This window comes from Fibrobacterota bacterium, from assembly GCA_019509785.1.
Taxonomy (GTDB): Bacteria; Fibrobacterota; Fibrobacteria; order UBA11236; family UBA11236; genus Chersky-265.
The window spans coordinates 1-57,671 of record JAEKLQ010000054.1 but is presented as its reverse complement, the minus strand read 5'-3'; the positions used below and the strand labels follow the sequence as shown (position 1 = coordinate 57,671).

General features: G+C 61.4%; 54 protein-coding genes (1 of these 54 running past the window's edge). 28 read left to right on the top strand and 26 right to left on the bottom strand.

The genetic code is table 11. The annotated features are described in order from the left end of the window. Window positions 1-718 carry the 3' portion of a glycosyltransferase family 2 protein gene (locus JF616_16395; protein ID MBW8889336.1) on the top strand. The gene continues 32 nt to the left of window position 1, outside the view, so only the last 718 of its 750 coding nucleotides appear in the window; its start codon lies off the left edge, out of view; the stop codon is at window positions 716-718. 68 nt (window positions 719-786) lie between these two features. Here the strand turns inward: JF616_16395 and JF616_16390 are convergent, their stop codons facing one another. Together JF616_16390 and JF616_16385 are read right to left on the bottom strand one after the other, a co-directional pair. Next, on the bottom strand, window positions 787-1,416 hold the full coding sequence (locus JF616_16390; GenBank protein ID MBW8889335.1) for a methyltransferase domain-containing protein: 630 nt from the start codon (window positions 1,414-1,416) through the stop codon (window positions 787-789). 67 nt (window positions 1,417-1,483) lie between these two features. Further along, complete coding sequence (locus JF616_16385; GenBank protein MBW8889334.1) at window positions 1,484-4,897, bottom strand: glycosyltransferase; 3,414 nt, start codon at window positions 4,895-4,897, stop codon at window positions 1,484-1,486. A gap of 119 nt (window positions 4,898-5,016) precedes the next feature. Between JF616_16385 and JF616_16380 the strand changes: the two genes are divergently transcribed. Next, entirely contained in the window at window positions 5,017-6,147 is a 1,131-nt protein-coding gene (locus JF616_16380; protein MBW8889333.1) for a class I SAM-dependent rRNA methyltransferase, read from the top strand. Between the two features lie 51 nt (window positions 6,148-6,198). On the opposite strand, the gene JF616_16375 is transcribed toward JF616_16380, so the two are convergent. The 8 genes from JF616_16375 to JF616_16340 all read right to left on the bottom strand — a co-directional run bounded on the left by JF616_16375 (window position 6,199) and on the right by JF616_16340 (window position 15,601). Continuing rightward, on the bottom strand, window positions 6,199-6,903 hold the full coding sequence (locus JF616_16375; GenBank protein ID MBW8889332.1) for a class I SAM-dependent methyltransferase: 705 nt from the start codon (window positions 6,901-6,903) through the stop codon (window positions 6,199-6,201). A gap of 48 nt (window positions 6,904-6,951) precedes the next feature. Beyond that, window positions 6,952-7,407 (bottom strand): response regulator, encoded by a 456-nt coding sequence (locus JF616_16370; GenBank protein MBW8889331.1) that lies wholly within the window; start codon window positions 7,405-7,407, stop codon window positions 6,952-6,954. Between the two features lie 25 nt (window positions 7,408-7,432). Beyond that, window positions 7,433-9,775, bottom strand: a complete 2,343-nt coding sequence (locus JF616_16365) for a hypothetical protein (GenBank protein ID MBW8889330.1) — start codon at window positions 9,773-9,775, stop codon at window positions 7,433-7,435. A 62-nt stretch (window positions 9,776-9,837) separates the two neighbouring features. Beyond that, the gene (locus tag JF616_16360) at window positions 9,838-10,683 is read right to left on the bottom strand and encodes a TIGR02147 family protein (protein ID MBW8889329.1); all 846 of its coding nucleotides are present in this window, start codon (window positions 10,681-10,683) and stop codon (window positions 9,838-9,840) included. 171 nt (window positions 10,684-10,854) lie between these two features. Next, window positions 10,855-11,784, bottom strand: a complete 930-nt coding sequence (locus JF616_16355; protein ID MBW8889328.1) for a hypothetical protein — start codon at window positions 11,782-11,784, stop codon at window positions 10,855-10,857. A gap of 6 nt (window positions 11,785-11,790) precedes the next feature. Then, window positions 11,791-13,578 (bottom strand): hypothetical protein, encoded by a 1,788-nt coding sequence (locus JF616_16350; GenBank protein MBW8889327.1) that lies wholly within the window; start codon window positions 13,576-13,578, stop codon window positions 11,791-11,793. A gap of 23 nt (window positions 13,579-13,601) precedes the next feature. After that, window positions 13,602-14,009 carry a hypothetical protein gene (locus JF616_16345; protein MBW8889326.1) on the bottom strand — a complete coding sequence of 136 codons (408 nt, stop codon included), beginning with the start codon at window positions 14,007-14,009 and terminating at the stop codon, window positions 13,602-13,604. A gap of 326 nt (window positions 14,010-14,335) precedes the next feature. Then, window positions 14,336-15,601: a glycerophosphodiester phosphodiesterase gene (locus JF616_16340; GenBank protein MBW8889325.1), complete on the bottom strand. Its 1,266-nt coding sequence runs from the start codon at window positions 15,599-15,601 to the stop codon at window positions 14,336-14,338. A gap of 137 nt (window positions 15,602-15,738) precedes the next feature. On the opposite strand from JF616_16340, the gene JF616_16335 reads away from it, so the two are divergent. Beyond that, window positions 15,739-16,401 (top strand): DUF2461 domain-containing protein, encoded by a 663-nt coding sequence (locus tag JF616_16335; protein ID MBW8889324.1) that lies wholly within the window; start codon window positions 15,739-15,741, stop codon window positions 16,399-16,401. A gap of 10 nt (window positions 16,402-16,411) precedes the next feature. On the opposite strand, the gene JF616_16330 is transcribed toward JF616_16335, so the two are convergent. Beyond that, window positions 16,412-16,702, bottom strand: coding sequence for a helix-turn-helix transcriptional regulator (locus JF616_16330; protein MBW8889323.1), 291 nt, complete (start codon window positions 16,700-16,702; stop codon window positions 16,412-16,414). A 170-nt stretch (window positions 16,703-16,872) separates the two neighbouring features. Between JF616_16330 and JF616_16325 the strand changes: the two genes are divergently transcribed. Both JF616_16325 and speA read left to right on the top strand, forming a co-directional pair. Continuing rightward, window positions 16,873-17,916 carry a hypothetical protein gene (locus tag JF616_16325; protein ID MBW8889322.1) on the top strand — a complete coding sequence of 348 codons (1,044 nt, stop codon included), beginning with the start codon at window positions 16,873-16,875 and terminating at the stop codon, window positions 17,914-17,916. Window positions 17,917-18,042: 126 nt separating this feature from the next. Beyond that, the gene (speA, locus tag JF616_16320) at window positions 18,043-19,944 is read left to right on the top strand and encodes a biosynthetic arginine decarboxylase (protein MBW8889321.1); all 1,902 of its coding nucleotides are present in this window, start codon (window positions 18,043-18,045) and stop codon (window positions 19,942-19,944) included. A gap of 25 nt (window positions 19,945-19,969) precedes the next feature. On the opposite strand, the gene JF616_16315 is transcribed toward speA, so the two are convergent. The 4 genes from JF616_16315 to JF616_16300 form a co-directional block, all read right to left on the bottom strand. Continuing rightward, complete coding sequence (locus JF616_16315) at window positions 19,970-20,404, bottom strand: type I restriction enzyme HsdR N-terminal domain-containing protein (GenBank protein ID MBW8889320.1); 435 nt, start codon at window positions 20,402-20,404, stop codon at window positions 19,970-19,972. After that, complete coding sequence (locus tag JF616_16310; protein MBW8889319.1) at window positions 20,401-21,537, bottom strand: endonuclease/exonuclease/phosphatase family protein; 1,137 nt, start codon at window positions 21,535-21,537, stop codon at window positions 20,401-20,403. The genes JF616_16315 and JF616_16310 overlap by 4 nt, the downstream gene beginning before the upstream one ends. After that, window positions 21,534-22,442: a hypothetical protein gene (locus JF616_16305; protein MBW8889318.1), complete on the bottom strand. Its 909-nt coding sequence runs from the start codon at window positions 22,440-22,442 to the stop codon at window positions 21,534-21,536. The genes JF616_16310 and JF616_16305 overlap by 4 nt, the downstream gene beginning before the upstream one ends. Before the next feature lie 192 nt (window positions 22,443-22,634). After that, window positions 22,635-23,348, bottom strand: a complete 714-nt coding sequence (locus JF616_16300) for a DoxX family membrane protein (GenBank protein ID MBW8889317.1) — start codon at window positions 23,346-23,348, stop codon at window positions 22,635-22,637. Between the two features lie 162 nt (window positions 23,349-23,510). On the opposite strand from JF616_16300, the gene metF reads away from it, so the two are divergent. Genes metF through JF616_16285 form a run of 3 tightly spaced genes read left to right on the top strand, consistent with a single transcriptional unit; the run spans window position 23,511 to window position 26,553 of the window. Further along, a complete protein-coding gene (gene metF / locus JF616_16295) occupies window positions 23,511-24,416 on the top strand; it encodes a methylenetetrahydrofolate reductase [NAD(P)H] (GenBank protein ID MBW8889316.1) in 906 nt (301 codons plus the stop codon). A gap of 6 nt (window positions 24,417-24,422) precedes the next feature. Further along, window positions 24,423-25,616 carry a pyridoxal phosphate-dependent aminotransferase gene (locus JF616_16290; protein ID MBW8889315.1) on the top strand — a complete coding sequence of 398 codons (1,194 nt, stop codon included), beginning with the start codon at window positions 24,423-24,425 and terminating at the stop codon, window positions 25,614-25,616. Then, the gene (locus tag JF616_16285) at window positions 25,609-26,553 is read left to right on the top strand and encodes a methyltransferase domain-containing protein (GenBank protein ID MBW8889314.1); all 945 of its coding nucleotides are present in this window, start codon (window positions 25,609-25,611) and stop codon (window positions 26,551-26,553) included. Before JF616_16290 ends, JF616_16285 begins: the two co-directional genes overlap by 8 nt. On the opposite strand, the gene JF616_16280 is transcribed toward JF616_16285, so the two are convergent. The 4 genes from JF616_16280 to trpS form a co-directional block, all read right to left on the bottom strand. Continuing rightward, a complete protein-coding gene (locus JF616_16280; protein MBW8889313.1) occupies window positions 26,550-26,927 on the bottom strand; it encodes a VOC family protein in 378 nt (125 codons plus the stop codon). The genes JF616_16285 and JF616_16280 overlap by 4 nt on opposite strands. A 22-nt stretch (window positions 26,928-26,949) precedes the next feature. Then, a complete protein-coding gene (locus JF616_16275) occupies window positions 26,950-27,999 on the bottom strand; it encodes a PA0069 family radical SAM protein (protein MBW8889312.1) in 1,050 nt (349 codons plus the stop codon). A 65-nt stretch (window positions 28,000-28,064) separates the two neighbouring features. After that, window positions 28,065-28,679, bottom strand: a complete 615-nt coding sequence (locus JF616_16270) for a thioredoxin family protein (GenBank protein ID MBW8889311.1) — start codon at window positions 28,677-28,679, stop codon at window positions 28,065-28,067. Window positions 28,680-28,712: 33 nt separating this feature from the next. Beyond that, window positions 28,713-29,714 (bottom strand): tryptophan--tRNA ligase, encoded by a 1,002-nt coding sequence (gene trpS, locus JF616_16265; GenBank protein MBW8889310.1) that lies wholly within the window; start codon window positions 29,712-29,714, stop codon window positions 28,713-28,715. Window positions 29,715-29,897: 183 nt separating this feature from the next. Between trpS and JF616_16260 the strand changes: the two genes are divergently transcribed. The 17 genes from JF616_16260 (at window position 29,898) to JF616_16180 (ending at window position 44,183) form a co-directional block, all read left to right on the top strand. Further along, on the top strand, window positions 29,898-31,061 hold the full coding sequence (locus JF616_16260) for a hypothetical protein (protein ID MBW8889309.1): 1,164 nt from the start codon (window positions 29,898-29,900) through the stop codon (window positions 31,059-31,061). 189 nt (window positions 31,062-31,250) lie between these two features. Then, complete coding sequence (gene tatA / locus JF616_16255; protein MBW8889308.1) at window positions 31,251-31,457, top strand: twin-arginine translocase TatA/TatE family subunit; 207 nt, start codon at window positions 31,251-31,253, stop codon at window positions 31,455-31,457. A 51-nt stretch (window positions 31,458-31,508) separates the two neighbouring features. Continuing rightward, entirely contained in the window at window positions 31,509-32,240 is a 732-nt protein-coding gene (gene tatC / locus JF616_16250; GenBank protein MBW8889307.1) for a twin-arginine translocase subunit TatC, read from the top strand. Then, window positions 32,237-32,872: a 5-formyltetrahydrofolate cyclo-ligase gene (locus JF616_16245; GenBank protein ID MBW8889306.1), complete on the top strand. Its 636-nt coding sequence runs from the start codon at window positions 32,237-32,239 to the stop codon at window positions 32,870-32,872. The genes tatC and JF616_16245 overlap by 4 nt, the downstream gene beginning before the upstream one ends. A 39-nt stretch (window positions 32,873-32,911) precedes the next feature. Continuing rightward, window positions 32,912-33,037 carry a hypothetical protein gene (locus tag JF616_16240; protein ID MBW8889305.1) on the top strand — a complete coding sequence of 42 codons (126 nt, stop codon included), beginning with the start codon at window positions 32,912-32,914 and terminating at the stop codon, window positions 33,035-33,037. 9 nt (window positions 33,038-33,046) lie between these two features. Next, window positions 33,047-34,213 carry a glutamine-hydrolyzing carbamoyl-phosphate synthase small subunit gene (gene carA, locus JF616_16235; protein ID MBW8889304.1) on the top strand — a complete coding sequence of 389 codons (1,167 nt, stop codon included), beginning with the start codon at window positions 33,047-33,049 and terminating at the stop codon, window positions 34,211-34,213. A gap of 21 nt (window positions 34,214-34,234) precedes the next feature. Further along, on the top strand, window positions 34,235-35,068 hold the full coding sequence (locus JF616_16230) for an RNA methyltransferase (protein MBW8889303.1): 834 nt from the start codon (window positions 34,235-34,237) through the stop codon (window positions 35,066-35,068). Window positions 35,069-35,227: 159 nt separating this feature from the next. After that, window positions 35,228-36,574: a tetratricopeptide repeat protein gene (locus JF616_16225; GenBank protein ID MBW8889302.1), complete on the top strand. Its 1,347-nt coding sequence runs from the start codon at window positions 35,228-35,230 to the stop codon at window positions 36,572-36,574. A gap of 224 nt (window positions 36,575-36,798) precedes the next feature. After that, window positions 36,799-37,110, top strand: a complete 312-nt coding sequence (locus tag JF616_16220; GenBank protein ID MBW8889301.1) for an integration host factor subunit beta — start codon at window positions 36,799-36,801, stop codon at window positions 37,108-37,110. Window positions 37,111-37,174: 64 nt separating this feature from the next. After that, on the top strand, window positions 37,175-37,639 hold the full coding sequence (gene smpB / locus JF616_16215; GenBank protein MBW8889300.1) for an SsrA-binding protein SmpB: 465 nt from the start codon (window positions 37,175-37,177) through the stop codon (window positions 37,637-37,639). Further along, the gene (locus tag JF616_16210) at window positions 37,636-39,222 is read left to right on the top strand and encodes an N-acetylmuramoyl-L-alanine amidase (protein MBW8889299.1); all 1,587 of its coding nucleotides are present in this window, start codon (window positions 37,636-37,638) and stop codon (window positions 39,220-39,222) included. Before smpB ends, JF616_16210 begins: the two co-directional genes overlap by 4 nt. 41 nt (window positions 39,223-39,263) lie before the next feature. Next, a complete protein-coding gene (locus JF616_16205) occupies window positions 39,264-40,007 on the top strand; it encodes a YebC/PmpR family DNA-binding transcriptional regulator (protein MBW8889298.1) in 744 nt (247 codons plus the stop codon). Between the two features lie 82 nt (window positions 40,008-40,089). After that, on the top strand, window positions 40,090-40,590 hold the full coding sequence (ruvC, locus tag JF616_16200) for a crossover junction endodeoxyribonuclease RuvC (protein MBW8889297.1): 501 nt from the start codon (window positions 40,090-40,092) through the stop codon (window positions 40,588-40,590). Window positions 40,591-40,615: 25 nt separating this feature from the next. Continuing rightward, window positions 40,616-41,212: a Holliday junction branch migration protein RuvA gene (gene ruvA, locus JF616_16195; protein ID MBW8889296.1), complete on the top strand. Its 597-nt coding sequence runs from the start codon at window positions 40,616-40,618 to the stop codon at window positions 41,210-41,212. A gap of 9 nt (window positions 41,213-41,221) precedes the next feature. Continuing rightward, window positions 41,222-42,247, top strand: coding sequence for a Holliday junction branch migration DNA helicase RuvB (gene ruvB / locus JF616_16190; GenBank protein MBW8889295.1), 1,026 nt, complete (start codon window positions 41,222-41,224; stop codon window positions 42,245-42,247). A gap of 218 nt (window positions 42,248-42,465) precedes the next feature. Next, window positions 42,466-42,903, top strand: a complete 438-nt coding sequence (locus JF616_16185; GenBank protein MBW8889294.1) for a hypothetical protein — start codon at window positions 42,466-42,468, stop codon at window positions 42,901-42,903. Window positions 42,904-42,992: 89 nt separating this feature from the next. Further along, window positions 42,993-44,183: a hypothetical protein gene (locus JF616_16180; GenBank protein ID MBW8889293.1), complete on the top strand. Its 1,191-nt coding sequence runs from the start codon at window positions 42,993-42,995 to the stop codon at window positions 44,181-44,183. Window positions 44,184-44,244: 61 nt separating this feature from the next. Here the strand turns inward: JF616_16180 and JF616_16175 are convergent, their stop codons facing one another. The 4 genes from JF616_16175 to JF616_16160 all read right to left on the bottom strand — a co-directional run bounded on the left by JF616_16175 (window position 44,245) and on the right by JF616_16160 (window position 49,630). Continuing rightward, a complete protein-coding gene (locus JF616_16175) occupies window positions 44,245-44,883 on the bottom strand; it encodes a peroxiredoxin (GenBank protein MBW8889292.1) in 639 nt (212 codons plus the stop codon). Between the two features lie 244 nt (window positions 44,884-45,127). Further along, entirely contained in the window at window positions 45,128-47,686 is a 2,559-nt protein-coding gene (locus JF616_16170) for a DNA translocase FtsK (protein ID MBW8889291.1), read from the bottom strand. Between the two features lie 352 nt (window positions 47,687-48,038). Further along, window positions 48,039-49,244 carry a glycine cleavage system aminomethyltransferase GcvT gene (gcvT, locus tag JF616_16165; GenBank protein MBW8889290.1) on the bottom strand — a complete coding sequence of 402 codons (1,206 nt, stop codon included), beginning with the start codon at window positions 49,242-49,244 and terminating at the stop codon, window positions 48,039-48,041. A 74-nt stretch (window positions 49,245-49,318) separates the two neighbouring features. Continuing rightward, window positions 49,319-49,630, bottom strand: a complete 312-nt coding sequence (locus tag JF616_16160) for an STAS domain-containing protein (GenBank protein ID MBW8889289.1) — start codon at window positions 49,628-49,630, stop codon at window positions 49,319-49,321. Between the two features lie 124 nt (window positions 49,631-49,754). On the opposite strand from JF616_16160, the gene JF616_16155 reads away from it, so the two are divergent. From JF616_16155 to JF616_16145, 3 genes are all read left to right on the top strand, one after another. Then, the gene (locus tag JF616_16155; GenBank protein MBW8889288.1) at window positions 49,755-50,132 is read left to right on the top strand and encodes a CbiX/SirB N-terminal domain-containing protein; all 378 of its coding nucleotides are present in this window, start codon (window positions 49,755-49,757) and stop codon (window positions 50,130-50,132) included. A 312-nt stretch (window positions 50,133-50,444) separates the two neighbouring features. Continuing rightward, the gene (locus JF616_16150; GenBank protein MBW8889287.1) at window positions 50,445-51,782 is read left to right on the top strand and encodes a class I SAM-dependent RNA methyltransferase; all 1,338 of its coding nucleotides are present in this window, start codon (window positions 50,445-50,447) and stop codon (window positions 51,780-51,782) included. Between the two features lie 671 nt (window positions 51,783-52,453). Beyond that, window positions 52,454-54,091, top strand: coding sequence for a 2,3-bisphosphoglycerate-independent phosphoglycerate mutase (locus tag JF616_16145; protein ID MBW8889286.1), 1,638 nt, complete (start codon window positions 52,454-52,456; stop codon window positions 54,089-54,091). Window positions 54,092-54,111: 20 nt separating this feature from the next. Here JF616_16145 and JF616_16140 read toward each other — a convergent pair whose 3' ends face one another. The 3 genes from JF616_16140 to bamD form a co-directional block, all read right to left on the bottom strand. After that, entirely contained in the window at window positions 54,112-54,447 is a 336-nt protein-coding gene (locus JF616_16140) for a hypothetical protein (protein ID MBW8889285.1), read from the bottom strand. A gap of 334 nt (window positions 54,448-54,781) precedes the next feature. Continuing rightward, the gene (locus JF616_16135) at window positions 54,782-55,219 is read right to left on the bottom strand and encodes a hypothetical protein (GenBank protein MBW8889284.1); all 438 of its coding nucleotides are present in this window, start codon (window positions 55,217-55,219) and stop codon (window positions 54,782-54,784) included. A 22-nt stretch (window positions 55,220-55,241) separates the two neighbouring features. Further along, on the bottom strand, window positions 55,242-57,671 hold a 2,430-nt coding region (gene bamD / locus JF616_16130), incomplete at its 5' end, for an outer membrane protein assembly factor BamD (GenBank protein ID MBW8889283.1).

Genomic DNA, 57,671 nt, shown 5'->3' with positions numbered 1-57,671 from the left:
CACGCCTACCCGTAAGGACATCATCTTGAAGTCCCTGGAAAGCTTCTTCGCCAACACCGATCTGTCCCGGGTGCGCACCTACCTGATCGTGGACGGCGGCGAGGACGTTAGCGGGGCCTTTCCGTTCGACTACGTGATGCGCCACAAGGAATCGGTCGGGATCACGTTATCCATCAACTCGGGAATCGCCCTCATCAAGGCCAAGGATGCCTATTACATACGCGAGGCCCGCAACCAACGGGCATCCCTGAAAAGCGACATCATAAGTTACCACCAGGACGACTTGATCTACTCCAAAGGCTGGTTGGACAAATGCCTGGAGGCCTTTCAGCGCTATCCGCAGGTTTGCTTCGTCTCGGGGTGGAAGAACGATCATAGCGATCATCCCGTCACGCGCCAGGACGGGGATTTCATGATCAAGCTCACCTTGTCGGGCCAGCACCTCATGGCCCTCAAGAGCTATTGGTATTCGATCGATCCAATGACCATGCTTTATGGTTGGAACGCGGGGATCGTCCCCTACGAGGCCCATCGCGGCGGCCCGGAAAGCCCTTTCGAAGAACGCGGCAACCCCGGCCCCAACCGCAAATGCAGCCGCTTCGATTGGTACCTGATGATCGACAATCCCCGCTCGCCGGTGCTGTCGGGTCGCTTCAACGTGGCTCTGGACGTGATCCGGAACATCGGCAAAGAGAACAGCACCTGGCAGAACGGCTGAACCGGCCTACTTCCGTGTTGCCGGAGCTTTTACCGCGGCCAGCAACATGAAAGCGGACCCGTTTTCGATTAAAGCGGCTTGCGCACCAAGGCGTAGGAAAAGGTCATCGCCTGCGGATCCAGGTACCGTTCCGCATTAGTGTCCCCTATCCCATCCGACGATCGGAATACCGCGTGGAAGCCGCCTTCGATGTATTCGAATCCGCTTTCGCGATGGATGCGTTCCAACGCCTTCGGGGAATATCGGAAGTTATCCTCGGGCGAAGGATGGTAGGGGAATAGGAAGGGCGCGGAGTTGAATAGGTAGCCGCCGGGCTTGAGGATGCGGTATACCGCGTCGGAAACCTTGTAAGGATTCTCCACGTGCTCGAAGACGGAAACCATGATGGCCATCCCGAAATGGTCCGGGAAGCCTTGCGGCAGCTCCTCGATGGGCGGATGGCCGTATTCGGGATTCAAGGCGCGGTACAAGGGATCGAGGAAGGACCACGGGCGTTCGATTTGCACGTAACGATCGCGTTGTTCGGGATGCGGCACCTTCACCTTCCGGCCGCCCGCATCCACTTCCAGGGCCTTGCGCATGGAGATCTGGTATTGCGCCACGTTGGGCGACTCCAGCCCTCCCAAATCCACGACCGGCGCGCGGAATTGGTATTTGGCATGGAGCTTACGGACCAGTTCGATGTCTTCCATGATCATGGCTCACCTCGGAGACGCGGGTTACGCAATCTTAGCATGGCTTCGGGCGATAAAGCACGTCGGGCGTTCAGCGATCAAGAACCCGCCGGTAGGCTTCCACGGCCGCCTGGGCGGTCTTGTCCCAACCGAAACCGTTCAGGACATGGTCCTTGAGGCCGGGCTTCGGGGCCGAGTCCAAGGCCTCGAGGATGACCCGCCGCATGGCTACGGGATCGTCAGGCGGCAGGTACCAGGCGTATTCGCCGAGGTAATCGCGGGAAGTGCCCCAATCGGTGCTGGCCACCCTGGATCCGGCCGCAGCGGCTTCCAGGCTGACCAGTCCCGGCAACTCGTACCAGCTCGGCAGCACATGGAGGCGGGCCGCGGCGTAGGCCGAAGCCAGTTCTTCCAACGGCAAGCGCGGGAAGAAGCGCACGTTGGTCGGCGCGTACGCCTTGATCAGCGGCTCCATGGACGGGTCGGAGAATACGCCTACCAGCACCAAGGTTTGCCGGGGTAGGCTCCGGAAGATTTCGATCAATTGCCATTGGTTCTTGCGGGGCTCTAGGCGCCCCACGCATAGGACGAAGTCCCGCAAGCCATGGCGTTCGGCGAAAAGGCGGCCGTCGGCTTCGCGATAGGCCCGGTTGAAGCCATAGCGCATTTCGGCGATGGGCGCGGTTTTCCCGAACTTCGCGCGGATGGATTCGCTTTCCTGGCTGCCGGATGTCAGGATAAGGTCGACGCCGAGGAGGATCTCACCCTGCCTTTCCGGATCCCCGATGCCGAGCCTGCGGGCGAAGGGATCGGAGAGGGGGTGGGCGTCGAGTTCGAAGGATCCCCGCAGCTGCGACAGGGCTTCCAGGGGCACCACCTTGCCCCTGGTCGTGAGATAACGGAAAAGCAAATCCGTTTTCATGGCCGGCACCAGGTAACGATCCATATCCTCGTAAAGCGAGGTGAGGACGGTCGGCTTGCCCAGGGATTTGGCGTGCCGCAAGTGCTCCAAGGTATCCTGGGAACGGCTGATATTGTTCAGGTGGACGATGTCGTAAGCGGAAAGGTCCGGGGTCGGCTCCAGGCGCAGGTCGGCGCGATGGCCCATGGCCTTGAGCGCGGCCATCGTCTCTTCGATGACGACGCCGTCTCCCCCTTTGGCCGCGACCATATCGGCGCGATTCCGCCAGGCGATGGCCAATTGCGCTTTCGCCTGTCGGTTCTTCGGCGCGGACGTTTCGGCGGCTCCCAGCTTGGCCGCCAGCCGTTCGGCGCGCTGCCAGGGCTCCCAATCCCCGACTTCCTCTTCCTCCGCGACTAAAGCTTCCTTCATCGCTTCCGGGTTCTCCGGAGCCTTGCCACCGGTGCGGACCAGCACCGCTCGGATCGCGTCCAGCCAGCCTGCTTCCCATTGGGCCAGGTTGTAATACTTCACCGCCAGGACGCGCGGCATCAGGTAGGTTCGGTTCTCCCAGGCCAAGGCGATGGCTTTCTCGATGTCTTCCTGGGAAGCATCGCTCTTCACGTAGGCGGCGAAGGGAACGCCCCGCAGGTAACCGATCCCCTTGTCGAACACCACTTGCTGATCCTTGTCCGGATTCACGCAATCCGAGAACACGCAGACCATTCCGGTGGCCATGGCCTCGATGACCGAGTAGCAATTGTCCTCCGAATAAGGGACGTGCACGAAGATGTCGCCGCGACGGTATTTCTCCGGTTCCTCGCCGATGTCCGCATCCAGGCACTCGACGCGATAGCGGCCCCGCATGCGCTCGAAGACGTCGGGCCGCTTCTTGCGGTTCCCCGGCGGCGCCGCATGGATGATCAGAGCATCCTCCAGGCGATGCGGGAGTTCGCGCCCGGATGGATGGTAGAGATCGGTATCCACCCCCAACGGGACCACGTGGAGATGGGGCGTGATGGGATAGCCGAAATGACGAGACCATTTTTCCAGGTGGATTTTGCTCAGGACGCACTGGGCGATTACGGTGGTGGTCGGCCGGCCCCAGTATTCCAATTGGCGCATGGCCATATCGTCGGGCGGATTTCCGTAAGCGACCAGGTTGGTTTCCGCCCACACGCTGATGCAGGAGGAAAGTACGCGGGGGCTGCGCTTGACCAAGGCCCCCATCCAGGAATCGACCAGGAAGATCGCTTCCGGATCCTCCAACAGCGCGGGCAAACGCGGATCGGCGACTTCCAATTGTTCGCACGGGAAGCCGGCCTTGGCGCAAGCCTCGGCCAGCATGTGGAAATGCTTTTCCGCCCCGCCCCGGGAATTGGGTTTGCCGTTCTTGAACCGCGTAAACTGGGAAATCGTATAAACCTTGGGCACAGCCTTGCCTCCCGTCGCGGCCGCCGTCGCCGTCGCTTGCACTGGCGTCTTCTCGAACACGTAGGTAAAGCAGTACTCGTCTTTGGCGGGATCGCTTCCCGCATCAATGCTCTCCCGCAGCGATAGGCCGCCCTCCGCGAAGGCCGCGAGGACTTCCTTCTCATTGAACAGCAGCTCCACCGTTTCCACGCCATAGGCGAACTTGCGCAAGTACTGGGTGGGCCGATTGCGGCTCACCGGGGTACGGTGGGCGATGACCAGCCGCCCGGAGACCCGGATCGTTTCCCGGATATGCTCCAGGTAATTGGGCACGTGCAACAGCACGCAAGAGGAAACCACCACCGGAAAGCGGCCATCCGGAAACGGAAGCGCCGCGCCGTCGGCCACGTGGAAGGGGGTCTGCGGGTACAAGTCCCGGGCCATGCCGATCAGGGCCTCGCTATAATCGGCGCCTTGGTAACGAAGCCGATACGGCAGCAAGTATTCCAGGATCTCCGAGTAGTAGCCGCTGGCGCAGCCGATTTCGAGGAGTTCCATTCCTTCCGCCGCGTACGGACGGACGGCATCGGCCATGGTCCGGTACACCCGCGGGATGCGGCCCGCGTACATGTCCCGAAGCTCGCCTTGCACCAAGGCTCGCTGCCGCAGGGGGATGGCCTGGTCTTTCCAGGCTTCCGTCATGCCGCCGGTGATGCCTTCGCGGCCGATTCCCGTATGGCCGTAGGAGATGCGCGACCAATCCACGGCGGGCAGGCGATGGCGCAAGTACCGCCAATGCCGAACCAGGATTTCATCGAGAAGCCCCGCGCCCGAAGCCCCTACCCAATGGACCGCCCTGCCGGAGCTTCGCAATGCTTCTACTCGCTTCGGATCGGAACTGATCAGGATCGGAAAAGGTTCCAACCCCGAAGCGCTCGAAGGGCCGTCGGCGCAGGCGGCCAATAGGCGGCCGACGCCGGCGTCCCGCGCCCATTCCCTGGGAAAGCTTTCCGGATTGCCCGAGAGGATGATGTCGAAGGCGGCCGGATCGAGGGACGAGCCGATCCCGCGGACCACGGTCCAGCCTAAGGCTCGCAAGGCGTTTTCGCGCTCGGGATCCGCATTGGCGCTTTCGCCGATGAAAATGCGCCGGCACTCCGCGATGGCGGGAAAAGGGGTTTGGGGATCCATTTAGGGATGATATGATGCCCGGGTCCATCCAAGCAACCCGGGAGGGATTTCTACCTTGCAATCCCCCTATGCATCGACTTTATACCGCGCAAATCCGGCCCGAACGGACCAAAAACATTTTGTCCGGCCATCCTTGGATCTTTTCCGGCGCCTTGGACCGGAAACCGGATTGCCCGGACGGCAGCCTGGTCCGGATCATGGTCCAGAAGCAATTCCTCGGCGTCGGTTATTATAGCGGTCGTACCGATATCGCCATCCGCATCCTCTCCTTGAACGACGAATCGATCGACGCCCGGTTCTTCGCCGAGCGCTTCCGCCTGCTCCGCCGCCGCAAGGAGGAATGGCTCCCCAAACGCACCAACGCCTACCGGGCCGTGTTCGCGGAAAGCGACGGATGCCCGGGCCTGATCGTCGACAATTACGCCGGAGTCCTGGTGGCCCAGTTCCATACCTTGGGGATGGACAACCTGAAGCCACTGGTCACCGAAGGCCTGCGCGAGGCGTTCTCGCCACGAGCCATCGTGGAACGAAGCGACGTGGCCAACCGGGCGGCCGAAGGCATGACGGACAAGCCCGTGGGCATTCTCTACGGGGAAGACGTGTCCGAGGTGGAAATCGAAGAGCAGGGATTCAAGTTCCTGGTGCACGTCAAGGAAGGCCAGAAGACCGGCTTCTTCCTGGATCAACGCGAGAACCGGCAAGCCATCGTCCGCTATTGCAAAGGGCGAAAGCTGGCTAATTGCTTCAGTTATACCGGCGGCTTTTCGGTCTACGCGGCCTCGGCCGCGAAACGCGTGGTGAGCGTGGACATTTCCAAGCCAGCGATGGAATATTGCCGGCGGAATTTCGCCTTGAACGGATTCGCGGCGGACGAGGGCGATTTCCTGGCCAAGGACGTATTCGATTTCCTGAAGGGCCTGGAACCGGGGGAGTTCGATTTCATCATCCTGGATCCGCCGTCGTTCGCCAAGAATAAAAAGCAGCTGACCAATGCGATCAAGGCCTATACCACCATCAATTCCAAGGCGTTGGAAAAACTGCCCGACGGCGGCATCCTGGTTTCATCCTCGTGCACGTCCCACGTGGACCAAAGCACCTTCATCAAGATCCTGCACCAAAGCAGCGTGAATGCCCGTTGCCAGGTCAAGGTATTGGAAAGCCGGGAGCAACCGCAGGATCATCCCTACCATCTGTCCTTCCCGGAAGGGCGCTACCTGAAATTCTTCATCCTGCAGAAATGGGCGCGCTAAGAAGCGCGGGCGCGCTAAGAAGCGCGGGGGCGCCAGCCCGAGCGTAATCCTTCATACCGGCCGCGCGTAGACGATGATCTTCTCCAAACCGCCCCGGCCATCTTCCTGCATGATCGCCTCGATATGCTTGACGGCGAAACCGGCGTCCGCCAAGAGCGCGGAAACCCCTTCCTTGTCGAAGAAGGTGCAGCAGCCGCGGCCGGACAAAGGCAATCCCTCGGGAATGTCGGAGTAGCAATCCTCCCCCACCCGCGTCCCTTTACCATAACTGATGGTCCGCTTGCCGAAACCGCAGGTCAGGAAATATCCGTCCGGTTTGATCAGGCCGCGGTATTCGCGGAACGCGCTGGCGATGGACGCCTTGGGATTGGAGCACAACGAGTAATGATCCAAGAGCAGGTCGAAGCGGCGTCCCGCCAGGAAACGGGCCGGCGTCACGATGTCGGCGACCAGGACCTCCGGATCGACCGGGGCGCCGTAGGCGCGCGTGGTTTTGAGGATATGGGACGCGCCGGAAGGGGCGCCTTCCAGGGCCGTGACCCGGAAGCCTTCGCGCAGGAGCATCCAGGCGCAAGCGCCTTGGCCCGCGCCGATGTCCAAGGCCGTATCCCCGGAGAGTCCCCACGATTGGGCCCGCTTTACGAAGCGGACGGATTCTTCGGACGGGTATTGGCCCCAGGTGCGGACCCGGAATAGATCTTCCCAAACCGGGTTCCCGTATCCCTGCCCGGCTTTTCCAGCGCTTGCCTCATGCATGCCCGAACGATACCACAACCGATATCGGATTCGCAAGCCGATCCAGGGTCACTCCCCCAGTCGCCTCCGGATCAGTTGCAGCAATTGCGCGGGCGTAAAAGGCTTGGGCAGGAAATCGGCCAATCGCTTACGAAGGAGGGTAGCCAAAGCCGGATCATGGGGATCGGGATCGCCGGACATGCAGATGACCTTTACCTTGGGCCGGTTTTCCGCGAGGTACTCCGCCACCGCCGTCCCGCAAATGCCGGGCATGGAAAGATCGGTCAGGACCAAATCGATCTCGAATTCGTCCTCCAGTATGCGCAGGGCCAAGGAGCCGTCGGCGACCGATTCGATGCGGTAACCTGCGGCGGAAAGCACGCTGACCAACAGCCGCCGGATCAGGGGATCGTCTTCGACCACGAGTATGGAGCGGGCTTGCGGGCCGGGGAGCCAACCCGGCGCATCGGAAGAAGCGACCGGAACGCCTTCGGCGGATTCCGGGTTGATGGGTAAATTGTTCATAACGACCTTTCCTTGGCTTCCAATCTCATTCCTTGATCCAACCGTCGGCCGAAGCCTCATTATTCGCGAAACCCCATTCGCTCTCCAGACCGCCCGAAGCGGTATACAGGTAACCAGCCTCCCGGGAGCCTTGCTGAAGCGGATTACTCCCCACCAGCTTGAGGCCCGGCGAAGCCAGAATCCGGTTCCCCACGACATGTTCGCCCTCCCAGATGCCTACGAGTATAGGAGTTTGACCCGGGGAAACCGGCAGTCCGAGTAGCGTACCGGGCGCAACGGACGGCATGCCGATAAGCGCGAACAAGTCCGTGCGGGTTCCGAGCTTGCCGAACAGATGGGATTTGAAACCCTGATCCGTGGAAGCGATCAGACTGTCGCCAATGATGCGGAGTGAATATGCCAGGACCGAAGAATCGGCCGCCCGGCCGGGGGATCCGGTCGACAGGTATTCCCGGAATCGCGTCGTATCCGCGGAATCGCGTTCCAAGATCAAGGTATCCCCGGTGTAATGGAAACCCGTGGAGTCGGCATGGAAGGCCAGGTAGCGGAAGGGGAGCGAATCCGGCAGCCCGAATGCGGGGGTATCGGAAAGCGGCGCCTTCGCAAACCAGGATGCGATGGCTCCCATCAGGGTATCGGTTTCCGCATCCGCCACGCGTCCGCGGCCGCCGGACCAGGCATAGGCCAATGGGCGGTCGGCCGGAAGGGAATCGTCATCGGGCAAGGCGGGCGGATCCCCGGCCATAGGCGCCAATAGCGCTTTCAACTCGGCCAAGGCGGCCGCGGGCAAATCCATGGCCCAGGCCCGGCCCTGCGCATCCACCGCCCAGGCCTTTTCGGAGGCCCTAAGGGGAGCGTTCCAGACGAAGGCCGATCCCGCGGGAGCGCGGCGGTAATAAAGCAGCAGGGAATCGGGATCCGGTACCCCGGATGTTCCCTCCAGGCTAGGTAACTTCATCGTTTCCGTAACCTTCCCGTTACGGTCTATGGAATATCGTTGCGACGTGCCGCCTTCCCGGAGACGATCAACTTGCAGGACGCCGGGCAGCATATGCGGCTCCAGGTCGCCGGCGAAACCCAACCGGCCGCGATCCAGCCAGCGGATGTTGGCGAAATCGATCAGTCGTTCGTCGATGCGCGGCCGGAAGACCCGTCCCCCATGGCGCGCGTCCGGAACCAGTACGAAGGTGAGCTGGCCCGGCGCCGCGTTTTCCAGAAGCGTCTGGTCCTTCGATTCCACCACCAGTTCCACATCGCCGTAAGGAGCGCGGCCCGTATCCGAAAGTGCGAGGCCCCAGAACGCGACGTCTTCCGCCTTCGGCGTCAAGGTATCCAGGATGCTGATGCGCCAAACGGGATGATCCCCGGCCGTCAACTTGGTGACCGCTCCCGCTCGCACCAGCCGCATGGCCCAGATCCATGGCTCCGCATCGAAGGAGATGCGCCATTGACGGACGACCGTGGTATCGCGATAGCGTAGTTCCAGGCGCAGCTCGCCCACCGTACGGCCCGTAAAGAAGGATGAATCCACCTGGATTTGCGTCCCTCCGATCCCGCCGACCCCAACGGCCGGCTCGTCCTTGCCCGCGACGGGCGTTCCATCCCAGGTCCATTTCGCCGCGATCGGCGTAACGGAATCTTCATCGCCCCTATGGGTTTTCCCCCCGATCACGAAAGGCAGGTCGGCCGGGCGTACCGTGAAGGAATCGGCGGCCGGAAAGGATTGGAAATAATCGGGGTAAAGTTTAAGGGTATCGGCCATAAGCGTATCCCGGCCCGCACCCACCCGTATCCGGAACCTCTTCGAGGGTTGCCGGCAAGCGGTGCAGAACGGTTCCAGGTCGTATTCGCCTTCCGGCAGGGAATCCACGCCGAAATGCCCCGAGGAGTCGGCAAGCCGAACGGGTTTAAGGGTGGCCCGGCATCCAACCCAAATATGGGTCGGAGCGATCCCGCCGATCAACTTGGCGATGCCCCGGATCCCGCCCAAGGGCTTGAGGACGCGATCAGCGAAGGCCGTATCGCCCCCCCGAACCGCCACCGAATCGATCGTCGCTCCCACACCGCCCGCGATGGCCATTACCCGATAATCGCCAGGTATCACCTGGCCGAAGGCATAGCGCCCATCCGGACCGGTGCGGGTACGGTAGTATGCGCCGGGCAGATTCCCGGGCCCCGTCGACACCGCCGTATCGGACCGGAAGCCGCGCGCAACCAGGGCCACTTCCACGTCGGCAGCCGGACCGCCGTTGGCCAAGGACAACTTGCCACCGGCATTACCCGCTTCGGTGGAACTCCCCGCCACGCGGTCGCCCCCGGGGAGGCAGCCGAACAGGATTGCCGCCAGCGCGATCAGCAGGAACTTCACCCATCGCCACGCGCCGGCCGCCGGAACCGCGCACCGGATCCCGCGCCTTGGATTCAACGCGGTCATACCGTCCCCTCCTTGCGGGTTACGGGGAAGAACTGGACGTTGCACTGGAATACCTGATCCGATTTGGCATCCGCCACGGCGATGGCGGAAAGGCGCTTGCGGAAGGCTTGGATTTCGGACTTGACCTGATCGAAGCTTTCCATCGACAGGGTCAAGGTCATGCATGAGATGTCCCGTTCGGTTGTCGGCATATGGTCGAGGGCCGCCTTGGCCAGATCGATCATGTCCATCTGGAAATTGGCGACCTGCAAGGAGCGGATCTCGTTCCCGGTCGTGACCGCCGCATCCTTCTGCCGAAATATCCCGTCCTTATCCCGTTCGATGAGCTCCAAGGCTTCCAACTCGCCGATCGCGCGCTCGGCCTCCTCGGAGGGAATGGGCGGCATCAGCATGCGCGCGGCCTTGCGGTAATCGTCCTTGATGCGATGGAAGTACAGCATCTCGCGCAGGACCACGTAATGCCAGCGCGAGAAGAGATTGAGTTGCTTACGCGTGAGGGCCCGCGTCTCCACGCGTTGGTTGGCCACCAGGCGCTTGAGCTGGGCGTTCTTCTCCTCGAGGGACCGCGCCTGGGTGAAAAGCACCAGGCATTCGAAGTAGCGCGCCTCGGCCGCGCGCAGCTTCAGCACCGCGGCCAACTTCTGGGCCTGGCCCGGAGTCAGGTTCTTCCGGCCGGAAATCACGTTGGCCAGGAATCCCGTGGAACTGATTCCCATTTTGGCCAGCACGGCGCGATGCGAAAAGACCGGGCTTTCCTTCTTCCGCTCTTCCATGAGGTCTTTCAGGAAGGTTCGGTAATCGGTGTAGGCGTAGATTTCCGTCATGGCATCGACCTGTCGCAACTGTATTATTCCGGTCCCCGGGCTACAACGAGTATTTCCAAAAACCGCTTACCTAAAGTAAGCGGATTTAAGCGGGATAAATGCCTGAAAGTCCAATGTTTAATGGCATTTTCGAGACCTATCCCAATCTTGGAAATCCATTCCGGGAAGTATCTGGTAAGCGGAAAAGGACTAGAAGGAAGCGAGGATGGACCGCTCATCGGCGGTCAGGGAATCCTCAAAAGCGCTCAAACGCGCACGCGCGGAGGCCAAATCCGGATCCGTAGGGTCGCGTGCGGACCGTAGGGCGATGGCGGCGCGCATCCGGAAAGCCGTACGCAAAGGCAGATAAACGCCTCCGCCTTTATCCCAATGCGCGAAGGCCAAGGCCTTGCCCAGATCCATGGGGCGCCCCTCGCCCCCGGAGCGGGCTCGGAAATCCTGTCCCCAATCCGAGCAGAGCACGAAGGCGGCCACGCGCTCGTATCCGTTCGCGTTCTGGTTCGCATTCCGATTGGGTAAAGCGGCCAGTTCGCGGATCACGTCCATGCCCGAGCGTAACTGGTCGCCGCCTTCGAGATAGACCGCCAAAGCATATTCCCCCGGGGCCCGGGACAGGATTTCAAAAGCGCGCTTGTCCTCCGGAGCGGAAGGCGCGGCGATTTCCACGGAAACCGTATCGGACAACGCCTCCGCTTCCTTCGAGAACCCTGGAGCCGCGGCGCGCTCTCCCCTAGCCCCGGCTTCCGCGGGAGCGCGTAGGCGAAGCACGTATCGCCCGGGCCGCGGGAAAACCCATCCCCCACCCTCGGCGATCAGGCGGGCATAGCGCAGGCCCGGAACCGCGCCCGGCCCGTCGGCGCCGGGACGCGACCGGAAACGGAGCGGCGGACGGTAGAGGTGTTCGCCGCCGTCCGGAGCGCGGATGACCAAAATGGTCGTTCCCTCTTCCAGCGTGGGCGGGCGGCCATGCGCGCCGTCCATGCGCAAATAGACGGGTTCGCCCAGGAGGTAACGCGCGTGTTCCGGATGCAAGGCGAAGGGATAGCCCGCGGCGGCACGTACCGCCATGCAAGCCAGGGTCAGGCAGAAAACCGCCCGGGGGCCGAAAGCGAAGGGCATGGGCGCCTACTCCGCGTAGAAGGAGGGCATGGGGCCGGAAACGGGCCCGATGCCGAAGCGGCCGGGCTTGGCCCAGGCCTCCGGCGCGAGCTGGTACCAGTCCAGTTCGGAGTGCGCCGAGCCGGCGGCGGGCGAGGAATTGAACCGGAGGGTGTTGTGATCGACGTCCGTAAGGCTCATGATGCTGCCGTCCGAGCATTCCCGGGCGCAATCGTAGGCCTCATAACGGCATCCCGAAACGCCGGAAGGACAAGCATCGCCGCACCGGACCCCGCCGCAAGCCGAAGCATCGTTCCAGCAGAAACCGGCGCTGGGGCATGCGCCCCAGGATGGATGCATGTTCAAGGCCAAACCGACGCCATGGAGCGCGCTCAAGACCGCTTGGCGGCCGCGCCAATCCTCCCCGCGCCCGTCCAGCGCCGGCCAGAATACGGCGGCCCCTTCCCGGGAAATCCCGTTGCCGTCGGCGTCCCCGTAATCGAACATCGCCTCCCATACGTCCGGCTCGCCTTGCAGGGTCCAATCCACCACGAAAAGATCCAGCCGCCAATCGCGTACGTTTTCCAGGGAAGCGGTCCCGTAATCCCGCGTGGCCGTCATCAGGTCATGCAATTGGGCCTCGGTCACGGCTTGACCCGGATCGGCGTAGCCGTCGAAGGGAAGGTAGAGAATGCCGTTATCGCCGCTGCGGTTCAACGTCAGGTCATCGGGCCCGGCCAGGTCGGCCAAGGCGTTACGGAAGGTGCGGGCGCCGTCCCCCGTAACACGCAGGGGACTGTCCGGATCGAATGACCATCCCCCCATGTACTCCGGAGGGTGCTGCCGCACCGTAACCGCCAAGGGCCGGGATGCCGGGCGTTGGAAAAGCTTGCCCGACAACTCGCAGGCGTTCCACGGGCCCGCCGCGCCCAGGGACAGGAAAATCATCTGGTCCCGCCCCGCCACGGCGTAGCGCGGGTAATCGGCGGTCTCATCGGTGATCTGGAGGATTTCGGAAACGTCCGGAGCGGGTTCCGGATTGCCGTCGTACGCGGAGTAGGCCTTGAAGGTCGCCGTCACCGAGGTGGCGGCGTCCCCCCAGAGCACCAGGCCGAAACGGGGGTGGTCGCCGTCGAAGAGGCGGGCGAAGCCGGCGTTCTCGACGCCATGGTCCGTGGCAGGCGGCATGGCGGGATATGCGACCGTGATCTCGTGCGCGGAAGCCGCCCAATAGGCCGGGCCGCCGGGAACGAAATCCAGCTCGCCGTCGGCCGCTTCCCGGTCCGGGTATTGCGGCGGGCTTAAGGAACGTCCCTCCGAAGCTCCCGACCAGGCGAATTCGGCGAGATCATTCCCCGACCCGGCCATATCGTAGTCGGCCCGCACTATCATCCGCCAGGATCCGATTAATCCCACGTCCGCTCCCGATAGGAACCCCGTGAACCGGAATTTGCCGTCGTCGTAGAGATACAGGATCGCGCCTATCTCGGTCCCGGGGGTAACCTGGAAGAAACCGTAACGGGCGATGTACCCATCGCCTTCGAACTGCCCTTGGAATTGCAGAGGACCCAACGGGTAACGGGTCCCGTCAAACTCCACGCCGACGCAGGCGAGGTCGTAGAACACGGTCTTTTCCTCCGCCTGGCCCGGAGCGGTCCATACCCGCTTGGAGGCGCCCCGGACGTGGAAGCCCAATTCGGCATCGGCCCCCCAATCCTGCAAGGTCCAATGGGACGTCGTGTCCAGCGCCGGATAAGAGAAAGCCCGGACCGAAGCCGGGACCGCCAGGAGGACCGCGAAGAGTAGGGCGACCACTAAGTCCCTCCGGTACGCCGCCGTCATTTACCGCTCCCCGCCGAGGGTGGGCGCATGCGCACACGCATCTTGGATGCCATGGCCCTGAGCACGGTAGCGACATGGACGGGGGACGGCGCTCCCTTCTCCTGGCAGACGATTCGCAATCCACGGCGCAAAGCACGCTCGTCCACGGGGAAGCGGACATCGGTTCCGGCCCTTGTGTCATTCACTTCCACTTCGAACCAGGCGACCGGCCCGGAGGCGACCGTGTCCGCCGCGGAATCGCATGGAAGTGCGCGGAGAAGAGAATCCGTTTGGTCGGGCGCTTTCCCGCCGATACGGGTGACCGTCGCGGTAAGCGAATCGGCCGCGAAAGAAAATAAAGGCGGCGGCGGTTCGGCGGAGAGAGCCATGGCGGCCAACAGGGTGCATATGAGGAAACGGGTCATGGAAACCCCATGCGGAAGTCTCCGATAAAGTAACCGCAGGGATCCATGCCTGAGTAGGATATTCCGGATCCTTCGCTGGTATTTTACTCCGCCTTGCCCGAATCCGGTTCCGCACCTCCAAGATGCAACGCCCTGGAAACCCCTCCATTGCGGGCTTGCAGGGCGTTTCCAGCGGGAAGCGCTGCCGTATTCCGCTGCTTACCGGCGCTTACCTTTCATATTAATGGCGATGGGTTGCGCCTTTATCGCTTCGATCCACGCGCCCTAATCGCACGCCGCACTCCGGGGCCTTGCCACCCCGAAGCGACGCGTTTCAGGGACATCCGTTATTTCAATCCCATGCAATTTGCATAGTACGTCACGGTTCCCGCCCAATCCGAGAACACCCCGAGAATGCCCACCTTGCGGGCCAGCACGTCCAACATCGCGAACTCATCGCCATCGTTATTGATTGCGGGAGCCAACGACTGGTAGTAATAGCCGCCTCCGGTGGCCAAGGGACCGGACCGTTCCAAGGTCCAAGTGATGATGTCCAAGCCCAGCGACTTGGCCTTCATGGCCCATTCCGAGGGTACGATTTTGCCGTTGGCATCCAGTTTCACCAGCACCCAGGTCGGCGGGGCCACGATGCGCACGCCATCCTTCACCAACGAGGGCAAGCGCGCCAGGCTACGGTTGTATCCGTCGGCGGAGTCCACCAGGGCATCGAGGAATACCGCCTGCTTTCCGAATTTGGGCTCATACCGAATGAAGTACTTGATGTCGTCGTACAGGAAGGATTGCGCGAAAACCCGCTTGGGATCGATGCGCATTTCCTTATATTCGTCGATCATCTTCTGGGCGAATTTTTCCTGGGTGAAGGTTCCTTGGAACGGCATCTTCACCACCGGAGTCTTCACCTCGGGCGTGAAGTTCCGGCCCAAGCTGTCGATCAGGCGGATGCTTTCCTTATGGCTCAGCACGGTTCCGCAGGTCGCGTACATATCGGTACGGAAGGCAGGCGTTCCTTGCTGGAACTCCTGCGGGGTGGAGGCCTTGGGATTGAATCCGTCCATCTTCCCGCACAAGGACTTGAACTCGGCCAAGGTAAAATCGCTGGTACAGCACTTCGCCGAGGCCGGCCTGCCGGTGGCCGGGTCGTAAGGGCTGAAGGTCTCGCTGCACTTGGAAGCCAAGGCCGGAATGGTAAGGACGTTGGTGGTGGTGGCGAGATCGCATTGATCGTGCCGGCACACCAGTTCCTGGTCCTTGGTGAAGGTGACGTCGCATTCCAGGACGCCGGCTCCCATGCGCGCGCCCGCCTCGTACGATTCCTTGGTCTCTTCGGGGAACATGAGGGTTCCGCCCCCACGGTGCCCGATGGAAAATCCGGTGACATGGTTTTCATCGTCCTCGCAAGATTGCAGCTTTTTCTTGAGAGGCCCCTCATCCATATTGTTGATCAGGTAGTACGGGCGCACGCCGACCTGCACCTCGTAGCCATGTCCGCGTTCGCGCGACATGCCCCATTCCCTTTCGTCGTGGGCGTACCCGGGCTTGCCGGCAATGCAGGCGATGAGGGCGGCGCCGCAAGCGGCGGCCGCGGTGTTCATCTTCGTCATGGGATCCTCCTTTAGGGTTGCCGGTAAATTACGGCCATCGTATTCGATCCCGGTTTCCGCCCCGCTCCGATCCGATGAAAGGATGTTTCGCTTCCATTCCGGAACTACCTTTTCCGCCGGAGGTCCCCATGTTGTCCAAATCCACTTTCGCGTTCCTGATCGATTTGAAGAAGCACAACGATCGGGATTGGTTCCAGGCCCATAAGGAGCGCTATCTGGCGGCGAAGGCGGATTTCGAAACCCTGGTCGGGGAAGTGATCCGCGCGATTTCCGCCTTCGACAAATCGATCGAGCATATCGATCCCGCGAAATGCACCTTCCGTATTTTCCGCGACGCCCGCTTCTCGAAGGACAAGTCCCCTTACAAGACCAACATGGGCGCGCATATCGGGGTGGCGGAAAAGAAATTCCAGCAAAAGGCCGGATACTATCTCCATCTGGAACCCGGGAATTGCTTTCTCGGCGGAGGGGCCTACCGTCCCGAAGCCGCTTGGCTTAAAGCGATCCGGGAAGCCATCGCCGAGGACGGGAAATTCTTCCGCGGGGTCATCAACGCAGCCGCCTTCAAGAAGCAATTCGGATCCATGTCGGGCGAAACCTTGAAGAAGGCCCCACAGGGATATCCCCCGGAACATCCCCACATCGAATTGCTGAAGCACAAGGATTTCCTGGCGATGAAAACCCTCAAGGATGCCGATTTGCTAAAGCCCGCGTTCGTCAAAGAGGCAGCGGCGGCCTTCAAGGCGCTGGTCCCTTTCAACCGCTTCCTCAACGACGTATTGGAACCTTAGCGGACTCTCGCTAACCGCGGCGCTTTTTCTTCCCGGCCCGGTAGGCCGCTGACGGCCGTTCCATCACCCAGCTTTCCGGCATGGGATGCGTCGGGAAGAATTCGGAGATGCTGATCTCCAGCGCCTGGGAAATGCGCAGCAAGGTGGAAACCTTTGCGTCCACCTTCCCGTTCACGATTTTGCTCAGGGTGCCTTTGGGGATGGCGTGCTCATGGGCGAAGACCTCCACGGTCGCATAGCCCTTCGCGGCGATTTGCCGTTTAATCGATTGGCCTAGGCTCTGGAAGGGATCGAGGTTCATGCTGCGACGGAGCCTGCGCGCACATTTTGTGCGAGGTGCAGAGCGGCATGAAAACTAGGGAAAAATCTCCTCGCCGAGTTTCCTACGGGAAACTATTTTCATGTTTCTTGTAGGAAACCTCCGAGCTATTCGCGTCCCTATCCGCACCCATCCGCATCAAAAGGGGATCCATGGAAAGTCCCGCGCTTCATCTCCGCTTCTCGACCCAAGCCTGGATGCGCGCCGATTTATTGAAAGCGTTGCACGCCGCACTGTTAACCGAGCTTCCGCGCAAGGAGGTACTGGAATTCTGGTCGCGCCATCCCTTCACCTTGTTCCGCGGCCCCTTGCCGCAAAAGAATTTCCTGCGTTATCTGTGGGAAGGCCGCGCCAAGCTCCCGGTTCCCTACTTCTGGTCCGTCCTCGCGGATCTGGAGGCATTCCTAGAGGGCAAGAGCGTTCGCGTCGATCGCCTCTTCCAGCTCATCAACCATGGACCGGGCGGCGGGCCGCCCTTGGACCCGGACTGGGTGATGCGCGCCATGCCCTCTCCGATCTCCGGGACTCCCCCGACGGACCCACATGCCTGGCTGCTGGCGGGATTGCCCGAACTGATGCGTAGCCTGCTTCCGGGTTGCCGGATGGACGGGGTCGAGGACGGGTCTTCGCAATCCGGCTCCCGGCTATTCTTGTTTCAGCCTCTGGCGATCGTGCCGGAATCCCCCGCGCCCGATTTCCGCCTTTTCCCGGGGAAGCTCCTGCTCGGTCTACCCAAGCTTTTCGGCTGCGCCGCTTTCAACCGATTGGAACTGCTTGCGGATATGCGCGGGCCGGCTGCTTACCTGGTCGGGCCTCCGGAAGACGACTGGAACTGGAAAGGCGATGATTTACTCTATCGCCAACGTCGCATGGGGCGACTGGAAACCTTGGATCGGGCTATCGACGCCTGGCCGGAGGCGCCGGCATTGCGCGAACCCCTGAATGAGCTGCTCTGGCATCCGGTCCTGCGAATGCAAAAGGACTTCGCCCCTCGGAATGCCAAGGAGCCGAGATTGCGCGCGAACCGTATTTACGGATCGCCGGTTAACATCCTCCGCATCGGCTATGGCGGGAACCGCGGTTGGGAACGCCTGGCGGCTTGGCTGAAGCAAAAGCCCCTTCCGGCCCGCGAAGCCCTTCCCGGTTGGGAAGTAGCCGACAGGCTTCACCGCGAGTTGATCGACGGGTTGGAATAGCGCACCCCGCAACAGCCCCGAAACCCTGCCATCCCCGGGCGCATATTGTAAATTTCCCGCTTTCGCGCCGCGCCTGGAACGGGTGCGGCGAACGGGTACCTGGGCAAGGCGAGGACGATGAACGGGATGCGCAAGTGGCGGATCGAGGACAGCAAGGAACTCTATAACGTCAACGGCTGGGGCGTCGGCTATTTCGGCATCAACGACAAGGGCCATGCCACGGTCAGCCCGGAGCGCGCCGAAGGCCCGGAGATCGATCTCAAGGAGATCATCGACGAGCTCCGCTTCCGCGACGTGGGCCTCCCCGTGCTGGTACGCTTCCCCGATATCCTGGACGATCGCATCGAGCAAATCTCCAAGTGCTTCGACGCGGCCGCCAAGGAATACGGCTATAAGGGCCAGTACTACAACGTCTACCCCATCAAGGTGAACCAGCAGCGCCCGGTGCTGGAGGAAATCGTCCGCCACGGCAAGAAGTTCAACATCGGCCTGGAAGCCGGTTCCAAGCCCGAGTTGCATGCGGTGCTGGCCATCATGGACAATCCCGAGTCCCTCATCATCTGCAACGGTTACAAGGACGAAGAGTTCATCGAACTGGCGCTCCTGGCCCAGAAGATGGGCAAGAAGATCTTCGTGGTGGTTGAGAAGCTGAATGAGCTGAAGCTGATCAAGAACATGGCCCTGCGCCTCAACGTGACCCCGAACGTGGGCATCCGCATCAAGCTGGCCACCTCGGGCAGCGGCAAGTGGGAAGACTCGGGCGGCGATCAGAGCAAGTTCGGCCTCAATTCCTCCGAGTTGCTCGAAGCCCTGGACTACGCGCGCGAAGAAGGGATCATGCATTACATCCGCCTGGTCCATTTCCATCTGGGCAGCCAAATCACCAACATCCGCAAGATCAAATCCGGCCTGAAGGAAATCGCGCAGTTCTTCGTGCAGATCCAGAATACGGGCTGCAAGATCGAGTTCGTGGACGTGGGCGGCGGCCTGGGCGTGGACTACGACGGCTCGCGTTCCACCGGCAACAGCAGCGTGAACTATTCCATCCAGGAATACGCCAACGACGTCATCTATACCCTGTGCGAGGTCTCCAACAAGCACGGCCTGCCCCACCCCAACGTAATCGCGGAGTCCGGTCGCGCTCTGACGGCGCATCATTCGGTGCTGGTCTTCAACGTCCTCGAAGTGGCCCGGCCCCCGTTCTGGGACGAGCAGGTTCACGTCATCGATGCCAAGGCGCCGGACGTTCTCAAGGACATCCACAACATCTACAAGAACTTCGCCTCCCACAATATGCTGGAAGCCTGGCATGACGCCATCCAGAACCGCGAAGAGGTTCTCGATGCATTCAACCTGGGGATGGTCGATCTCAAGACGCGTGCCTTGGCGGAGCGGCTGTTCTGGTCGATCGCCCAGAAGGCGGTCAACCTCTCACGCCAGATGAAGCATCCGCCTATCGAGCTCCAGGGCGTGCCCATGCTCTTGTCCGAAAAGTATTTTTGCAACTTCTCGCTCTTCCAATCCCTGCCGGATTCCTGGGCCTTCGATCAGATCTTCCCCATCATGCCCATCCAGCGCCTGGACGAAGAGCCCGGGCAGCAGGTGACCTTGCAGGACATCACCTGCGATTCGGACGGGAAGATCGATCACTTCATCGGCCAGGGGGATTTTTCCCGCAGCGTCCCGCTGCACACGCCGAAGCAGGACGAAAACTATTGCGTCGCGGTCTATCTGGTCGGCGCCTACCAGGAGATCCTGGGCGATCTGCACAACCTGTTCGGCGACACCAACGCCGTCCACATCACCGTCAACCCCGACAAACAGGGCTACTCCATAGCGCAAGTGATCGATGGCGAGTCCGTCGCCGACGTGCTGGACTACGTGCAGTTCAGCGACAAGAACCTGGTGCGCACCATGGAATCGTGGGTGTCGTCCTCGGTGAAGGAAGGCAAAATCAGCTTGCAGGAAGGCAAGGAGTTCTTGGCTATTTATCGGTCGGGGTTGTACGGGTATACTTACCTGGAATAACGATCGGAAAGCATCCCTCGGGTTTTCAGGGATGGGATGGAGGAAAGTACGGCAGCCCAGCCGTTATCACGTATCCTTCTCCCTCGCGCTCAAGCACGCGCGTAACCTTTCCGTTCGTCAACATCACGTAGCGGCAGGGAATCCGTTTCAGATATCCGGCCGCCTGCCAGGCCACATCATCGTCGATGCGACACCCAGGCTCTTTGCATTCCACCAGTAGCCATGGGGCAAGCTGGCCTTCCCCCGGCCGCCAGGCCACCACGTCCACGCGATGGAAGTTGCCCGGTTCCAAATTCGCCAGGGAAAACTCCACTCCGATGAGATTCGCCGGCACGCCTACCGTATCCACGAGATAACGGATCACCGCCTGACGAACCCGTTCTTCCGGGGTGGCGGCCACCCGGCGCTTGCGGATGGGATCGAATAATCCTTCCGCATCTTCCCCCGGATCGGATGTCACTGCGCCACCAGCACCGCCCGCACCATGCGATGATCGGTGGCTAACAGCCGCGTTCCATTCCCGGCGGTGAAAGGGCCGTGCAGGGCGGTAGCATGTTCCACGGTCTTGACCCAATGGCGCGCCATGATGAAATCGATGCGCCGGGTGGACCAGCCGGCCGTGGTATCCCAGAGCGCGCTGGACGCCACGCAGCAAGAACTACCGTCGGCTTCCACGGTGGAATCGTAGGTATCCGAAAATCCGGCGTCCGTGAGGATGCGGTGGGCGCCGCTTCCCGGATCGATGTTGAAATCGCCCAGCACCACCTGCGCCACGGCAGTCTTTCCTCTGGAATCTTTTACTTGCTCGGCTTGCTGGAATTTCACCAGCTCCGCCGCTTGATTGCTGCTCACGTCCTCGAAGACTTCGAGATGGGTGGTATAGACCTGCCAGGTGACGCCTTTGGGGGTTCGGAATTTCGCGTACCCCAGGGCGCGGATGGATTCGGTGGGATTGTCCGATGATAACCGGAAGACGTTGAAATACCGCAGGCTGTCCTTCTCAAGGATATTGAAGGCGGGATTGATGAGCAGAGCGTTGCCTTCATGGAAATCGATGCGGATGGAACTGTCGCCCTTGCTCCCGGTGAGAACCGTATCGTTGAGCGGGATCGGATAGACGATATAGGCCGGGCCTCCATCGGCCTTGATGGAATCGACCAATTCCTGGAGGTAGTCGTCGATCAGCACGCCATTGCGCTTGAAGTAAAGCACTTCCTGGAGGCCGACGACGTCGAGATGCAGGGAGTCGATAGCGTGCGCCATCCCTTTCATGCGATCCTTGGCCCGCGTCTGGAGATAGCGGTCGTAGAGCTTGGTAAGGGCCGCGTACGCGGTTTCGGGCACGGCCATGTCGGTGAAGACCAGTTGCGACACGGGAAAGCCGACGCACATGTTCAAGGTGGCCATTCGTAAGGTATCGGCAGGAGAAGCGGCCGAGAGGGCCACGGTGTCTTTGGGGACTACCGCGCCGGTGCTGCCGAAATCCGACTGGACCTTGGAGCAGGCGATGGCCAGTAATGCCAGGGCCAACGCCACCCCGGCCTTGATCGCCACGGCATGGATGGGATCTTTGCGGTTGCGGACCGGGGTCATATGTCCCTCCAATAGAAATTGAGCTTCAGGGCCACGAACCAGCCGGTGAAATCCCCGTTCACGAGATGGAAGCGGGTATTGGGCGCCGCTTGGGCCTTGGCCTTCGCCTGCTCTTCGGTGCCTACGTAGATCTTATCATCATCGGGATTGGCCGTGAAGGATTCGAAGTACATGTGCGCCCCGTTGTTGGCGTCCGGGAATACGCTTTTGAAGATTTTCGAGTCTCCCTGCTGGTTCCGCAAGGTCAGCCCCTGCACGTTGGAAATGCGCCAACCGGTGCGCCAGTCGAGTCCCACCCAGCTGGCGAAGGTCGGCAGGTATTCCAGATCGAGGAACGCCTTCTGCACGGGGTTGATGCCGGGCCAGATATCGAAACGGATATGATCATCGGGAGCGGCGCCGGCGCCGTAGTACTTGGCCGTCATTTCGATATGGGCCGAACCCGCGAGCACGCCTAACCCATAACCCGCGCCCACCCTCAGCCATCGCCAGGGCTGGCGCGAGTAAGATAATTGCAAGGTAATGGGAAGGAAGTCGAAGACCTCTTGCGCCTCGATACAACCGTACAAACTGGATGGCTTATAATTGGGGTCGCGCAAGTCCGCGCAAGTCACGCGGTAATTACGTTCCGCCTCTTCCAGATCGAAGGGGACTTCGCTTTGCCCGAAGGTTTCCACCCAGAATTCCGCTTCCAACCCAAGGCTCCAAGGCCCTTGCTTCGCGCCCAATACCAGGGCGTTCTGGGGATGCCCGTTGAACTGGCGTACGTCGTACGGATTGAATCCCTTTTCCTTGGTGGTCTTCTCCATGAGAAGGAGAACGCGATTGAAATCCTTGGCATCGTAATGGGTATAGCCTTCGGAAGCGGATAGGAATAGGTCAAAGGCACGGGAGGACGTGGCCAAGGCAAGCAGGCCAATGGCCGCATGCCGTAACGGTAAATAGCTCAGTTCGGATCCTCCCGGCGGAACGATAAACCGGATTCCCGCCCGCCCTAGTCTGCGGGCCCTTGTAGGAATATACCGCCGGTCGCGCGCTTTCCCCGTCCGCCCGGGGGCATCGCAACGGGGGGTTCCGCCCCGCTAGGTTCGCCGGCTTTAGCGGTTCCTGCCCCAATGGATGTAGCGGCGGCCGCCCGTTAGGATCATCCAGGCCACCGGTAGAAGCAGGACCAGATCGCGTACCAGGGAGAACCAGGACTCCCCCGCGTCCGTGGCGCCCTCGATATCGAAGCAACCGCAGGCGATGCCGAGATTGCGCAGTAACGCTTGCCCCAAAGCGACGATGAACATCACCAAGAGTACGCCGATCAGGAGGGCGAATTCCTGTTCCCAGAGAGTGAGGATTAGCCCCAGGCCTACCGTGATCTCGAAAGCGGGCAGCCATATGGAGAAGGCATCGACGGCGAAGGCAGGCAGTAATTGGTATTGCGCCACCAAGGTGGCGAAGCCTTTGGGGTCGGAGAACTTGGGGTAAGCGGCTATCAAGAACATGCTACCGAGCCCCAAGCGCAGGACCGTCCGGAGCATGGGACCTACTCCCGCCTTACGGGATCGGTTCAGGTAGACCATGGCCACTAATATGATGGCCAATCCTGCCAGTATCGCGCCTTGATGCGCCCGGAAATCGTGTAAAGCCACCTTGATCCCGGCCTTGAGGCCCTCGGCCACCGTCAGGGTGGGCCAGCCTTCGGGTTTGGGAAGCACCTCGGGCGAACCGAACCACGCGACGGAGTGGCCGCTGAGGAGATTGTTGATGGCCGCCAAGGCTCCGGAAAAGAGAACCGCACCCGCGAATACCGCTTTTTTCATGAGCTAGAAGGTACAAAATCAGGCATCCAATTTCCGTTTTCGGGAGGGAACGAGTCTCTGGTATCATCCTCATCGAACACGTGCTAACGGCATCTCCGAGCCGAAGGGATATGCCTAGGCAAGCGCCGCGGCCGTCACGGAATTGCTAGAATTCAACCCCATATGGCCCTGCTCGAAAAACTGCACGCCGGCGTCCCAACGCTTTCCTACGAACTCTTCCCTCCCAAGAATCCCGCGGGCTGGGGCACCTTATACGGAACCTTAGGCGAACTCTCCAAGCTCGCCCCCGACTACATATCCGTTACCTATGGCGCAGGCGGTTCCACGCGCACCAAGACCGTGGATCTGGTCGGGCGTATCCAAAACGAACTGGGCATCGAATCGGTCGCGCATCTCACTTGCGTCGGCCACTCCCGGGAGGAGTTGGCCGGCATCCTCGCCACCCTAGAGACGGCGGGCATCCGGAACGTCCTGGCCCTGCGCGGCGATCCGCCTAAAGGCGATGCCGCCTTCAAGCCCCATCCCGACGGCTTCGCGCATGCCTCGGATCTGATCCGATTCATCAATGGCCGGTTCGGCTTAAACATCGCCTGCGCCCACTACCCCGAGAAGCACGTGGAAGCGGGCAGCCTGGAATCGGATATCGATTACCTGAAGCTTAAGCAGGACAACGGGGCCCAATTCACGATCAGCCAAATGTTCTTCGATAACGAAAACTTCTACCGCTTCCGGGATAAGTGCGCGGCTGCGGGCGTCCGCTTCCCTTTCGTGGCCGGCATCATGCCGGTTCTCAACCTGGGGCAGATCACGCGCTTCCGGGAGCTATCGGGTTGCGTGATTCCCGACTCGCTGGTATCCCATTTGGGAACCGGAGACGCGGCCGCCGTCCAGGCGCGCGGGGTGGAATTCGCGACCCGGCAATGCGACGATCTGCTGCGTAACGGCATCGCCGGTATCCATCTCTATTCCCTCAACCAGTCCCACTCCTCCGCGCGGATCACCGAAAACCTCCGCGGCCTGGGATATTTTCCCGTCGCCTCGACGGCCAAGTCCGCCAAGAGCGTTTAACCGGCCATGTTCTCAGGCAGGTTCTCGGCCGACCCGGGCGGGCTCAATCCCCATTGGGAAGCCAAACTGGGCCTGGAGGCCGCCGGAATCGGCCTGCTTGATCTCACCCTTTCCAATCCTACCGTAGCCGGCATCCATTATCCTCCCGGGATTCCCGCGCTCCTGTCCCGGCCCGAGGTTATGGAATACCATCCTAATCCGCGGGGGATGCCGGAGGCGCGCCATGCGGTGGCCAAGTACCTCCACGGCCGGGGACGGCCCTGCGATCCCGACCGCTTGGTCCTGACGGCGAGCACTTCGGAAGCATATGGCTGGCTATTCAAATTGCTCTGCGAGCCCGGCGACGAAGTGCTGGTGCCTTCGCCCAGTTACCCTCTCTTCGATGACCTCGCCGATTTGGAGAGGATATCCCTTATGCGGTATCCCCTTTCCCCCAATCCCGGTCGGAGCGGTTATTGGGAACCCGATTTCGATAGGCTGCGCAATCTGATCTCCACCCGGACCAAGGCCCTCATCCTGGTGAATCCCAACAATCCCACCGGGCATGTTCTGGATGCCAGGGCCCTGGCAGCCTATCTCGCGCTGGCCGATGAATACGGGCTGGCCCTGATCGTCGACGAAGTGTTCTGCGACTACGTGCTGGCCGATGACGCGGTTTTCCTGCCGCTGGAATCGGAAGGACCCCTGGTCTTCACCTTGAACGGGTTCTCCAAAATGCTCGGCCTGCCGCAAATGAAGCTGGGCTGGATCCACGCGGCGGGCAAACGCGAACTCGTGAACGCCGCCCTGGAGCGCCTGGAGTTCATCGCCGACTCCTTCCTCTCCGTGAATACGCCGGTGCAAGCCGCGGCCAGGGATCTGCTCGCCCTCGCGCGGCCCATCCAGTCCGCGATCGCCCAACGCTTGCGGTCGAACCTCAAGGCTTCCTGGGAATGGACGGTAGGTTCCCGTACCCAACTTTACAGCGCGAACCATCCCCAGGCAGGCTGGTACCTTTTGCTACACGTCGGTACCCCATTGGACTCGGAGGCCTTCGCCCTCGACCTGCTGCGACGCTTCCATGTGCATACCCATCCGGGCGCATTATTCGGATTGGGAAGGGAATGGCCCCTGGTCGCAAGCTTGTTGACTCCGGAGACGGCTTTCCGGGAAGGGCTGGCGCGCATCGCCGCGGCGGCGGAAGGGCATACGCATGCCTGATCCAGGCGCAATGACCGATGCGACGTCTTCCGCCGTTGAGGAGCGGGGGTTGGACAAGCAACCTCTCAACGAACGAGCCCTTAAAGATCGGGTGCGCCGCTATTACGCCGCCGCCACCGAGGACTACCTCAAGTATTACCAGGCCGATTGGCATCATCATATGCACTACGGATTCGATCGGGATTTGCCCCGCGGCGGCAACCCGACCGAGCACATGGTCCGCTATCTGGCCGGATTGGCGGGCCTGAACGCCGGGGAACGATTGCTGGATGCCGGCTGCGGAGTGGGCGGCTCCTCCATCTTCCTGGCGCGGGAACTGGGGTTGGATTGCACGGGGATTACCTTGATGGAGGCCCAGGCCCGGTTGGCCCGGGGGTTCGCGGCCAAAGGCGTCCCGTCTTCCGGATCCGGGAAAGCGCGCTTCGCCGCCAACGATTTCCATTCCCCCGCGTTCAGGCCCGGGTCCTTCGACGCGATATGGGCGCTGGAATCCTTCGATCATGCGGTGGACAAGCGGGCCTGGATCGCCGGGATGTTCGGTCTTCTCAAGCCGGGAGGCCGCTTGGTGATCGCGGACGGCTTCCGGACGCAAGCCCCTCAAAACCGGGCCATGGCGAAGTCTTATGCCGCCTTCCTGGCGGGATGGGCCGTTCCCCATCTATGCACCGCTCCCGAAATCGAGACTTGGGCCAAGGATGCCGGGTTCTCCGTCGCGCATTCGGAGGACATATCCCGCGACGTCATGCCCCATGCGCGCGCCATCTTCCGCTTCGGCCTGCTCTTCATCCCCGTCCGCTGGGCGCTGGCCCGCTTGAAGCTAACCAGCCTCGAGAAGTTGGGTAACGCCTACGCTACCTATTACCAGTACCTGACCTTCCGCAAGGGCCTGTGGGAATACCGCGCTTACTGCTTCCGTAAGCCGCCCGGCCCGTCCTAACCGGCGGGCTGGGTCAGGGAAAGGATGTTGCCATCCGGATCCTTGAACCAAGCCACCTTGGCCCCGCCCGGAGCCGACCATACGCCCGCCTTGTCTTGTACCAAGCCGGGGAATTTCTCGAAGACCACTCCGAACTCGTTCAGTACCTTGGCTTCTTTCCGGATATCGTCCACTTCCCATCCCAATACCGTGAAAGGCGCGGGTACCAGCGCCTCGACGGGAGTAACCCGCAAGGTACCCTGGCCGAGATCGAAGACGATGGCGAATTTGTCCTCGGAGCGCAGCGGCAGCCGCAACACGTCCTTATAGAAGGCTTTGGCGTCTTGGGACCTAGCGGTGGCGATGAAGGAAATGACCTTGGAATTCTTCAGCATGGGGGCCTTGGCGGATGAGGTTTCAAGCGGAGAACAGATCCAATTGGGCGGACCCGGCCTTGGGGGATTTAAGTATCGTGGGCGCCTGCGGCGCCGCGGGGAGCTTCAGGCGTTCCAACGACTCACCCGCCTCCAAACCGCATTTACGCGCGTGGATGCGGAAAAGCTTGTCGACCATGTCGGCCATGTTCCCCGTCCCCGACATGCGCGCGCCCCATTCCGTATCATAAAGCCCGCCACCGCGCACTTCGCGTACGTGATGCTCGATTTTGCCCGCGCGCTCCGGCAGCTTCTCGCGGATGCGCTCCAGGAACACTTCCCGGGTCGCCCCCGGAAGCCGCAGCATGACGTAGAAAGCGAATGCGGCTCCCGCCGCCTTGGCCCGCGCCAGCAAGGCCGGGATATCGCTATCGTTGAGGCCCGGAATGATGGGCCCCAGGGAGATGCCGGTGCGCAGGCCGGCTGAGCTCATTTTTTCCAATGCCTTGAATCGGAGGGAGGGCGGCGCCGCGAAGGGCTCGACCAGGCGCGCCGTGGCGTCATCGGCGAACGGGATGGACAATACCACGCCCACCCCGGCGGCCTTGCTAAGCTCGGTTAGCAGATCCAAATCGCGCAGCACCAAGGTCGATTTGGTGATGAGCGAGACCGGCTGCCGGAATTCCAGGCAGACCTCCAGGCAAGCGCGGGTCAACTTGAGTTGGCTTTCGGCCGGTTGATAACAGTCGGTAACGCCGGAGAAGGTTATGGGCTCCCGCTCCCAATTCCCGGAAGCCAGCTTCTTCCGAAGCAGCTCCGCCGCGTTGATCTTGGCGTAGATCTGCGTATCGAAATCGGTGCCGGCCCCGAGCCCCAGGTACTCATGGCTCGGTCGGGCATAGCAGTAGGCGCAGGCATGAGCGCAACCCCGGTAGGGATTCACGCTGTAGCGGAAGGGGATGTCGGGGCTGTCGTTTTCGGAGACGATGCTGCGGGCGATTTCCTTATGGATGCGCAGCGCCTGGGGCAGTTCGACCCCGTCCTCCCACTCCACCCGCATGGATTCGAACCGGTTTTCCGGGTTCGCTTCCATGCGGACGCGATAAGGATGCTTGCGCTCCGGCATGTTCCGCTCTCCGCCGCCCAAGGGCGGACTTGTCAGGCCTTATCGGCCGTCCCGCGCTGGTACAAGTAATCCAAGTCGCAGGCATCGCCCGGCATCCAATGCTTTTCCTTGTCCCACCATTTGATGTTGCAACCGATGGCATCGGTGCGTTCCACGGCGATGGGACGTCCGGCCAGCATGTCCGCGATGGCATCGTCGAGTTCATGGGTCTCCGCCTTGGAGGCGTCCCGCGGGCTGTTGTCCTGCCGGCCCGAATACGCGAGCCGCCCGTCCTTGCCGAATAGGAAATAATGCGGGGTGCGCTCGGCCCCGAAGGCCTTGGCCACCAGTTGTTCCTCATCGTGGAGGGACAGCCAACGGAATCCCTTTTCCCGCATCCGGATCAGGACGGCGTCCCAGCTGTCGCTAGGATGATCCTTGGTTTCGTTGGAATGGACGGCCACCATGGAAATCCCCATGGGCTGGATGCGATCGAAGAGCGCCTTCATGCGGTCTTCGCTGCCGACCACGTACGGGCAGTGGTTGCAGGTGAAGAATATCAAGGCGCCGTTGCGGCCCTGGATGTCCGGAAAGCCATGGCGGCGTCCATCGGAGCCGGGCAGATCGAATGCGGGCGCATGGGCGCCGGTAGGTAGCACGAAACTCATGGGAATCCTCCAAGCTCGAGGCAACCGGCCGCGTCAGCGCGGCGCGATGCCGATGGTAGATCTAATACGATCCAAAAATACCGAAGCCGCGGCGCGGGCCCGGTCCCGGCCTTTCGCCAGCACGGCCTGCAGGGCGGCGGGATCCGCCATCCAGCGGCGGTATTCCTCGCGCGGGCCCTTGAGCTGGGCGTTCAAGGCTTCGAAATAATCCTTCTTGGCCTGGCCCCAGCCCATGCCCCCGGCCTGGTATTTAGCGCGTAGGGCCTGGGTTTCGGAATCGGAAAGCAACAGCCGATGCAGCGCGAAGATATGGCTTTGCTCCGGATCTTTCGGCTCCGTGGGCTCTTGGCTATTGGTGACGATCTGATTGATGCGCTTCTGCAGCGCCTTCTCCTCGAGGAAGAGCGGGATGGTGTTCCCGTAGCTCTTGCTCATCTTGCGTCCGTCCAGCCCGACGATGGTTTTCACCTGCTCTTCGATTTTCGGCTGGGGCAAGGTGAACAGTTCCGACTCGTAATTGTGGTTGATGCGCTCGGCGATGTCGCGGGCGATTTCCACGTGTTGCTTCTGATCGGCGCCCACGGGCACCACATGGGCGGAGAAAATCAGGATATCGGCGGCCATCAGGATGGGGTAGGTATACAAGCCCATGTTGATGTTATGATCCGGATCCTTTTGGGCGTCGACGTTCTTGGCAACCGCGTCCTTGTACGAATGCGCCCGGTTCATCAGCCCCTTGCCCGCGAAGCAGGCCAGGATCCAGGACAGTTCGAAGACCTCCGGAATCTCGCTTTGACGGTAAAAGACCGATTTCTCCGGATCAAGTCCGAAGGCCAGATAGGTCGCGGCGATGGAGTAGGTATGCTTGCGCAAGGCTTCCGGATCGTAGACGGCGTTGAGCGCATGGTAATCGGCGATGAAGTAATAGGTTTCGTATGTGGAAGCCAAAGCCAGGGCGGGTTTGATGGCTCCCAGCCAATTGCCCACATGGGGTTCTCCCGTAGGTTTGATGCCCGTTAAAGCCCGTAAAGCCATGAGTACCCTTTGTTTGCCGAGCGAATCCGCGCCCATCGGCGCCATCGCCATTTCGCGAGAACCCAAAAGTAGCACTTTTTTCTAATTTCATGTTTGAAGCCGAATCATGGAAAATCACATAACCCCTTATCCGTCGGCGAGATATATCTTCCGCCCTCCCCTTTCCGCAAAGCGCTGCATCCATTGACCGAACCCAACCTCCTCGCCCAACCCAGCTTTCCCATCGAATACGTCGATACCGACGTGGGCCTAGGCAAACTGATCAAGGCCATGCGCGGAGTCGAGACGGTATACCTCGACCTCGAAGCCGACAGCATGCACCACTATTTCGCCAAGATCTGCCTCATCCAGATCCTGGTCGGCGAGACCTGCTATCTGGTGGATCCGCTGAATGGGGACATTAAGCTGGACGGGTTCCTCGCGGCGCTCTCGGAAAAGATCCTCGTCCTTCACGGCGCCGATTACGATTTGCGCATGCTCTACCAGCAGCATGGCTTCCGCCCCTACAGGATTTTCGATACCATGTTGGCGGCGCAATTGTTGGGCAAGCCCGCTTTCGGTCTGGCGGCCTTGGTACATGCCTTCTTCGGCGTCACGCTGAAGAAGGATCAGCAAAAAGCGGATTGGTCGCAGCGCCCGTTGCCGCCGCTTATGCTCCAGTACGGCGCCCAGGACACCTTCTTCCTCCCGGGCCTGCATCAAGCGCTCACCGATGAGCTAACGGCGAAGCAGCGCTTGGATTGGCACGTGGAAACCTGCCGCGAACTGGTGAAGGCCACGGCCAAATCGAAGGAAGTGGATCTGGAGAACACGTGGCGGATCGACGGCTCTTCCAAGCTTTATCCCCGGCAATTGGCGGCCCTGCAGTCGCTATGGAAGTATCGCGACTTCATCGCGCAGAAAACCGATCTGCCCAGTTATAAAATCCTGCCGTCGGATATCTTGCTCCGCTTCGCGATGGCCGTGCCGCCCTCGGGGGAACCGGAGCAGGTACCCTCCCTCCCCTCGCGCCTCAATCCGGAGATCAAGGCCGGCTTCCTGGATGCCTTCCGGCAGGCCTTGGATTCGCCCGAAGCCGCGTGGCCGCAACCCCTGCGCCCGCCGCGCAAGCCCGTAGTCAGCCCGAGTTCGGCCGTGCTCGGACGCTTGAAGGAAGTGCGGGACAGGATCGCCGCCGAATTGCAAATGGATCCCTCCCTGCTCGCCACCAAGTCCACCCTGACCGCCGTGGCCCTGACCGGCTGCACCTCCCGGCCGAAAATGATCGCCGCCGCGAAATGGATGAAATGGCAGGAGGATTTGCTTTTGGAACCCTGGCTCAAGCCCGAGGACGCGAAGCCGGATTAAAAAAGGGACCCATCGGAGTTCATGCGATTAACTCCGATGGCGATTCGGTAAACCATTAGCGGTTGCTCGCCGCTAATTTGCCAAAATCCCCCGACGGCATTTTGGCGCCGGATTCCCCTGGCAGACATGCCTGGCGGGCATTTAGTATACTTCCGTAGGCGCCGCTCTGCGGGTCACCCGGAGGTTACAATGTTCGGTCGACTTGGTCCCATGGAACTTCTCATCATTTTCCTGATCGTCATCCTGCTTTTCGGCGGGAAGAAGATCCCAGAAATCGCCAAGGGCCTCGGCAAAGGCATCCGCGATTTCAAATCCTCCATGGCCGGCGAAGAAGAAGCCAAGGCCGAAGTCAAACCCCTCGCGAATCCGGACACCCAGGACAAGCCGAAGACCTGACGGGCGCCGGCTCCCCGCCGGGTCCTTCCCTCTTTCCCCGCTTCCCCAACGTTGGCGCCCGAAACCACATTCTGGGATCATATCACGGAGCTCCGCTCCCGCCTGATCCGCATCATGATCGGCGTGGGCATCGCGGCCTCCGTTTGCTACGGCTATTGGGAGCGCCTCTGGGCGGCCTTGGCCTATCCGCTTACCAAGCAACATCTGAAGGTGATATTCATCGCGACCTCGCCGATGGAAACCTTCATGACCAGCATCAAGATGTCCCTCATCTCGGGGGTCATTATCTCCATCCCCTGGACCATGTGGCACGTTTGGCGCTTCCTGGCGCCGGGCCTTTTCCAAAAGGAACGCAAGGTATTCGCCATCGCCTTCGGATCGTCCGTCATCATGTTCGGGGTGGGAGCCGCCTTCGCCTATTTCGCCGTGCTGCCGGCGGGCCTGGCCTTCCTGGCCACCTACACCAACGGCGCCATCGCGCAGAACTGGCGCCAGGACGAATTCATGGGATTCATGAGCCAGTTCATGCTGGCCTTCGGGCTCATCTTCGAGCTCCCGGTGGTTTCCTACGTGCTCGCCTCCATGGGCCTCATCACCGCCAAGGGCATGTGGGGATTCTTCCGCTATGCCATCGTGCTCATCTTCGTGGTGGCGGCCTTCTTGACCCCCGGGCCTGATCCCGTCTCGCAATGCCTGATGGCCGTGCCTTTGTGCCTGCTCTACCTGATCTCCATCGGGATCGCGGCCGTGGCGCAGAAGAAGGCGGAAGAGGAGACCGCATGATTTTCGATTCCCTCGGCATCGGCGAAGTGGGCGTAGTGCTGGCCCTGGCGGTGGTTCTGGTCAAGCCCAAGGAGTTGGGCCGGGTCATGCGCGAGTTCGGCAAGTTCAAGCGCAAGGCCCTGGAAATCCAATCCCAGGTGCGCGCCCAACTGGAAACCATCACCATCGAAGCCGAAGCGATCGAAAAGCAGATGAAGGTCGGCATGGACAAGGCATCGTTGCGGGGTTGGGCCAAGGATCGGATCGCCCTGCTGCCGGCGACGGATCGCGCGCGCGCCGCGGAGGCATTGGCCGTCCGGGTCGCCGATTGGCAAACCTATAAGAACGCCGGGACGGTGGCTTGCTTCGCATCCGAGCTCACCGAGATCGATACCGAACCCCTGCTCCGCCGCATCCTTTCGGAAGGCAAGGTCCTGTTGCTGCCGTATGTCCATGGGGAAGGCAAGGAGGCCGCCATGGCCTTCGCGCCGGTGAAGGATTTGGAGAAGGACTTGGCCGAGGGGAGGTTTGGAATTCGGGAACCCGTCCCCGCCGCCCGTACCGGCGAGCCTCCCAAGCCCGATCTGATCCTGGCCCCGGGGCTCGCCTTCGACCTCCGGGGCGGCCGCTTGGGCAAAGGGAAGGGGTTCTAGGATCGCTATCTCGCCGGCTTCCGGGGCTTTAAGGCCGGGCTGGCCTACGACGTACAAATCACCGAGAAAAACCTACCTTTGGACGCGCACGATCAAACCATGGACGCCGTGGTCACGGACCAGCGGACGCAGGTCTTCTCGGCGCCCCGAATCGAAGTGGTCTGAAGGAAAAACATGAAAGCCATTCTCGCCCTGGAAGACGGGAACTATTTCGAAGGGGAATCCTTCGGCGCCGAAAAGGACGGCGCGGGGGAAGTTTGCTTCAACACCTCCATGACCGGTTATCAGGAGATCCTCACCGATCCTTCCTATGCCGGCCAGATCGTCACCTTGACCTATCCGGAGATCGGCAATTACGGCATCAACCCCGAGGACGTGGAGTCGAAGCAGATCCAGGTCTCGGGATTGGTGGTCAAGAACTGTTGCGAATACCCGTCCAATTGGCGCGCCGACGAAGCCAAGGATAAGCATCCCTGGTCGCTCTCTGAGTACCTCAAGAAGAACGGCATCCCCGGCATCATGGGGATCGATACGCGTCGTTTGACGCGCATCCTGCGCGAGACCGGCGCCAAGAACGGCGTCATCATGGTCGGGAACGTGGACGTCGCGACGGCCCTGGCGAAGGCCAAGGCGGTTCGGCCTTTCGGGGAGTTCGACTTCGTTCGCCAGGTGACCATCGGCAAGCGGGAGGAATGGCATGGCCGCGAAAGCGCCTTGAGCTTCCGGCCCTCTCCCGAGCGCCAACGGAAATTCACCATCGCGGCCATCGATTACGGCGCCAAGTACAATATCCTCCGCAAGCTCGAGACCCAGGGCGCCACGGTTTTGCGTTTCCCGGCCGACGCCAAGGCCGAGGAAATCCTGGCCTGCAATCCCGACGGGATCTTCTTGTCGAACGGCCCGGGCGACCCCGCCGTGCTGGACTACGCGGTGGATACCATCAAGGCGCTCTTGCCCGCGGGGAAACCCCTGTTCGGGATCTGCCTGGGACATCAGTTGTTGGCGCGCTCGGTCGGCGGCAAGACCTTCAAGCTCAAGTTCGGCCATCGCGGCGCGAATCATCCCGTCAAGGATCTCCGCACCGGCAAGGTGGAAATCACCTCGCAGAACCATGGCTACGCGGTCGATCCCGCCAGCCTCGATTCCAACGCAGTCGAAGTGACTCATATCAATCTCAACGATAAGACCGTGGCGGGCCTGCGTCTCAAGAACTCGCCCGCCTACTCGGTGCAGTACCATCCGGAAGCATCGCCTGGCCCCAAGGACTCCCATTACCTGTTCGAGGAGTTCATCGCCGAGATCAAGAAGCACGCGGCTCATCCCGTGGCCGCAGGCCGCTAGCCGGCCCTCCCGGCCTCCCCTATGTCCAAAGTCGATTCCTCATCCATCGTCGCGGGCCTGCATGCCGTCGACGCTTTGCTCCGCGCTTCCCCCGCCAAGGTGAACCATCTCGTGTTCCAGCTCGGCACCAAGAACGCCAAGCTGCACGACTTGCAACGCCGCGCCGAAGAGCATGGGATCCGTATCCATCAATTGCCCAAGCCGCGCCTGGACCAATGGTTCAACGGCGTCCACCAAGGCGTGCTCGCCTTTTGCAATACCCGCGCGTACGACGATTGGGCCGAGGTGAAGAAGGAGCTGGTGGCAGCGAAACGCGCCGGTTACGCCCCCCTCATCGTGGTGCCCGCCGCCATGGAAGATCCGCGCAACCTGGGCGCTTGCATCCGTTCGGCCGTAGCTCTCGGGGCGGACGCCATCCTGGCCCACAACAAGGGCGGCGCGGGTCTTACCCCTTCGGTGGCCAAGACGGCCGCGGGCGCGTTGGAATCCATCGCCATTTGCCAGGTGACCGATATCGAGAAAGAGCTCAAGTCTTTGCGTAACGAAGGTTACGCCATCGTGGGCCTGGAAGAAGACGGCGAAGTGGAAGCCCATATGGGGCGCTATGAAGGCCCGCTGGTCCTGGTGGTGGGCGGCGAGGATCGCGGCATCCCGCCGCATATCCGCCGGGCTTGTACTTACGTGGTGCGCCTGCCCATGGCCCCCGGGGCCCATTCCTATAATGCCAGCGTCGCCCTGTCCCTGCTTCTCTACGAGGTGAATCGCTCAGGTAATTTCCAACGCTTGGCCTCGCCCCGCCCCAAATTCTTCCAAGATCCCCAGGCTCCCCAAACGTTGGCCGGCCCGGAAGAATAACTGCAGCGGAAGCTGTAGTCCTCCCCCACCCTTCCCTTCGAATCCCGCCTCCCGCCTGGACTTGCTGCCACGGCCGCCGCCCCCTATGATGGGTTCGGGGCCGCAAGGACGCGGCCCGGCGCGGCCCGCTTTCCCGGCGATGCCGCCGGGAGAAGCATCATGCTGGACAAAGTCTGGAAAAGGATTTCCGACAAGGGTTCATCGGGCAAGAAACTGGTTCCGATCATCTTGGGCCTCTCGGCGGCCATGTGGCTCGGGGCGGGGGTGGCCATTTTTTGCCTCAAGGACAAACACACGGCTGATTCCGCCAAGACCGAGGCCAAGTCGAACGCGGTTGCGGCTACGGATGAGAAGGGCGAGTTAACGGGGGTCCCGGCATCACAGGCGAATGCCGAAGGATCTCCCGCAACGAAAGCCAAGGAAGCGCCGGTGTCGGAAGCCCCCGAGGGGAAGGCCGCCATGTCGGAAGCGCCCGCCGCCGAAAATGATCCGCAGATGTGGCCCTCCAGGGATGAAATGGCCGCCTTGCGCCAAGTGGCCGAACTCCGCGCCGGGGCCGGCGAGTTGGAAGAAGCCGTAACGCCGCTGCGACGGGTGATGCGCGTCCCTACCCATGAAGCGACATTGCTGGCGCTGGCCGCCAAGGTTTTCCTGGGAACGGCGAACTATGCCGAAGCCTTCTGGTTCGCGAGCCAACTCGTCGGCCTGGAACCCGAGAACATGCGCGCCCGGGTGCAGTCCGTGGAAGCGCAATACCGCATGGGACAGGTCGAGCCGGCGATGCGATCGGCGGAAGCTGCTCTGAAGCGGCATCCCGGCGATCTCGCAATGCTGGTCGAGCTGGGTACCATGCAAGTGGAAGCAGGACCGGCCGCCAAAGGCTACGGCGACGCCCTGGCGGCGGCGCTCAAACTCAAGCCCGACTATGCGCCGGCGCTTTACCTGATGGGCCGGAAGGCCCAGCTAGAAGGCGATTTCAAGGATGCGGAAACCGCCTTCGCCAAGGTCGTGAAACTGGACCCGGAGAACGTCAAGGCCCTGGGCCAATTGGGCATGGCCCAATACCATCTCGGCAAAATGATCGCGGCCGAGAAATCGTACCGGCTCGAGCTGGCGCGAAACCAATCCGATTACAATACATGGTATAACCTGGGCGAACTGCTGCTCGGCAACGCCAATGAAGAAACCAACTCCGAAGCCGTGCGACGTTTCCGGGCCGCCGCCATGGAATGCTACCTGAAGGCGATCGACCTGAACCCCGAGCATGCCCAGGCCCGTTACCGCGTGGGCGTCTTGCTGATCGGCAACGGCCAATACAAGGAAGCCATCCGCCACCTGGAAGCCGCGTTACGCCTCGATTCCCGGCATGTGCCGACCTTGGTGCAACTTTCCCTGGCTTACGAGAACCTGAAGCAACGGGAGCGGGCGCGGGCCTATCTCAATAAGGCATACGAACTAGATCCCTTGAACAAGATCGTGCTTTCCAAACTGCGCCGCATGTCTTGAAGACGAATGGGAATCAGGGAACCGCCCCGCCCCGTGGCGCGGAACGGTTCCACGCGAGTGCCGGCTGGGTTTACACGCCATCCGCCTTCGCGGGAATGAAGGTTCCGATGTCGCTCGGCAAAACCCACGTAACCTTGCCACTTTGCCGAAAATTCCCGGGAACGGTCTTGCTCGCTTATTCCTAAAGTGTTATTATACCTTCTGTTACGGACCACAGGAGCGCTATGGGGAACGTCACCAAGAAAGACATAGTGGATGAGATCGCGGCTCGCACCGGGTTGACCCAGGTGGATACCAAGATCATCGTCGAATGCTTCCTGGACGCCATCGCCAAGTCCTTGGTCCAAGGCAAGAACATCGAGATCCGCGGCTTCGGCCGCTTCAAGGTGAAAGAGAAGAAAGCCCGCACCGCCCGCAATCCCAGAACGGGCGAAATGGTCCACATCGACGCGGGGCTCAAGCCGATTTTCGAAGCCAGCAAGGAACTGAAGAACGTATTGAACTCGGACGGCGAGGACGGCAAAGCCTCCGAATAAGGCCGTCACGACGCTTCGGCGGGAAATGATTCGCCGCCGTATCCCGACTTATTAGATTCAATCCATGAATCGCCCGAATGCGCCGGAAATCCATAATCGGGCTGCCCGCCACCATTACCACGTGCTCGACAGCTTCGAATGCGGCATCGCGCTCCGCGGAACCGAAGTGAAATCAATCCGCGAGGGTAAGCTCGAGCTGGCCGAAGCGTTCGCGCAGGTGCGCAAAGGCGAGGTGTGGCTGGTGAACGCCTATGTCAACGAATACAACTACGGCAACATCAACAATCATCTTCCCCGGCGGGAGCGCAAGCTATTGGCCCGCAAGCCCGAGATAGCGAAGATGGACGAGGCCACTTCCCTCAAGGGGCACACGCTCATCCCGCTCAAAGCCTATTTCAAAGGCAGCGTACTCAAGATCGAGATCGGCATCTGCAAGGGCAAGGAAGCGCCGGATAAGCGGAAGGATAAGGCCAAGCAAGAGGCCAAGCGCGAAATCGACCGGGCGCTGAAGGAACGGAACCGCGGATGAGGTTCGCCGCTTTCGTTCGCATCGGCCTGGCAATGGCCTTAGGCTCGTGGCTGGGAACGGCGGCATCCGCCAACGTGGTTCTCAAGCCAAAACCCGGCAACGGAGTCTCCTCTTGGCCCGGGGGCACCTTCCCGGATACGAGCTTCGAGGGAATCCGTTACGTCTCGTCGCAATTCCTGGAAAACCTTTTCGCCCGCGAAGGCTCCTGGGTTCCCGATCGCCAGAAATTCGTCCTGCCCGATTCCGCCGGCCGGAAATGGTATTTCACCCTTGATAATCCCTACATCAACGTCGGCGACGAAGTAGCCAATCTCGTCTATCCGATCCGGCGCGGCCCGGAGTTCCTCTACCTCCCGCTTCCGCCCTTGCTGCGCTTGCTCGCCCAGAAAGGCTGGCCCATCGAGGCGCCCGAGCCGGAGGAGCCCGTTTCCCTTCCGGCCAAGGTTAAGCCCGTGCCCAAGGCTTTGGCCCTGCCGGGCGGATCCAATATCCTGGACATCGGTACCGAGGATCGCGACAACGGGACCCTGGTATCGGTGCGCGTGGCGGGGCCCATGGAATGGGAAAGCTTTTGGGTGCCGCCGCATTTCATCCTCAAGTTCCAAGGCGGCCAGGTTTCGCCCCGCTTCCCGCTTAAGGCGCAAGGCTCGGGCCTGGTGAAATCGATCTTCACCGTGCAGGAGAAGGAACTCGTGCAGGTCACCTTGAACATACCCAAACCCATCGACACGGTGGAAGTCGCCTATTCTTCCGAGACCCTGGCCTACCAGGTGACCGTGCGCAAGCCTTCGGCCCGTAAGCCCAAAGCCGATAGCGTCGAGCAGGCGAAGGACAAAGCCGTGAAAGGCACCACCATCATCATCGATCCGGGCCATGGCGGCAAGGACCAAGGCGCCATGATCGCCGGCGTGAACGAGGCGCAGATAACCTTGGCGGTCGCCAAGGAGCTGAAGACCGCCCTGGCCAAGCTCGGTTACCGCGCCCTGATGACCCGGGAAAGCGATACCTTCATCAGCCTCCCTGATCGCCCCAAGTTCGCCTCGGAGAAGGGCGGGGACCTTTTCATCAGCCTGCATTGCAACTCCATCGGGGGAGCGCCCAAGCATAAACAACAGGTCTCCGGATTCACCGCCTATATCCTGCGGGAAGGCGAAAGCGAAGAGGACAAGGCCCTGGCCCGGCGCGAGAACGAGGCCATCGGGGCCGAGGGCGGGAAGAGCAAGGCGGAGATCTCGCCGGTGGAATGGATCCTGTTGGAACATCAGCTCAACCTGTATTCGAAGGAAAGCGAAAGCTTCGCCGGCGATTTGGTGTCCGCCTTCGACGGGCACGCTATCGCCAAGTACCAGACGGGCGCCAGCCAGGCGGGGTTCTACGTGCTGGTGGGCGCCTACATGCCGGCGGTTCTGTTCGAGATGGGCTTCCTCACCAACAACCAGGACCGCCGCGTTCTGGCTTCGGAGAAGGGCCAGCGGCAAATCGCCGACAGGTTGGCAAAGGCCATCGATCAGTATCGGAAAAGCCAGGGATCCGGCCCGGCGACAGCCAAGGAAGCCAGGCCCAAGCCGAAGAGCCGGGATTAGTTTTATCTTTCCGCATCTTCCACCCAACCGGAGCGACCCCCATGTCAGGCCATAGCAAATGGGCGACAACCAAACGCAAGAAAGCGAAGATCGATTCGGCCCGCGCCAAGGTCTTCAATCGCATCATCCGTGAAATCACCGTTGCGGCCCGCATGGGCGGCTCCGACATCGAAGGCAACCCCCGCCTGCGCGCGGCGGTGCTCAAGGCCAAGGCCGCCAACATGCCCGCCAAGAACATCGAGACCGCGGTGGCCAAGGGCGCCGGCGAGCTCGAGGGCGTGCAGTACGTGGAAAACACCTATGAGGGATACGGGCCCGCAGGAACGGCCATCATGGTCGATACCATGACGGACAACAAGGTCCGCACCGTCGCCGAGATCCGCCATATCTTCAGCAAGGCCGGCGGCAACGTGGGCGCCGAAGGATCGGTGGGCTGGATGTTCAAGTCCAAGGGCATCATCACCCTTCCTAAGGAAGCCATCGGCGAAGATGCGCTATTCGAATTGGTGACCGAACACGGCGCCGAAGACTTGGATGCGTCGGGAGCGGAATACGAGATCAGCGCCGACCCCGCGCACTTCCATAAGCTGGTGGACGCCATGGAAAAGAAGGGCCTGAAACCCACAACCGCCGAAGTCTCCAAGATCGCCGAGAACATGGTCAAGGTCACCGGCGAGGACGCCCGCAAGGTGTTGGCCCTCCTGGAAGCCTTGGACGAGCAGGACGACGTGCAGGGCGTGCATACCAATGCCGAGTTCGACCAGAAGGAGCTGGAGAATCTTTGATCCCGAGGCGGGCCTCGCCGGCCATGCGCCCGGGGCCGCCGCCGGCCCCTCCCCAAGCGCAGCAGCTGCGGGACCACCACCAGTGGCAACCTCTCCCGGTCTCTTCTCCATGATCGTCCTCGGGGTCGATCCGGGAACCATCCGCACGGGTTACGCCTTCCTGGAAAAGCGCGGCGAGCGCATCCGCGTCCTCGAATACGGGGTCATACGCAATACCGACGGCTCTCCCCTGCCCCTCCGCCTGGAGAAAATCCACCGCGAACTGCGGTCCTTGATGGAAACCTACCGGCCCGCGCATCTGGCCTTGGAAAGCATCTTCCACGCCAAGTTCGCGCGCTCGGCGCTCATCCTCGGCCATGCGCGCGGGGCGGTGATGGTGGCGGCCCAGAGCCTGGGCATACCCGTGTCGGAATACGCCCCGAGCCTGGTAAAAAAAGCGACCGTGGGGAAAGGCAACGCCACCAAGGAAAGGGTGGCGACCCTGATCCAGAGCCATCTGCAACTTAAAGCGCCCCCCACCCCATCGGATGCCGCCGACGCCTTGGCCATCGCCTTTTGCCATCTGATCCAGGCGCGGCGATAAACCCCATCTTTCTAATTTCCCAGTCATGATCGAATTCCTCCGCGGGCGCTTGGCCCAGAAGCAGCCGGCCCGCCTGGTCATCGACGTGGGCGGCGTGGGCATGGGAGTCGACGTTTCCCTGCGCACCGCCGAGGCCATGCCCGCCGAAGGCGAAACCGTCAACCTCCTCACCTATCTTCACGTTCGGGAAGAATCGCTGGAATTGTACGGCTTCGGCGACGACCTGGAACGGGCCCTTTTCCTGAAGTTGCTGGGCGTAAGCGGCATCGGGCCGCGCCTCGCTTTGCGGATCTTGTCCGCGCTTCCTCCTTGGCAATTGGCGCGCCTGATCATCGACGGGGACATCAGCTCGCTTACCGCCTTGAAAGGGATCGGCAAGAAAACGGCCGAGGTGATGGTCGCCTCCTTGCGGGCCTCCTTGTCCAAGATGGATTTGCGCCCTCCCACCGGATCGCCTGCGACCGCCAAGGACAATGAAGCATCCCGGGACGCGGTGCAGGCCCTGATTACCTTGGGGGTCAAGGAAGGGCCGGCCCAGGCCGCCGTGCAGAAGGCCATGGAGAAGCTCGGGGAGAAGGCCGGAACCACCCAGCTCATCACCCGGGCGCTGCAGGAAGTGTAGATTGTTGCCATGGCCGAACGCATCATCGCACCCGAGCAATTCGGCGACGACCCCGAACAGGACGTCTCCCTAAGGCCGGCCACCTTGGCCGACTTCATCGGCCAGGAGAAGCTCAAGGAAAGCCTGGGCGTGTTCCTCCAGGCGGCGCGGGACCGCAGGGAATCGATCGACCATATTTTGTTCGCCGGGCCTCCCGGCCTGGGCAAGACCACCTTGGCCCATATCATCGCCAAGGAAATGGGCGCGAATCTCAAGATCACTTCGGGGCCCGCCCTGGATAAGCCTTCGGAGTTGGCCGGGATCTTGACCAATCTCGAGGTGAACGACGTCCTCTTCATCGACGAAATCCATCGCATCAGCCGGGTGATAGAGGAATTCCTCTACCCCGCGATGGAAGATTTCAAGATCGACATCATGCTCGAGTCGGGCCCTTCGGCCAAGTGCATAAACCTGCCCTTGAAACGCTTCACCCTGGTGGGAGCCACCACGCGCACGGGTATGCTGACCTCTCCCCTGCGCGATCGCTTCGGCATGACCTTCCGACTGGAAACCTATTCCGTCGCCGAGATGAAACGAATCCTCGCCCGCTCGGCCCGTATCCTCAAGGTCGAACTGTCCCCGGAAGGCGTCGACCTCCTGGCCGCGCGCTGCCGCGGTACGCCGCGCGTGGGCAATCGCGTGCTACGCCGTTGCCGCGACGTGGCCCAGGTGAAGGGCACCGTCCTCGTCACCGAGGCCATCGTACAGAAAACCTTGGACATGCTGGGCATCGATCCCTTGGGCCTCGACGAAATGGACCGCACCATCCTCAATACGATTATCCATAAGTTCGAAGGCGGCCCCGTGGGCCTTTCCACCTTGGGCGCGTCCATCGGCGAAGAAACGGAAACCCTGGAGGAGGTTTATGAACCCTACCTCATCCAATGCGGTTTCCTGAAGCGCACGCCCCGCGGCCGCCTGGCCACCGCCAACGCCTATCGCCATTTGGGATTGATCCCTCCTGCTCCCGGCCCATCCCAAGAGGAATTGCTGTAACCCCTCGGCCTTTGCCTCGACTTCACCGCTCAGGAATAGGTTCGCCGCCTTGCGCTTTTAGATGCCGCAACGCCATCGAGCTGCCAATGTGTCAAAGGGTCCGGGAACAACTCCCGGGCCGACCCGGCAATTGCGCCCGATTTCGGTTGTCCGGGCCGGTTCGATGAATGGCGCGGGCTTTGCGACCAATATTCGTGCCCGTATCCGGAGTTTGGCGTATGCAAACGACTAAGCCATTTTTCCTGGCCCTCGAAACCGTTCTGAAGACCCGGTTACCCGCCGACGCCTTCGCGCAGGTGATGGAAGAATCCCTCTGGGAATTCGAAGCCGATGCCGGCGACGCGGAAGGGGTAAAGGTACGGGCCGCCAACTTGCGGTTCCCCTCCATATGCCTGTCGTTCTACCGGGCCATGACCAAGATGGGCATGAGCGCGGAATCCGCATTGGAGACGATCGCGCGCGCGGGCGAGAGCCTGCGATGGCCTACCGAGCCGGCCTCCGGTTCGCCTTGTTCCGTTGCCGCCTATTTCCGCGCCAAAGGGGCTTTGCATCTCTGCCGGACGGTTTTCTGCAGGTCATGCCTGCATTCCGGGAACGCATGCGGGCAAGCCGACCCGGAAACGCATGATTGGACGGCTTCGCAAATAGGGAATTGATACCCGCCCAGGATGCTTTCCGGGAACAATTGCTATCGTGCAATGATCGCAGCGCCGCGCCGCGTCCGTCCCCATGCGAAAGTCCCGGTATGCCTCTCGCCCATGATCCCGATCCCGATGGCCAAGTACGTAGTTACGGCTTTTCCAAGCTCTTCACCGAGGCGAAACTTTCCCTGGCTACTCTGGCAGGGGGACCTATCGCCGGCTTATTCATCGTGCATCGGAACTTCCTGGAATTGCAGGAATTCGATAGGGCCCGAAGAACCCTGATATCCGGCACCCTCGCCATTCTCGCCTACTATCCCTTCCTCTATTGGTTGACCTACCGGTATTTCGGGAAGGATCTTCCAGCCTATGCGAAACTTTTCCCGCCTTTCCTCCTGGAAATGGCCTTCATCGCCTACCAAAAGGAACAGATCACCGAATTCCTCGATGGCGGCGCCGTCAGGGAAAGCCTCTTCGCCGCTTCCCGATTCATCTTGGCCGGCTTGATGTTGGAAGCCCTCTTCTATGGCGCGGCCTTGATGCTGATGCCGGATATGCGGGGCGAGAAGGTCATTGTCGGCAAGAATCATCATGAACTTTATTACGAGGGCATGGACAAGAACGAAGCCATGGACTTGGCCTCCACCTTGGAATCCATGGACTACCTCAAGGGATATCGGCGGATGTTCGCGAAGGCCATACGGACGCAAGAAGGAATAATCCTGCTTTTTCCGGAAGCGCGGGATTGGAAGGACCTGGAAGTATTGGCGGACTATAGCATGCTTTTGGACGACATGGAGCGGCAAGGGTCCCAATCGATCCGGGGATGTTTTTTCCATGATCCGTATAGCCTTGCGGATACCGCTTGCTTCGGAAAGGATGCAGTTCCCCTTCTCGCCCCTCTGCGCAATCGTAAGTTAGAAGGCAGGCTCGACGTTCTCGCCAAGGTACGGGGCGAAGTCGTTTTCTTTCGGGCCCTATTCGAGGAGGCCAACCGGAAGCAAAAAAGCCACGTGGAATACGAACGGATCCCGACCCTGCTTATATTCGCCTCCAACGGGATCGCCACCATTAATCCCGGGAGGATCCCGGATGGCCTGGCGGAAGCCTATGGCAGCCGGGAGAACGCCCGCCTGGGCATTCGTATCCTCGCCTATGCCTTCCAAGGCCTGAGATGGCCGAAGGGCGATAACATCTATCTGCAAAACATGGAAATCCTGGATCGCCTGCAGGCCAATTTGGAGAAGGTTTCCGCCTCCTGGACCCAGGCCCCATCCCCCGGAAAGGGAACGTAGCGCCGGGTACAGAACCATTTTATTTGGTTATTAAAAGGTTCGCTATCCGCGGAGAGCTCCGCTACTTATTCGGCTGCGGCGTCATCCGCAAGTACGGTTTCACGACCTTCCACCCCTTCGGGAAACGCTTCTTCAAGTCTTCCGGATCCTGCAAGGCGGGCGCGATCACCACGTCCTGGCCGTCTTTCCAATCCACGGGAGTGGCCACCTTGTAATTGTCGGTAAGCTGCAAGGAATCCAGCACGCGCAGGATTTCCTGGAAATTGCGGCCCGTCGAGGCGGGATAGGTGATGTTGGCGCGGATCTTCTTGTTGGGATCGATGAAGAACACCGACCGGACCGTGAACTTGTCGTTCGCCGTGGGCTGGAACATTCCGTACAGGGTGGAAACGCTCTTATCCTCGTCCGCGATGATGGGGAAATCGATCTTGCAATTTTGGGTTTCCTCGATGTCGGGGATCCATCCCTTGTGCGATTGTTCGCTATCCACGGAGAGCGCGATCACGACGGCGTTGCGTTTGGCGAATTCCGGCTGGAGCTTGGCGGTCATCCCCAGCTCGGTGGTGCACACCGGCGTGAAATCCGCGGGATGGGAAAAGAAAATGGCCCATTTGCCGTTGATGTAGTCGTAGAAATGAAGCTTCCCCCGGCTGGAATTCTGCGTGAAATCCGGGGCTGTGGATCCGAGAGGTAAAGACATGGGGACCTCCTGATAGATGTCGGGTTAAATAATTTCCGAAATCAACGGGAGCAAAATATTCCGCAACGGGAATGGGACCGGAGGGTGACCGCGCAAGAACCAAGGAATCGCAATCCCTACCGGCCCGCTCGGAATGCCGCCATCCTTTAGCGGGCCGCCCACGCATCCGCGGCGACCGGAAGCCGAATACAATCGAAAGCGGAAAGCCTGAGCCTGCGCGAAGCCCCGCGGCAGGGCCAGCCGATCAATCGTCGTTGAGGCCCGAAGACAAAAAAGACTGCAATTCATCCGGATCCATCAGCACGTCCCTGGGCTTGGAACCCCGCTCCTTGCCCACAATCCCCGCCCGCTCCAACTGATCCACCAGGCGGCCCGAACGGGCATAGCCGATGCCCAAGCGACGCTGCAATAGGGAAACCGAGGCCTGCTTCACCTGCACCACCAACTCGGCGGCTTCACGGAATTTTTCATCGCGCGGCTCGTCGTTGCCCGCTTGGGCCCCCGGGTCATCTTCCAGGTTGAAGGATTGGATTTGGGGATAGTTCACGAACTGTTCCGAGGCCGCGGAGGCCAGTTTTTCGGCTTGGGCGTCGTCCAGGAAACAGCCGTGCAAACGGACCGGCTCCGGGAACTCGATGGGCCGGAAAAGCATGTCGCCGCGGCCCAGCAATTTCTCGGCCCCCATCTTGTCCATGATGGTGCGCGCGTCGATCTGGCTGGCCACCTGGAAGCTGATACGCGTGGGCAGATTGGCCTTGATGGTACCGGTGATGACGTTGGTCGACGGGCGCTGGGTCGCGAGGATGAGGTGGATCCCCACCGCGCGCGCCTTCTGGGCGATGCGGGCGATATTGGTTTCCACTTCCTTGCCGGCGACCATCATCAGATCCGCCAACTCGTCGATGATGATGACGATGTAAGGCATGATGCGCTTGTCCTCGGCATCCAGCGTATCGGGCAATTGCCCGGCCCTGACTTTGGTATTGAAACCCTTGATGTTACGGACGCCGCATTGGGCCAGCACCTCGTAGCGGCGGTCCATCTCGTAGGTGGACCACTTGAGCCCGGCCACCGCCACGTCCGGTTGGGTGATGACGGGGTAAAGCAGATGCGGGATGGAATCGTAGGGCTTGAGCTCTACGACCTTGGGATCGACCAGGATCATACGCAACTCGTCCGGCGTCTTCGAGCACAGGAAAGAGGCCATGATGCTGTTGATGCAAACCGATTTGCCCGAACCCGTCTGGCCGGCGATGAGCAGATGCGGGGCGCGCGTCAGGTCCATCACGTAAGGTTCGCCGGCGATGGTCTTGCCCAGGGTGATCTTAAGGGTATCCTCTTCCGTGGCGAACTCCGGCGCCTTGAGGATCTCCTTGATATACACGATCTGGGCCTTGCGGTTGGGCACCTCGATGCCCACCACCGATTTGCCGGGGATAGGCGCCAGGATGCGGATGCTTTTGGCGCGCAGGGCCAAGGCCAAATCGTCGGCGAGGGTGGAAATGCGGCTCACCTTCACGCCTGGGGCGAGCTCCACCTCGTAGCGGGTGATGACCGGGCCCGGGCAGATCTGGACCACCTTACCCATGACCTTGAAATTGATGAGCTGATCTTCCAGCAGCTTGGACTGTTCGCGCAACTCCTCTTCCGTGAACTCCAACGGCTGCTTGGGCGGATCGGAAAAAATCTCGTCGAAGGTGGGCACGCGATAGGGATCGTATTTGACTTCGGGCTTGGGCGGTTTTGCCGGGGCGCCCTCTTCGGTCGTGTGGGCCGCCTCGTCAGCCGCTTCGTCGCCGGCCAGGACGTACTTATCGTCGGATTGCCTTTTGATGGGAACGGGCGCATCCGCCTCATCGGTTTCTGCCGCGACCTTGTTGAGGGACTCGACCTCGCCTTGGTCCTTCCCTTTCTTGCGGCCTTTCTTCTTGCCCTTCAGGGAATCATTTTCGTCCGCATCGGCTTCCGGGTTCTCCGCCCGCGCTTCGATAACGGCTTCCGTCTCATGCTCCAGGCGCGCCACGCGCTCCTCGGCCTTGGCCTTCTGCTTGCGGAGCAATCCCGCGATCTCGGGATCGCGCGTCTTTTGCTCCCACTCGTTCAATTCGTTCACGCGCTTGCGTTCCAGATCCAGGTCGCGCATCTTACGCACGGCCAGTGGATCGTTCAGATCGAGGCCGGCGAGCGGGTCTTCTTCTTCCGCATCAATCTCGTCGAGCGGCCCGCCGATCACGTTGTGGGCCGAAAACACGGCTCCTTTGGGCACGGGCCCGGTGGGGAAACGTTCCTCCTCCGCCGCGCCGCCGCGCTTGCGACGGCCTTCGGGCTTGGGCTCCTCCGCTTCCGCGATAGGCAAGGGGATTTTCGGGATGCGCCCGCGTTCGACCTTACCGAGGGCCCGGGCTTTCGCGATCTCCTCGGCGGCCTTTTCGGCCTCCGGGATTTCCCCTTCCCCGGATTCGTCCTCCTCCTTCGCCCATAGCCGCCGTAATCCCGAGAAGAAGGGCCTTCCCACGAAGACGATGGACGCGGCGGATTTTTCCGAAACCTGCACCACGCTCATGCGGAAGCCCCAGATGACGACGAAGAGGAGAGCGATGGCGATGATCAGATAAGGCCCGAACTGCCCGGTCCCGAAGACGGGAATGAAAGCCTTGTGCACGATGAAATTGCCCAGATATCCGCCCGTCATCACGTAATCGGAAGGCCGTAGGATGCTCTGCCCGATATTGCGGATGCTAAGCAGTACCGCCGACCCGACGAAGAGCAATGCCAAAGCCAGCACCAGGCGCAGGGGAAGCATGACACGGGAAAGGGTCAGTTTGAATCCGAACACCGCCACGGCCGCGACCAAGAAGATGACCGGTAGGCTTCCCGCGAATTGGTTGAGGGTATCCGCCCACCAGTTTCCGAGGTAGGGTCCGAGGAGATTGACCCCTCCCGGTTCGGCGAAGTTGGAGAGGAGGGAAATGACGGTGACCAGGGAGATCGAAAGCAGCAGCAGGCCCCAGCCTTCGCGCAGAAGCGAATGGCCCCGCTCCTCATCCTCGTCCTCGGATGGCTGGGCCTTTCCCTTCGCCTTGGACGGGCTCGCTCCGTTCCTACCTGGCTTTTTCGCCTTCCGCTTCTCGATCTTGATCGACAAGGATCCCCCTCTAGGTCTTGGCGCGCTTGTAGAAATGCCTCGGAACGACCTTGGCGCGCTTGGCCACGTCCCGGATCATCACTTCCACTTCGGTTCCCGTTTTCGCGAAGGGCATAGACACGTAGGCCATGGCGATGCCTTTGCCCAGGGTCGGCGACATGGTGCCCGAGGTCACCACGCCGGCATCCTTCCCGCCCGCCCGCACCACCACGCCTTCGCGCGGGATGGCGAGTTCGAGCATTTCCAGTCCGACCACCTTCCGCTCCATGCCGCCCGGCTGCGCCTTGGGCGCGAGGCCCGACCGTCCCGTGAAATCGCCCTTATCCAATGCGGTGATCCAGCCCAGCCCGGCTTCGATGAGATTAGTCTTGTCGGTGAGTTCGTGCCCATACAGGGAATAGCCCGCCTCCAAGCGAAGGGTATCCCGGGCCCCCAGCCCTATCGGTAGGATATCATAGCGGGATCCCGCTTCCAATAATGCCTTCCATAGGCCGGGCAAAAGCCGGTTTTCGGGGAAGAATTCGAAACCATCCTCCCCGGTATACCCGGTGCGGCTGTAAAGCATGTCCGCGCCCAGCACCTTTCCAAAACCGGCCTTGTAGGTGGCCACCTTCGCAGGATCGCTTTGCATGACAGCAGCCGCGACGGCCAACGCATGCGGGCCTTGCAGGGACAGGATCCCCAGCTCCGCGCTGGCGTCCAAGAGCTCGACTCCCGCGCCCTCCGGATCCGCCTTCCGTAGGCTCTCCAGCCACGCGTAGTCCTTCTCGATATTGCTGGCATTGACGACCAATTTGAAACGCTCCGGACCCAGGCGATAAACCAGGATATCGTCCACCACGGTTCCGTTCGGATAGCACAAAGCCGAGTATTGGACGTCCATGTCCTTCAGCTTATCCACGTCATTGACCGTGGCCCGTTGCAGGAAACCCTTGGATCCCTTCCCGGTCACGAAGAAGTTACCCATATGGGAAACGTCGAACAGGCCGACCGTCTTGCGTACGGCATCGTGCTCCTGGCGGATGCCGGAATATTGGACCGGCATGCTGAAGCCTGCGAAGGGAACCATCTTGGCCCCCAAGGCCACATGGATATCGTAAAGCGGGGTTTTCTTGGGATCAGCCACGTTTCTCCTTGGACTTTGGGGCCCTGATGGAAGATCGCTCGTCTGCGGCCTGGGCGGCTCATGACGACCCGGCCCGGCCCGGCACGCCATCCGGCTGCCTATTTGATCAAGCGATCAAGGCTCCGGGGCGCCGGAATAGTGCCCAGAATATAGTCAAAAAGGGTTTAGCGGATTTCCAGCACCTTGTCCAAGGAGGTCGTGCGCAGGATATGGCGCATTTCCTCGGAAGGCTGGATTAGAACGAGTTTGGCCCCGCGCTTCGCGAGTTCGTTCATATTGAACATGATGACGCCTAAGCCGGCGCTGTCCAGGTAATCCAAATCGCTGAGTTTGAGGAAGAGATGCCCCTCCGCTTTCGGCAAGGTTTTCTGGAAGGCTTTGATCAACGCGTCCAAGCCGGCCTGATCCCACTCGCCGCGGATCTCGATGCAGGGTTGCCCCTCGAAGGTCATGACTTTTACGTTTGCTTGCGCCATTAGGATGCCATCGGTGGACTTACCTATTCTATCCCTTTGCGCCGCGGAAAGGCAAACTTTCCGGCCCGGGCGGGGGTCTTGCTAGTTTTATCGTCCCAGTCGCGTTCGCATAAAGGACTTTTCTTTGGAATACCGAAAGGCCTTGATTCTCCTGGGCCATGGCAGCCGGACCCCGGGGGCGTTTGAGGAAATGCAGGACCTGGTCCAGCGCCTCCAATCGCGATACCCGGATATCCTGGTCTTATCCGCCTATTTGAGTTTATCGCAGCCCGATTTGCCGGCCGCCACCGCACAAGCCGTGGCGAACGGAGCCGCGGAAGTACGCATCCTCCCGCTCTTCTTTTTCTCGGGGAAGCATGTGCAAGAGGATATCCCGCGCCTCGCGGCGCATGTGGAGGCGGCCCATCCGGGGACGCGCATCGTGCTTTTGGAGGCCGCCGGGCGGCATCCCGGCTTCGCGGCCTTCGTAGGCCGTGCCGCCGGCTTCGCTCCGGAGGAATAGTTCCGCAGCGCTAGGCGACCAGGAGGTCGGCGACCAGGAGGTCGGGGCGGATTTTCCTACCTTCACGGCCCCATGGCAAGACCCTCCCGTTCCTTTCCCGGATCCCAACGTCACCCCCAATCCGAATCCGGACCCAAGCATAAGGGCGAGAGGGACGAGCAAGGCGGCGGTCGTCGCGGTCGTCCGAAACGCCGGACGGAGGGAAAAAGCTTCCCCGCGGATCGTAAATCCCCCTCGGTTTGGAAATACCCGGCCAAGGACGCCCCGGTAGTCGAGCCGGATAAACGGGAATTGCGCTTCTCGGAGATGCTCATGCAATTGGCCCGGAGGGCCGCGCCGGACCTGGTCCTGGGGGCGAAGCATCCCGAGCCGCTGGCGCGATTGGAATACGCTCAAGAGTTGGATCTGAAGAACCGCGCCTTGCAGGAGTTCTGGACCGCACGCGGCTTGCCGGACAAGCCCAATCGCATCCTGCCTTCGCCCCGGCCGCGCGGCTACCGCACCACCACCAAACGCCGCGTGGTACGAAAAGCCGGAGGCTTCGTCCTCGCCTTCCTGACCGACGCTTCCGCGGCGGCGCATCCCAAGGCGGCCTCGGAATCCCGCTTGGAGCCCCCGGAGCACAAGGCCATCTACGATTTCCTGTTGACGAAGCTCAACACCGATCCGTACCACGGCCTGGCCAATGCGCTGAACTACATCATCATCCGCGGGGATTACGGCCATCCCGCCGTCTTTTTCAACCTGCATCGGCTGAACGCCGACGTGGTGCGCAAGGCCAAACTCCTGGGGCAACACTTGCAAGGGGACGTCTACAAGGTCGCCTCCGCCTTTATCTTCTTCGATCCTTCCCGGTCGGAATACTATTTCGAGGCCCGCGATCCGGAGGGACCGTGGAAGCTGAAGAAGCTTTTCGGAACTGATGATATCCGCATGCAGGTGCGAGATAGGACCTATGTTTTCAATCCCACCTCATTCTGCCAGGTGAACGCCTCCATCCTGCCGGATTTCCTGGGCAAAGCGGAGCAGTTGCTCAAGCCCAAGCCGGAATACCGCCTGCTGGACCTGTACTGCGGCTTCGGCTTCTTTACCTTGCCCCTGGGCAAAGGCTATGGCGAAGCCACGGGAGTCGACCTGGGCGGGCCGGCCATTACCTCGGCCCAGAAGATGGCCGCGGGCGAGAAGGATACCCATGTCCGCTTCAAGGCCGGACGCATTTCCGCCAAAACCCTTGAGCGCCTCCTCCCTCCACCCACCGCGGACAAGCCTGAGGCCCTGCTGCTCGACCCTCCCCGCCAAGGCACCGAGCCCGGAGTCATCCGCGCCCTGGCCGCCCGCAACCCGGCTCGCATCCTGCACATCTTCTGCGACATGGATACCCTGCCGAAAGAAGTGAATCAATGGCGCAAGGCCGGTTTCATGGTTTCGAAGGTGGTCCCGCTGGATATGTTCCCGGGTACCGATGACCTCGAAGTGATGGTGTTGTTCATCCCGGATCGGTACGGGATCCTGAATCGCATCGATAAGGAACGCTTCCAACGCACGCAGACCGAGGAGGAGGTGCCCGAAGCGCCGGTTCCGGTGAAGCGGGTCGTGGAGCGGGCGAAGCCTGGTAGAGGTGGGTCTGGCCGTGGGCGTGGGGCGAGGTAGGCTCGGCTATTCGCTTTCGGTACGACGGGTCAAACCCGCTTCGACCGCTCCCGCATCCTCGTTGCGATGTTCCGCAGGCGGCTCGCTCCTCATCGGTTGCCGCGCAGCGGAGGGCAGGCACGGTGAAGCAAAGAATCCGTGAATGCTCACGCGCCTGAATGGGGCGAAGCGCGGCGCGACCCGTAACATAAGCGTTACCCCTCCCGCCCACTGCGGGCGCGCCGGTCCTCCGTCGGGGTTATCGAACCATACCCCAGTCGATCGCGCGGCCGCAGGGAGCGGGCGGGGTCGGGCTTGGATCGCGCGGGCGGCGGGCAGGGCGTCGCCGGGGCTCCGGGACGCCGAGTTGCGAGCGCACACGGTCTGGGGAAGGGAGCAGCTTTCGAAGTACGGCCAGCCCGCGCCAGCCGGCGAGTGACCGACACCTTGGTTGCGCGGGCGTCCCCTTCCCCAGACCGTGAACGACCCCGATACCGATGAGCGAGCATCCGAGGCGGCCCGGAGCCCCGGCGACGCCCGGACCAACCCCAGTGCGCTCCAAGCCAGCCCCCAGCCCGCAGACCGCAACCCCGTGCGGCCGCCCGGGCCCATTGCGCGGGAAGAACGCCCCGCCCCAGGCCCGACGCGCCCTGAGCTATATTTGGGATTCACGTATTCACCGAAGGTTTCCCATGCTCCAGCGCTTCTCCAAGTTCCCCGGCGTCAAAGGTCCCCTCGTCATCGTCGTCATGGACGGTTACGGCATCGCCCCACCTACGGAAGGCAACGCCATCGCCCTGGCCCGCAAGCCCATTCTGGACGGCCTGCTCGCCAAATACCCGAACACCTTGCTGAAGGCCCACGGGAAAGCGGTGGGGCTGCCCAGCGACGACGACATGGGCAATTCCGAGGTGGGCCACAATGCCATCGGGGCGGGCGCGGTGTATGAACAGGGCGCATCGCTGGTGAACCAGGCCATCGCGTCGGGCAAGCTGTTCGAGCGGCAAGCATGGAAGGACGTGGCGGGGAATGCCCAACGCGGTGGGACCCTGCATTTCCTGGGCCTCTTTTCGGACGGCAACGTGCATTCGCATATCAACCATCTGACCGCCCTCATCAAGCGGGCCAAGCAGGAGGGCGCGCGCCAAGTGCGGGTGCACGTCCTGCTGGATGGCCGGGACGTGGGCGAGACTTCGGCCCTGGATTACGTGCTGCCTTTCGAGAAGTTCCTGAAGGAAATCTCCGACTCCGGCTTCGACGCGCGCATCGCGAGCGGAGGCGGGCGCATGAAGATCACCATGGATCGCTATGAAGCGGATTGGAGCATGGTGGAGCGCGGGTGGAAATGCCACGTGCTGGCCGAGGGTCGCTCCTTCGCTTCGGCGGAGGAGGCCATCAATACCCTGCGGTCCGAAGCCGGGAGGGTGATCGATCAGGATTTGCCGCCCTTCGTGATCGCGAAGGATGGGAAGCCCGTCGGGCCCATCGTGGACGGCGATAGCGTGGTGTTCTTCAATTTCCGGGGCGACCGCGCCATCGAGATCTCGCGGGCCTTCGAGGACGACAACTTCCCCTATTTCGATCGCAAGCGCCGGCCCAAGGTAGTGTATGCGGGCATGCTGGAATATGACGGCGATTTGCATATTCCCAAGCGGTACCTGGTGGCGCCGCCGGAGATCAAGAACACCATGGGCGAGCAATTGGCCTCCATGGGAATTTCGCAATTGGCCATCTCGGAGACCCAGAAGTTCGGGCACGTGACCTATTTCTGGAACGGCAACCGTAGCGGCAAGTTCGATGACAAGACCGAGACCTATATCGAAATCCCGTCGGACCGGGTCTCATTCGATGAGCGGCCTTGGATGAAGGCGGCGGAGATCACGGACGCGATGATCGAGCAGATCAAGACCGGGAAGTACCGCTGCGCGCGCATGAACTACGCCAATGGCGACATGGTCGGTCATACCGGCAATCTGCGGGCGGCGACCATGGCCGTGGAAGCGGTCGATCTGGAACTGGGGCGCCTGCTGCCGGTTATCGATGCCATGGACGGGATGGCCATCATTACGGCCGATCACGGGAACGCGGACGAGATGCTGGAGATGGATAAGAAGACGGGAAAGCCGGCCTTGGATAAGACCGGGCATTTCAAGGCCAAGACCAGCCACACCTTGAATCCCGTCCCTTGCATCTTCTACGGGAAGCAGGCGCTTGGGCTTAAGATCAACGGGTCGGGATACGGGTTGTCGGACCTGGCGGCGACCACCGCGAATCTATTGGGGTATCAGCCTTCCGAAGGTTGGGACCGCTCGATCCTGTCGTTCGACTAGCGCACGGCCGGCCGCAAGGGTCAGCCCTTTATGCCCACGACCTTCACGCCGGTAAACCAGACCTTGAAGCCTTTTTCGCCCGGTCGCTCCAGGGAAATGGGGAGGCCGTCCACTTCGGTGGGCTTGGCCCAATCGGCGCGCATGGTCGCCGTATCGGCGCCGCCGCGGTGGAACACCCAAGAGCGGATGGTGCCGGCGGAATCGGCGGACAAATCGTAGGCATCGCCGGTGGTGTAGCCGCTCTGTTTGGGATAACGAACGGTGAGGACCCCTCCCTCCCCCAGCTTAAGATCCAGGCCTTGGTCCCAGGCGAGATGCAACGGGAAGAGCTGTCTTCCTTGGGAAACCAGGTCCACTCTCGGGCCATTTCCTTGCCGCCGTGCCTGACGTTGAAGGTGAAACGGATCGATCGCACTTTGGGGAAATCGGCCAGGCCATAACGCGACGCGATCCGATCGGCGAAGACGCGGGCCTGGGTAGGCGCGGCGATCTTGGAGGCGGCGGGAGTTTCCGGGCCCGGGATCGCAGGCGTTATCGAAACCAAGAACACGGAAAGCGTGGCGGCCAAGCGGCGGGGTTCGAAGCGGGAAGCCATGGGCGCTCCTTCCATTCGGGGGATGCGCCAGAATATAGGTTGTGCGCGTGGGCAGGCGAAAGGCGAAGGTTATTTATTCGTGACCGAAGGAATCTTTATTCGTGGCCGTAGGTTTCGCCGGGGACGAAGGTGTTTTCGCGGTCCAGTTTCAGGATATTCTCCAGAAAACTGGCTTCGAATCGGATCTCCTTTTCGGGCGGGGGCTCTTTCAGCAAGGTGAAGCTCACCTGAGGCTTTTCCACCTTGCCTTCGATGACAAGGGTCCGATTGAAGCTAAGCTCGGCGAAGGTGGACCCCGGTTTTCCCGCGGCCGGAGTCGCCGGATTCTGGGGTGCCACCAGGGTTTGGTCTTTCTTGGGCTCCACCGTAACCAAGGGAATGGCTTTGGGATTCTTCTTGCCGGCTTCGGCAGGGATCCAGCCCCAACAGAGCAACGCCAGGGCGCATAGGCGGATTATCGGCGCGGACGGAAGCATACCCATGCGGGTTATCGGCCTATTCCGCTGGAACTTGAGCCAGAACTTCATGGGCATGGCCTCCGCAATTGGGAGGGTTTCATAGGCCCGCCGGACGGTTGGTGAAATTAGGGATACGCAGATCGCGTTCGAGGAGGGATTTCAGGTACTGGGGGCTGGGAGTGGCTTGATTCCAAGGAAACATGGCCCCGGTTCCCGGCAGCTTGTAGCGCACGCGCAACCGCAACCACACGCCGAAACCTTCGTTGGGTTTATCGTTCTTCGCCGCGATGCGCAGGTAATGCCGCCCGGTCGGGAGCTTCTTGGAAACCGCCGGCCACACGTCCTTCGCGGTCCCCTTGTTCCACGGGCCCGCGATGGCCTTATGCGTGAGTACCGTATCGTTATCCAACAGAACCGCCCATTCGGGGCGGGCCACGACTTCGAGATCCAACCCTTGGATCTGGTTGGGAAGGTCGATGGCGGTTTGCGCGAAGACCTGTTTCCAGGGGATATAGGTCGCGAGCACGGTATCGATCTTGGGGCCTTGGCCCTTGTCGCCGCACCATAGGAAGCGGGGGAAGGTTTTGACTTCCTCCGGGTAATCGGCTTTGGGCATGATGCCTTTGCGGACCTTCTTCCACTCGGGATTATCCGCGGCGGGCCAGCCCTGCGCGGGCAATGCCGGCAGCGCCATCCATTCCTTCCCCGAATAGAAGTCCATGATGGTGTCCTGATCGGAACTGCGCGTCCATTTATCGGGCTCGATCTGGTAGAGACGCGCGAAGGCCAGTTCGCCCCATTCCGCCGGGACCGTCCCGGCGACGACCTTGGCGACCAAGGCCCGGTACTTTTCCGCGGCCTGGTCCTGCAACTGATACCCAACATTCTCGAGCTTTTCCTGGTAAGTCTTGCGCTGCTCGGGACCGGCCCCGGTCGGGATGGGGGGATGGACGAGGGCTTCCACCGCGAGCAGATCCAGGCATTTGGCCTGCACGAACTGGGCCCGGCCCAGGGCTATACCCAAGCTATCGTAGAGCGGATCCCGCTTCAGGTTGTACTTGGCCGCGAAATCCAGGCCTTGCTGGAAATACTCCATGGCCTTCGCTTCCAGCTTGGGGATGCCTTCCTGCACCAGCTTGACCTGATAGAAAAAGCGCTCCATGGGTTGGAAGCCGGCCGGGAACGGCGATGAGCGGGCCAAGTCGGCCGCGTCCACGTAGTGGCCGCCGAGGGCATGCGTGCTCTTGAGGATGGCTCCGCCCAGGGAATCGACCAGCTTAGGATCGAGTTCGTACTCTTGCGCGATGTCGAAGAAGGACATGAAATACTTGAGGCCTTGTTCATGGTAAGGCGTGATACGGGCGATTTGCTGCAGCTTGCCGGCGATGGCTTTCTCGGGAGTGCCGGCATCCACGCGCAATAACTGCGGCACCTGGGCCATGGCCTTGATCTGGCAGCCCATATAGCGCGTGGCCATGCCCGTCAGGCGCGCGTTGGCCTCCCCCACCCACTTGTTGTTGACCTCTTGCTTCCGCCCGATGGAAAGCACTTGCAGGTATTGCTGCTGGGCCCGGGCGTAGGAAGCCGAAAGCGACGAAAGGGCATCGTCCTCCCGATCGAGTTGTTCGCCGGGACCGCGCGCCGGCTTGCGGGGCGCCTCGTATACCTGGGTGCCGAAGTCCTCGAAGCTTTGGCCCAACGAGTAGGCGGCCCGCAGGGCCCAATCCACGATGCGGAAGTCGAGCACCTTCAGGTACTCGTCCACGGCGGCCTTCAGCAGGACCGTCTTGGCTTTCACGTCCGCATCGTAGGCCCCCGGCCGGATGGGCAGATCGCGCATGCGGCGGGAGGCGATTTCGCCGAGGGTGTGCTGGGCCTGGGCGGCGTAGAAACGCGGCGTGGGATCGGCGGTTTTGAGGCTGGCGAATTCGCGTAGCGCTTGCGTCATCAGCTTGGTGGCTTCGTCCGGACGGCTGCGGTTGAAAGCCGCCATGCCTCCCATGCACAGCGCCTGGATCATGCGGCCCTTGTCGTTCGCGTAACGGCGGGTGAACTGGGATTGCAACTCCGCCACCTTTTCCCAGTTCCGCATTTCCCCGTAGAGTTCCACGGCGCGGAACAGCAGGTTCGGGGCTTCTTCCTTTTGCGGATACTTCAGGGCATACGCCTCGAAGGCGCGCGCCGCCGAATCCTGCGCGTTTCCGTTGAGATAGGCGAAGCCGGCGTTGTACAACGCGGGTTCGGCCTCGGGGCTTTCGGGATGCGCGCGCGTGAGGTTCAGGTATTTATCGCCCGCCGTCTTCCACTGCCCGTCCTGCTCCCGGCATTTGGCTTCCCGGAAAAGCACCTTCGGGAGCAGCTTGGATTCGTAAAAGGCATCGCAGAAAAGCATGTAAATCTTGATGGCATCCGGCCACTTTTTCTGCTTCTCCTGCATCACGCCCGCGTTGAACAGGGCCACCGGGGCGATGTCCGCCGTGGGGAATTCCTTGGGGATGCGCTGGTATAGCTCGGAAGCGGTCTGGAG

Coding starts and splice junctions, on each gene's coding strand:
- speA (MBW8889321.1), top strand. CDS start 18,043: ATGCGCAAGTGGCGGATCGAGGACAGCAAGGAACTCTATAACGTCAAC.
- JF616_16205 (MBW8889298.1), top strand. CDS start 39,264: ATGTCAGGCCATAGCAAATGGGCGACAACCAAACGCAAGAAAGCGAAG.
- JF616_16355 (MBW8889328.1), bottom strand. CDS start 11,784: ATGCCCTTCGCTTTCGGCCCCCGGGCGGTTTTCTGCCTGACCCTGGCT.
- JF616_16220 (MBW8889301.1), top strand. CDS start 36,799: ATGGGGAACGTCACCAAGAAAGACATAGTGGATGAGATCGCGGCTCGC.
- JF616_16170 (MBW8889291.1), bottom strand. CDS start 47,686: ATGCTTCCCCTGCGCCTGGTGCTGGCTTTGGCATTGCTCTTCGTCGGG.
- JF616_16150 (MBW8889287.1), top strand. CDS start 50,445: ATGCAATTGGCCCGGAGGGCCGCGCCGGACCTGGTCCTGGGGGCGAAG.
- ruvA (MBW8889296.1), top strand. CDS start 40,616: ATGATCGAATTCCTCCGCGGGCGCTTGGCCCAGAAGCAGCCGGCCCGC.
- JF616_16345 (MBW8889326.1), bottom strand. CDS start 14,009: ATGACCCGTTTCCTCATATGCACCCTGTTGGCCGCCATGGCTCTCTCC.
- ruvB (MBW8889295.1), top strand. CDS start 41,222: ATGGCCGAACGCATCATCGCACCCGAGCAATTCGGCGACGACCCCGAA.
- JF616_16245 (MBW8889306.1), top strand. CDS start 32,237: ATGATTTTCGATTCCCTCGGCATCGGCGAAGTGGGCGTAGTGCTGGCC.
- JF616_16145 (MBW8889286.1), top strand. CDS start 52,454: ATGCTCCAGCGCTTCTCCAAGTTCCCCGGCGTCAAAGGTCCCCTCGTC.
- JF616_16280 (MBW8889313.1), bottom strand. CDS start 26,927: ATGCTGAAGAATTCCAAGGTCATTTCCTTCATCGCCACCGCTAGGTCC.
- JF616_16390 (MBW8889335.1), bottom strand. CDS start 1,416: ATGATCATGGAAGACATCGAACTGGTCCGTAAGCTCCATGCCAAATAC.
- JF616_16310 (MBW8889319.1), bottom strand. CDS start 21,537: ATGACCCCGGTCCGCAACCGCAAAGATCCCATCCATGCCGTGGCGATC.
- JF616_16300 (MBW8889317.1), bottom strand. CDS start 23,348: ATGAAAAAAGCGGTATTCGCGGGTGCGGTTCTCTTTTCCGGAGCCTTG.
- JF616_16285 (MBW8889314.1), top strand. CDS start 25,609: ATGCCTGATCCAGGCGCAATGACCGATGCGACGTCTTCCGCCGTTGAG.
- JF616_16290 (MBW8889315.1), top strand. CDS start 24,423: ATGTTCTCAGGCAGGTTCTCGGCCGACCCGGGCGGGCTCAATCCCCAT.
- trpS (MBW8889310.1), bottom strand. CDS start 29,714: ATGGCTTTACGGGCTTTAACGGGCATCAAACCTACGGGAGAACCCCAT.
- JF616_16180 (MBW8889293.1), top strand. CDS start 42,993: ATGCCTCTCGCCCATGATCCCGATCCCGATGGCCAAGTACGTAGTTAC.
- JF616_16335 (MBW8889324.1), top strand. CDS start 15,739: ATGTTGTCCAAATCCACTTTCGCGTTCCTGATCGATTTGAAGAAGCAC.
- metF (MBW8889316.1), top strand. CDS start 23,511: ATGGCCCTGCTCGAAAAACTGCACGCCGGCGTCCCAACGCTTTCCTAC.
- JF616_16370 (MBW8889331.1), bottom strand. CDS start 7,407: ATGAACAATTTACCCATCAACCCGGAATCCGCCGAAGGCGTTCCGGTC.
- JF616_16175 (MBW8889292.1), bottom strand. CDS start 44,883: ATGTCTTTACCTCTCGGATCCACAGCCCCGGATTTCACGCAGAATTCC.
- smpB (MBW8889300.1), top strand. CDS start 37,175: ATGAATCGCCCGAATGCGCCGGAAATCCATAATCGGGCTGCCCGCCAC.
- JF616_16230 (MBW8889303.1), top strand. CDS start 34,235: ATGTCCAAAGTCGATTCCTCATCCATCGTCGCGGGCCTGCATGCCGTC.
- JF616_16210 (MBW8889299.1), top strand. CDS start 37,636: ATGAGGTTCGCCGCTTTCGTTCGCATCGGCCTGGCAATGGCCTTAGGC.
- JF616_16225 (MBW8889302.1), top strand. CDS start 35,228: ATGCTGGACAAAGTCTGGAAAAGGATTTCCGACAAGGGTTCATCGGGC.
- JF616_16185 (MBW8889294.1), top strand. CDS start 42,466: ATGCAAACGACTAAGCCATTTTTCCTGGCCCTCGAAACCGTTCTGAAG.
- JF616_16270 (MBW8889311.1), bottom strand. CDS start 28,679: ATGAGTTTCGTGCTACCTACCGGCGCCCATGCGCCCGCATTCGATCTG.
- JF616_16135 (MBW8889284.1), bottom strand. CDS start 55,219: ATGCCCATGAAGTTCTGGCTCAAGTTCCAGCGGAATAGGCCGATAACC.
- JF616_16275 (MBW8889312.1), bottom strand. CDS start 27,999: ATGGAAGCGAACCCGGAAAACCGGTTCGAATCCATGCGGGTGGAGTGG.
- JF616_16375 (MBW8889332.1), bottom strand. CDS start 6,903: ATGCATGAGGCAAGCGCTGGAAAAGCCGGGCAGGGATACGGGAACCCG.
- JF616_16330 (MBW8889323.1), bottom strand. CDS start 16,702: ATGAACCTCGATCCCTTCCAGAGCCTAGGCCAATCGATTAAACGGCAA.
- gcvT (MBW8889290.1), bottom strand. CDS start 49,244: ATGGCGTGCCGGGCCGGGCCGGGTCGTCATGAGCCGCCCAGGCCGCAG.
- JF616_16325 (MBW8889322.1), top strand. CDS start 16,873: ATGGAAAGTCCCGCGCTTCATCTCCGCTTCTCGACCCAAGCCTGGATG.
- JF616_16385 (MBW8889334.1), bottom strand. CDS start 4,897: ATGGATCCCCAAACCCCTTTTCCCGCCATCGCGGAGTGCCGGCGCATT.
- carA (MBW8889304.1), top strand. CDS start 33,047: ATGAAAGCCATTCTCGCCCTGGAAGACGGGAACTATTTCGAAGGGGAA.
- JF616_16160 (MBW8889289.1), bottom strand. CDS start 49,630: ATGGCGCAAGCAAACGTAAAAGTCATGACCTTCGAGGGGCAACCCTGC.
- JF616_16340 (MBW8889325.1), bottom strand. CDS start 15,601: ATGAACACCGCGGCCGCCGCTTGCGGCGCCGCCCTCATCGCCTGCATT.
- tatA (MBW8889308.1), top strand. CDS start 31,251: ATGTTCGGTCGACTTGGTCCCATGGAACTTCTCATCATTTTCCTGATC.